This window comes from Gilliamella sp. Lep-s35 (genome assembly GCF_009795845.1).
Classification (GTDB): Bacteria; Pseudomonadota; Gammaproteobacteria; order Enterobacterales; family Orbaceae; genus Gilliamella.
Genome location: NZ_WTEX01000014.1, coordinates 1 through 57,671, shown reverse-complemented (window position 1 = coordinate 57,671; position 57,671 = coordinate 1). Strand labels below are relative to the sequence as shown.

The following is a 57,671-nucleotide window of genomic DNA, read 5'->3' as shown; positions in this document are numbered from 1 at the left end:
TGCCGTCGCAATTCAAGTTATTGTTGGTGGTGTGCGTATGTTTGTCGCTGAATTGTCTGAAGCTTTCAAAGGTATTTCAGAAAAACTGATTCCTAACGCAGTATTAGCCATTGACTGTGCGGCAATTTATGCCTTTTCACCCAATGCAATGGTATTTGGTTTTATTTGGGGGGCATTAGGTCAATTTTTAGCGATTGCTTTACTGCTTATCTTTAAATCACCAATCATGATTATTCCGGGATTTATACCCATGTTCTTTTCGAATGCGACTATTGGAGTATTTGCTAACCATTTTGGCGGTTGGAAAGCAGTAATGAAAATCTGTTTTGCTATGGGCATGATAGAGGTATTAGGCTCTGCTTGGGTGATCGATATCTTTGCTAAAAACGGCACGCCAATTGATTCATGGATGGGAATGGCTGATTGGGCAATTTTATTCCCACCAATTTTACAAGGTTTATCTATTTCGTACTTATTCATTTATGTGCTTATTGCGTTAGCCTTGGTTTATATGTTTTTTGCAGCTAAACAGCTACGTCAAGAAGAGGCTGATTCTAACAACCAACCTGATGAAGTAAACGACAAACAGCAAGATATTAACGAATCTGTACTTGAAAAAATGGATGAAGTCGCTGTGAGTGAAGGTCGTCCAATTCGAATTTTAGCCGTATGCGGTAGTGGCCAAGGCTCATCAATGATGATGAAAATGAAAATCGCCAATTATTTAAATAAAAAGGGGATCCCAAATGAAATGGATTCCTGTGCTGTAACGGACTATAAATCACGCCTACCGAATGTTGATATCATCGTCGCTTCTAAACATCTTATTCATGAAATCGAGGTTAATGAAGGCCAACATGCATTAGGTGTACAAAATATGCTAAACCCACACACCTTTGGCGATGAGCTTATAAAACTGATTGAGCAAGTGCTTTTAAAATAGATTTTAAATACTAAGGAGTACACCATGGCTTTAAAAGAATCATTAATTGAAAATAACTCTATTTTACTCAAAGCTGAGGCATCAAATTGGCAAGAAGCAGTTAAATTGGGTACGGATATGTTAGTTGCTTCTAAGGCAATAGAACCTTCTTATTACGATGCCATTATCCGCTGCGTCAATACAATGGGTCCTTATATTATTATAGCGCCAAACTTTGCCATGCCACACGCAAGGCCAGAAGACGGTGTAAATCGTACTGCTTTTGCTTTGGTGACTTTAAAAAATCCGGTCTATTTTGATGGTGAAGCTGAGCCTGTTGATGTCTTAGTGACATTAGCAGGTAGCACCTCTGATCAGCACATGGAAGGGTTAATGGAAGTGACCCAGATCTTAGATGATGAAAATAGTGAGACAGGCGTTGATCTTGATAAATTAAGACGTTGTAACACCAAAGAAGATGTATATGCCGTTATCGATCAGGCATTAAATGGAGGTTAAATTATGTATCAAGCTTTAAAAGAACGTGTTTTAAACGCTAATTTATTACTGCCCAAATATAATTTGGTCACCTTCACTTGGGGTAATGTATCTGAAATTGATCGCGATAAAGGTCTTATCGCTATTAAACCTTCTGGTGTTGAATATAGCAATATGAAGGTGGATGATATTGTGGTTGTTTCGCTAACGGGCGATATTTTAGATGGAAAATTAAATCCTTCCAGTGATACCGCAACACATATTGAGTTGTATAAAGCATTTCCAGAAATTGGCGGCATTGTCCACACCCATTCTCGATACGCTACCATTTGGGCTCAAGCTGAATTAGATATTCCAGCACTGGGCACCACTCATGCTGATTATTTTTATGGTGATGTGCCTTGTACTCGTGAACTAATTGATAGTGAAATCACAACTGATTACGAAAAAAATACAGGATTAGTAATAATAGAAGAATTTAAACGCCGAGGCTTAGATCCTGTTGCTATGCCTGGCGCTATCATATCAGGTCATGCTCCATTTTGTTGGGGTAAAAATGCCTTAGATGCGGTACATAATGCTGTAGTACTTGAAGAAGTAGCAATGATGGCGCTTTCAACTCGGCAACTTAATCAAACAATCAAAATACAACAAACATTATCTGACAAGCACTATTTTCGCAAACATGGTGCGAATGCTTACTACGGTCAAAAATAACAAATATTAAGGAGAACAACATGACAGCGCCTAAATTACAAATAGCATTAGATCAAACTGAATTAGCGCCTGCACTAGATGTGGCAAAAAATGTAGCAGGGTTTGTTGATATTATTGAAGTTGGCACCATTCTTGCGTTTGGGGCTGGTATGCAAAGTGTAAAACGGTTAAGAGAACTCTACCCAAATCATATTTTAGTGTGTGATTTAAAAACCACTGATGGAGGGGCGATATTGGCAAAAATGGCGTTTTCAGCTGGAGCCAATTGGTTAACTGTATCCGCAGCAGCTCATATTGCAACTGTAGAAGCATGTAAAAAAGTGGCTGATGAATTTAATGGTGAAATTCAAATCGAATTGTATGGTCACTGGACTTTAGATGATGCCAAAGCATGGCGAAAACTTGGTATTAAGCAAGCGATATACCATCGTTCTCGTGATGCAGAACTAGCAGGTATTGGTTGGGGTGAAGATGATATAACTAAAATGCGTCAATTGTCTGATTTAGGGCTTGAACTATCAATTACTGGTGGAATTGTGCCAGAAGATATTCATCTATTTGCAGGCATAAAAACCAAAGCCTTTATTGCCGGTCGTGCGCTGGCTAACGAAAACGGTCAAAAAACGGCACAAGCATTAAGAGAGCAGATCGCAAAATATTGGTAACAACCACATGTAGCTGAACAAATCAGCTACATGATTTCTTTTCATATAAAAAATAGGTTATCACCATGCCACAAAGTAAAAATATATCAAAAAAACTGTATCAACCCCAAAATACGCCTCGTATTGGTATTTATGAAAAAGCCCTACCTAACCAGCTATTATGGCAAGATAAATTACAAGTAACTAAAGATTTAGGATTTGATTTCATTGAAATTTCTATCGATGAATCGGATGAACGTCGCGCCAGATTAGATTGGTCTGACGATGAGATCTATTCACTCAGACATCAATGCGAAAAAATCGGAATTCCATTACATTCCATGTGCTTAAGCGCACATCGTAAATATCCATTTGGTTCAGCCAATAATGATATCCGTAGTGAAGCCCAAACCATTATGGACAAAGCCATTACGCTAGCTTACAAGTTAGGAATAAGAGTGATCCAACTCGCTGGTTATGATGTTTATTATGAACCTGCTGACTTACAAACGCATCAGCGTTTTATTCAAGGTATGCAGTGGGCAGTTAAGCAAGCAGAACGAGCAGGAGTAATGTTAGCGGTTGAAATTATGGATACGCCGTATCTTAACAGTTTAAGCAAATTCGAAATCCTCAAAAAAAATATCGATTCTCCTTACTTTATGGCTTACCCTGATGTTGGAAATATTACTGGTTGGAATTATGATACTTGCACTGAACTTATGTTAAGTCGTGACCATATTGTCCAAATTCATCTAAAAGACACATTCAAAGTTAAGACTGGTTATCCTGGACAATTTAGAGATTTGGTCATTGGTGACGGCGAAGTTGATTTTGCCGCTATTTTTGCAACACTTCGCACTATGAATTATGTTGCACCATTGGTAATTGAAATGTGGGCAAAAGATGAAAAATGGCAAGATAACATAATTACCGCCCAAAATCGCCTAAAAGCAATTGCCGAAAAAGCCAATTATCCTTTAAAATTGTAATAGCCTTAATTGGATCTGACGGTTAAGTTATTTTATAACGCAAAAGGAGAGTCAGAAACGAATCAAACTGCCAAAATCATTAAACCTAAATTAGGACTGCTAGAATTAGCTAAGCAACTAAGTATAACGGCATATGTGAGCGATTGCATCTTAATTATAATATTTCTAAATGAAATAATTATATAGATTATGCAATTATTTTAAACTATATGGTTTTACATATTGTAATGTTATGTTAAAATTTTTGAAAAAATGGCATAGTTACAAGGCAGTTGTAAATAATGGAAAATAATAAATTACCTAATTCTGCAGTTGATTCAACAAAAGCTATTTCATACCAATTGCTTGTTGCTTTAGATATAGCATATTCTCTAGATCAAGATCAAAAGCTCTGGATAGAAAAATACGGTGATGTAACAATATCTCATGATTCACAAATAGAGGTAAAACATCTAGCAAAACCTTTATCTGATAATAACATTGCTTTTTGGAATACCATAAAAAACTGGTTAGATAAACGTTTTGAACATCATTATTATAAATCGCTAGTATTAAGTACAACTCAAAGTATAGGCTTAAAGAGTATTTTTAATCAATGGGAATCATCAAATGTCGAAAAAAGATATTCTGATTTATACGAGCTTTGGATTTCGGCTGAAAAAAGATTTAAACAAAAACAAGTTGAAAAACCGCATCATAAACCGAGTGAAGTATTAGCTATTCAACGAGAAATATTTAATGAAAAAAATGCTGAATTAAAAGAGATTATCCCTAAAATAGTTATTGTTTCTGATGCTCCTAATTATGAAAAAAAATGGTCAGAAATGGTAAGGAAATATGCAAGAGGAATACCATCTGAAAATCAACAATTATTTATTCAAGCATTAATCGGTTTTCTAATATCCGCCCAAGTACAAGATGGTTGGGAAATAACGAACAGCCAATTCACCGAAGAAGTTCGAAAAATAAACTCTTTATATCAAAATGGGCAACATATATTTCCTAAAATAAAAAAATCAGCAGATTTAGATCATACAAAATACGTAGATAAATTATTTATAAAAAAAATTAATGAAATATCTCACCACGAAGTTCTTACAGAGGCAATTAATGACTATGTATATGCTAATGCAATAATTTGGAAGGAGTTGAAAGGGCTTCAGAAAAGTTATGAGTATTATTTAGAATATCAGAACCAATTAAAAAGAAAACATAATTCAAAGTATAGAGAAAAATGCGCTGAATTAAAATTAAATGCTGATCATGATATAGTTATCTCTTCCCAATGCTTTTATGATCACTTAATGGGTGACGATCCTCAGTTGTTATGTCCATATACAAACACACCGATTGATTTCAGGAATGGCGTATATCATATTCTAGCTGATGACGATAATGATAATATTCACTGGAAGCTAAGAAGATGAAAAAAGATAGAATATATTACTATATCACCTTAACAAGAAGCCCAATTATCTTAGCTCCTGTAGTTGGGGCATTTTATAAAGCATTACCAAATAGCCCTAAAAATATTTTACTTAGTTATTTAGTCCTACCTTTGGTTTTATATCCACCATCTCAAAAATTTTTATCAAAAGCTCGCTCTACTAGTAATTTAAGAACATTTTGCAATTACCAAGATAATATTCTTGGTTTATACCAGAGAGTAAATGAATTAAAAACAACGACAAATCAGATTGTGAATGATTTAATCAGTAAGCAATATTTAAAACTTTGTGATGATTTATCGATTGAATATTGTAAAGATGATTCGATGCCATCAAAACTTGAAGTAGAAATAAAATCAGCTCAAAATCTAGCTTCAATAATCTTCAAATCCCATGATATACCCAGTATATATAGACAACTTGGAATAGTTAAACTATGAAATGTTATATAAAACTTATTGCAGTATTGGATAATAATGAAAATAGTCATTTTGTTAAATTAACTCCTGGATTAAATATTATTACAGGTAGCTCATCAACCGGTAAAAGTGCCCTTATAGAAATTTTTGATTATTGCTTCGGTAGTAGTGATTATACGGTGCCTACTGGTATTATTACTGATAATGCAGCAATGTATTATGTTGTATTGCAATTTTGTGACTATATACTAGTTTTAGCTAGAAGACCTGAATCAAAATATTGTTTTATAAAGGAATTAACTAATGTAGAAGAGATAGAATCATTAACTAACATCAAATCTAACTTTTTTGATGAAAATTTTTTCTATCCCTTGAAAGATTTTAAAATCAGATTAAATAGACACTTTGATATTGATTTTACTAGTGTGGATGAAGATCTAGCAAAAGTTGAATACTTACATAAAAAAAGTGCTACCCCATCAAGTCGTAGTTTTATGTCATTTTGTTTACAACATCAAAACTTAATCGCAAACAAGCATGCTATTTTTTATCGTTTTGATCAAAAGGAAAAAAGAGAACAAGCGATAGAACATTTCAAAATTTTTATGGGTATTGTTGATCAAGACTATTTTTATAAAAAGCAAAAGATAAACCAACTTGATGAATTAATAAAAACAAAAGAAAAATTATTAAGAAGAGAAGTAAATAATGAATTTGGTATAAAAGCTAAATTAAAGCAAATTCTAAATGATTACCATACACTAACAGGGACTGACTTATTAAAAACTGAAATTGATGAAATCTATAATAAACCAGAAAAAGCATTACAATTATTAAAACAAAACGCTGTAAAAATAGATCTAACAAATTCTGATTATGAAATTAGAAAAAAAGAACTAGATGGAGCATATAGTCAATGCTTTGCTCAAAAAAGAGAATTGATAAATAAAAAAAATACAATTGATTCTTCCATTAATTATGTAATTGATTTTACTAAAAATTTATCATCAATAAATCTTATTCAAGATGTTGGTATACAAATATGTCAATGCCCATTTTGTCAATCTGAAATAAACCCAATGCTTTCTGAAGCACATAAATTAACTGATGCTATCAATTGGCTAAACAAAGAGTTACAAGCAACACCTTATCTAGCTAAGTCCCTAAGTGAAGAAAAGAATCTAATAGAAAAGGAAATAAAAAATAAAAATATTGAATTTAAAGAAATAGAAACTAATTTAAAAAAATTAGCTGAACAAACTGAAAATTTGCAAAATAAGACACCAATTTCACAATTAGCAGAAGAACTTAAATTACGATTTAAAATTATGCTAGAAGATATGGAGTCAAAAAATAAAATGGATATGCAAAAGGAGATTGAAAATCTTAAAACTGAACGAGATAAATTAGAAAAAGCAATTGATCAAAAATATAAACTTAAAAGAACTTTAAACAATTTACAGAATAAAATTAATAATATGATGAATCAAATAGGTGAAAACTTTGATTTTGAAAAATCATATTGCCCCATCAACTTACATTTTAAACTAGAATCTTTTGATTTATATCACGAAGATAAGAAAAGAGGTGAAACATATCTGCGTTCTATGGGGAGTGGTGCTAATTGGCTTTATTCCCATTTATCTTTGTTTTTATCCTTACATTCTCTATTTGCTACCAATAAAAAATGCAAAATTCCCCCTATTTTATTTTTAGATCAACCAACACAAGTGTATTTTCCTAATTTTCAAGATGATGATGCAGAAACGTTTAATCCTGAAAATTTAGTATCAAAAATGAAAAGAGATAAAATAAAGGATGATTTATCTTCCGTAAAAAATATATTCAAAGAACTCATTACATTTTGCGAAAATCATAAAGACGACAATGGCGATATTTTAACTCAAATTATTGTCACTGATCATGTAGATAATTTAGGTGTTTTAAACAATAATAATGGTGCCAAAAATGAATTAAGCGAGGAAGAGCATAAATTACAAAACAAAATTTATAATTATAACAATTATGTTAGAGCTCGTTGGCGGAAACAAAATGATGGTTTCATAAATTAAAAAAATAAATTTTGTAGTAGCTTGAACTTAAACTGACAGATACATATTACTCATCGGCTTTCATTTTAACAGAATGTGAGTCCGATGAATAAAATAAATTCTCCAATTGCTTTTCCTTAACCAACCCTTTTGCTTCGTTCCACGTTTGTCAGGGTGTCTTTTCGTAAAAATATTTTCCTGAGTGTGCTCTTTCTCGATTGTAAATCTTACATTTTGCGGTGTGAGATATAATGATTTTAAATTAAAACAGGAATAAAGCATGATTACTGTAAGTTAACACCGCAAATGGAAAATGGTTGAAGTCGCTTAAAGATAAAACTGCAGCAACTAAAATTAAAGTTCGAATTCGTCGTATGCAAGAAGGTAATTTTGGTGATGTTAATCCTGTAGGCAGCGGTGTATCAGAAATGCGCATTCACTGTGGAAAAGGGTATAGGGTTTATTTTGTTAACCGCAATAATGAAATTGTTATTTTATTGTGTGGCGGTGACAAGGATACACAGCAAGCAGATATTAAAATTGCTAAAGAATTAGCAAATAAATGGGATTAATTATGACTACAAAACTAAAGACTTTTGATGTGGTTGATTTTTTAAATACTGATGAAGAAATGCAAGAATATTTAAATGCCGCAATAGAAGAAGGAGACCCTAAATTTTTATTTATTGCACTTGGTGATATAGCTAGAGCTAAAAACATCAGTCAGTTTTCACGTAATACAGGTATAAGCCGTGAGGGTATTTATAAAGCGTTATCAGGTGAGGGGAATCCTACTTTTAATACAATCTTTAAAATTGTTCAAGCATTAGGTTTGCAAATGCAGTTTTCATCACAAAAGCATGCTGATTGTTGTTTATTAGATGTGGAAAATCTAACACATTAGTAAAATACCATCAATCTTCAACTTACAATACTCAACAGCGCCATGTAGCATCACAAAATCGGCGATATCGTATAGCGTTTTTGCTGTTTGATAGAACGCGAAATTGTGATCTTCGTCGCTGTTGATAATATAGCATTCGCCCGTGATTTCATTTTCGAAGTCTTCGGGCGTCATTCGTATGTAAATTGGTCGTGTGTAGTTTATTGTTATCATGTTATGAAAGCTTAGTTAGTTTTATTCACCATAAACTAATATTTTTTGAAGTATGAATTTGAAGTGGAAAGTTGGGAAGTAGGCCACAATAAATTTGATAAAATGGCGTGGGTTTTACCCCTATTTTACCCCAGTTTTACCCCGTCAATAAAATTGAGGTGAAGATTAATTCTTACGAAGCCTTTTCGAATAAGGCTTTAGAATGGTACGCCCGGGTGGACTCGAACCACTGACCCCCACCATGTCAAGGTGATGCTCTAACCAACTGAGCTACGGGCGTATATTTGAAACACGCAAATATTAACGGGCAAATTGCTTTGTATCAAGTAAAAAAATAAAAAATTGTTTCTTTTTTAATCTGTTGAACCGGGTTGGTTGTATTATGAACATAATTTTTCGATTTTAAAAAAATCCCTAATAGGATTATTCAATACATATTTTTCTAAGAATTTTTTAATTTGAGAATAAGTTGTAAGTTTATGTAAGTTCATAGTGGTGTGTTTAACTTAATTTAGCTATACTCGACACATTTCGTTAAATGTTCGTATTTAGGCTTATATGTCGATAAAAGATCAGATAGAAGATGTTTTGCAAAATGTTTTTGGTTACAAGGCATTTAGAAACCAGCAAAGGGAAATTATTGAATCTATTATCGATGGGCGTGACACTTTGGTTATTATTCCAACAGGGGGCGGTAAATCTTTATGTTATCAAATTCCTGCGGTTTTATTACCTGGTACTGCCATTGTTATTTCGCCTTTAATTTCTTTGATGAAAGATCAGGTCGATCAATTATTAGCTAATGGCATTTGTGCTGCATATCTGAATGCTACTCAATCAGCGACAGAACAACAAGAAGTTGTCGAAAAATATTTAAATAAATCAATAAAATTACTATATGTTTCGCCTGAACGATTAGGCGTGCATAGTTTTTCTAATTTAATTAATGAGCAGCCACCTTCATTAATTGCTATTGATGAGGCGCATTGTATTTCTCAATGGGGGCATGATTTTAGGCCAGATTATCGACAATTAGGCCAACTTTCTACTCGTTTACCTAATGTGCCGATCGTTGCATTGACTGCTACTGCCGATAAGTTAACGCAAACTGACATTATAACCCAACTTAATTTGCTTGATCCGTTAGTTGTGGTAAGAAGTTTTGATCGGCCTAATATTCGTTATACGGTTACTGAAAAATTTAACCAGATTGAGCAGGTTGTTTCGTTTATTGAAACACAAAAAGGCAACTCAGGCATTATTTATTGTTCAAGCCGTTCTCGGGTTGAAGATATCACCACTAAGCTTGCGGCGCGTGGTTTTTCGGTTATGGCTTATCATGCAGGGTTGTCTAATGAAGAGCGCCAACAAGCACAAGATGCTTTTTTAAAAGATGATGTACAAATTATTGTTGCCACCGTTGCATTTGGTATGGGAATTAATAAACCTAATGTGCGCTTTGTTGTGCATGCGGATTGTCCGCGAACGATTGAAGCTTATTATCAAGAAACAGGTAGAGCCGGGCGTGATGGTATGCCTGCCGAGGCAATACTACTGTTTAATAGTAAAGATCTTGAGTGGTATCAGAAAAAAACTATCGAAAAAAAGGATGGTAAGCATAAAAATGTCGAATTACAAAAGATCAATGCGATGGAGGCTTTTGGACAAAGCTTGACTTGTCGGCGTATTGTTTTGCTTAATTATTTTGGTGAAGAACGAACCGAACCTTGTAATAACTGCGATATTTGTTTGTATCCCCCTGAAGTTTATGATGGTTTAATTGATGCGCAGAAAGTTTTATCTTGTGTTTATCGTGTTAAACAGTGTTATGGAGCGCAATATATAATTGATGTTTTAAGGGGATCGGGTCGTATTCACATTAAAGAAATGGGGCATAATAAGTTATCGGTTTATGGTATCGGTAAACAACACTCATCAAATTATTGGCTTAGTGTTATTAGGCAGCTGGTCTATTTGGGTTATTTAAGCCAAAATATATCAACCTATACAACACTTCAACTAACACAAAAAGCGCGCTTAATACTTAGAGGCGAAATTCCATTATCATTGGCTAAACCACGTTTAGAACTTGTGAAAAAAAGCCGCATAAATCGATATGCAAGATCCATAAATTTAACAACGATTTTATCTTATGAAGAACGAATTTTATTTAATAATCTTAGGCGATTACGTAAAGATATTGCTGATGTTGAAGATGTGCCGCCATATGTTATTTTTAGTGATGCGACATTGTTAGAAATGGTTCAAACTAAACCAGAAAGTAAAAAGCAGTTAATTAACGTTACAGGTGTAGGTAAAATTAAGTTAGAAAAATATGGTAATTTGTTTTTAGATGAGATAAATGAATTTATGGTAAAAATTTTGTAACATTTTTGTACAAATTACATATAATAACCATTCTTAAAAAGTTTTGATTATTTTGAAAATTATAATCAACCAATAAAAATGGAGATTTTTATGTCAACAATGAACAATATGCCACAAATGCTTGCGTTAGTGTTGTTGCTGATAATTCTTTATATTGGCGATATCGTTTCAACGCGTACTAAAGCTTGGATCCCTTCTGTTTTTGTTTGTGCAATACTTTTTTTAATTGGTTATTGGACCTTCTTTCCTGCTGATATTGTAGCTAGAGCAGGTATTCCCCCCGTTGTTGCCATCATGTTTATGTATTTATTGATTGTTAATATGGGGACGTTATTATCGGTAAAAGAGTTATTACGTCAATGGAAAACCATTTTAATTTCGCTTTCAGGTATTGCAGGTATTGTTATTTTTGCCTCTTTGGTTGGTTATCTGTTTTTCGATTTTAACACTACTATTATTGCTATTCCGCCTTTGGTTGGTGGTATTGTTTCGGCAATTATTATGGCTAAAGGGGCAACCGACGCGGGATTAGCTGATCTGGCGGTTTTTGCTATTATTATTTATATAATGCAAGGTTTTATTGGTTATCCTCTTACTTCAATTATGCTTAAACGTGAAGGTAAAAGAGTTCTAAAACAATATCATGAGGGTACTTGGAAGTCAGGTGTTGAAGCAAAATCCAATTTAGATAAACATGATGATGCCTTAACTGATGAAAACCCGATGCCTCGTTTATTTGCAAAAATTCCTACTCAATATAATTCTTCTTATTTCATTTTTTTGCGCATTGCTATTGTCGGCTTTTTAGCTTACAGCGTGTCTGAACTTTTAAAACCGGTTATAACAATAAATGCGTTTGTACTCTGTTTGCTATTTGGTGTTATAGCTTCTTCATTCGGCTTTTTAGAGCGCCATCCATTAAAAAAAGCGGGTGGATTTGGTTTAGCCGTAATGGGACTGATGTTATTTGTTTTTGATACATTAAATCGTGCTACACCAGAAATGCTACTTCGCCTTGTTACGCCTTTAGTTGTGTTTATTTTGGCGGCGGTTATTGGTATGTTTATTTTTTCAATAGTTGTCGGTAAGTTACTGAAAGTAAGTACTGAAATGGCATTTTCGATTGCTCTTACTGCATTATATGGATTTCCAGCAGATTATATTATTACTAACGAAGTGATTAATCATTTAACCAAAGATCCAAAAGAAAAAGAGGTACTCACAAGCCACATGTTAGCACCAATGTTAATTGGTGGTTTTATTTCTGTGACAATTGTTTCAGTTATTTTAGCTGGCATAATGGTTAGTATGATTGTTGGTCATTAATATGACGAAATAAATTAAAATTTAAAGGTAGAAAAATGATAAATCAGAATATAAAAACGCTAATTAAACAAAATATCAGTGAAATGGTAGCCTTTCGTCGTGATTTGCATAAACATCCAGAATTACCATGGGAGGAATTTAGAACTACCGATAAAATAGCAGAAGAGTTAGATAAAATCGGTATTCCTTATCGCCGAACTGAGCCAACTGGAATTATTGCTGATATCGAAGGTGGCAAACCCGGTAAAAGAATTTTGCTTAGAGCGGATATTGATGCTTTACCCGTACAAGAGTTAAGCCAAAATATCGATTATAAATCAACTATCGATGGCAAAATGCATGCGTGTGGTCATGATACTCATGCTGCAATGTTATTAACTGCAGCAAAAGCACTTTGGGCTATTCGTGATCAATTAAAAGGTAATGTAAGACTTGTTTTTCAACCTGCTGAAGAAGTAGCTCAAGGAGCTAAAGGTATGATAAAACAAGGCGTATTAGACGGTGTTGATAGTGCTTTTGGTATGCATATTTGGGCGCTAATGCCTGTCGGCAAAGTATCTTGTGTCGTCGGTTCGAGTTTTGCGTCAGCTGATTTGTTAACAGTTAGGTTTAAAGGCAAGGGTGGGCATGGTTCTATGCCTCATGACACTGTCGATGCGGTAATGGTTGCTTCGGCATTTGTTATGAATGTGCAGTCTATTGTTTCTCGTGAAATAGCACCACTTGATCCTGCGGTTGTGACAATTGGACGAATGGATGTAGGAACGCGTTTTAATGTTATTGCTGAAAACGCTGTTTTGGAAGGTACTGTTCGTTGTTTTAATATCGCAGTGCGAGACAAAATTGAAGCTGCGATCCGTCGTTATGCAAATCAAGTTGCGGCAATGTATCGCGCAACGGCTGAAGTTGAATACATTTATGGTACTTTACCTGTCATTAATGATAAAGAAAGTGCTTTGCTTGCTCAAGATGTGATTGTTGAATCTTTTGGTAAAGATGCACTTTATTTTGAAGCTCCAACAACAGGTGGTGAAGATTTTAGTTATTATACTGAAAACATTCCCGGTGCATTTGCATTAGTTGGTTCTGGCAATCCTGATAAAGATACTCAATGGCCACATCATCATGGTTGTTTTAACGTTGATGAAGACGGTATGACTGTTGGCGCAGAATTTTATGCACAATACGCTTGGGCATATTTAAACAAAAACTAATCTTAAAAAAAATCCAACCATTAATTTGACTTGATTAGTGGTTGGTTTTTGTTTTTTTAGCTATAATTAGTCAATTATAAAAAATGTAAATCATTATGATGATTGGTTTTATTGGTGCTGGTAAAGTAGGGTGCACTTTAGCTAAGTATTTTTCTTTGTGTGGTATGCAGGTCGCTGGGTTTTATAGTCGATCTTACGAGCAAGCCCAAGTCGCAAGTGAATTTACTCAAAGTCAGGCATATTCAACGTTAAACGAGCTGGTGAAAGATTGTGATTGTCTGTTTTTGACAGTACCAGATCATCAAATAGCCGTTGTTTGGCAATCACTTTGCCAGTTACCTATTAGTAATAAATGGATTGGTCATTGTAGCGGATTATTAACATCAAACGTATTTATATCTCATCAAGAGGTTCATCCTTTTGCATTTTCTTTGCATCCTTTATATGCAATATATGATCGGTTTGATTGTTATCATGCCATGTCAAAAGTGTTTTTTACGCTTGAGGCAAATAAACAAGCTATTTCCCAATTACAACGATTTTTAAAACCATTGAAAAACCCTATAGCGATACTGTCGGCTGATAAAAAGCCTCTTTATCATGCGGCTTGTGTAATGCTTAGCAATCAGGTTATCGCATTAGCTCAAATAGGAAGTGACTTGTTTACAAAATGTGCGCTTGATACTGAATTTAGTCAGCACGCTTGGCATAGATTATTTTTAGATAATGCAAAAAACCTTTGCAAAGAGGGGACAATTGCCGCTTTAACTGGTCCGATTGAGCGTGCTGATGTTGAAACAATAAAAGAGCATTTAGCTGTCATACCAACGGATATTAAACCGTTGTATAAGCAATTATCCTCAATTTTAGTTAATCTTAGTCGTAAAAAACATCCAAATAAGGACTATCGACAATTAGAATTGGAGCTGTTACCTTGAAAAACACTATCCTTACACTACAAAAACGTAAACAAAATAAACAAAAAATTACTATGTTAACAGCATATGATTACACAACTGCCAAATTGATGGACGAAAGTGGTGTAGATTGTTTGTTAGTTGGTGATTCTTTAGGCATGGTGATGCTAGGCTATGATAGTACTGTATCGGTAACTATGGAAGATATGATTCACCATTCTAAAGCCGTTGCAAGAGCAGCTAAAACGGCTTTTGTAGTCACAGATTTACCTTTTATGTCTTATCACACTTCGGTATACGATGCTGTTTTTAATGCTGGACGTTTAGTTAAAGAAGGACAAGCGCAAGCCATTAAACTTGAAGGGGGACAAGCGTTTTGTGAGCATATTAAAATGATCACACAAGCATCTATTCCTGTTATTGCGCACATTGGATTAATGCCTCAATCAGTGCTTGCTTTAGGTGGTTATAAAGTTCAAGGTAAAGAATATCAGCATGCTAAAAATATTATTCTTGATGCATTAGCTGTTGAGCAAGCGGGGGCGGTTGCAATATTGCTTGAATGTGTTCCAGCCGATTTAGCTAAATATATTTCTGAATTAGTTAGTATTCCAACTATTGGTATTGGTGCAGGGGCTGGTTGTGATGGGCAGGTGCTTGTTTATCAAGATATGTTGTCTATGTATGATGGTGTTTCATCAAAATTTGTTAAATCTTTTGCACCAATTGGTGATCAAATGAAAAAAGCATTTTCTGAGTATTGTGAAGAAGTGAAGGAACAGCAATTTCCTGCTTCAGAGCATGAGTTTGCAATTGATAACGAAATAATGGTAAAACTTAAATCTGAGTTTTCAATAGGGCATAAAAGGTAACTAAAATGAAGGTTGTAACAACTATTGAACAAGTGCGTCAGCAAGTTAAAGCTTGGCGTCAAGCTGGTTGCAGTGTTGGACTTGTGCCAACTATGGGCTATTTGCATGAAGGCCACCAAAGTTTAATGGTAGCTGCTAAAAAAGATAATCAAAAAGTTATTGTTACTATTTTTGTTAATCCGATACAGTTCGGCCCTTCAGAGGATCTTGCTAGCTATCCTCGAGATCTTGAGCGAGATAAAATCGCCTGCGAGCAGATGGGGGTCGATCTTATTTTTTGCCCATCAGCGAATGAAATGTATGATGCTAACTTCAATAGCTATGTTGATGTTAATGATTTAACCGATGCGCTTTGTGGCAAAAGAAGACCCGGTCATTTCAAAGGTGTGTGCACGGTAGTAACTAAATTATTTAATATCACACAACCTGATCGTGCTTATTTTGGTCAAAAAGATGCTCAACAACTTGCGGTGATTAAACGTATGGTTGATGATTTAAACTTTAATGTTGATATTATAGGTTGCCCAATTGTGCGTGAAGCGGACGGTTTAGCCAAAAGCTCTCGTAATAGCTATTTATCAGACGTTGAACGTGCAGCTGCAGTTTGTTTATATCAGGCTATTGAATGTGCTAAAGACCAAATTAAGCAAGGCGAAAAGTCAGTGGCTACAATAACCCAAGCTATGCATAACGTAATAGCAAAACAATCGCTAGCTAAAATTGACTATATTGAGTTTGTTGATTTAACTACCTTAAAAGCAGTAGACTCTCTTGAGCAAGACAGCTTATGTGCATTAGCCGTGTATATAGGTAAAACTCGATTGATTGATAATTTTATTTATCAACATAGTAGTAGATAAAAGCTATTTTTTCCTACTGAGACTATTAAAATAATGATTGTTTTAACCATATAATTTGGCTTTTTTAATTCACCGTTTTAACTTTAAAACGGTGAATTTTGAACTCATCACTATCAATATTTACATAAGATCGTCAAAGATAAATTAAATCCACTTAGATTATCGTTCTGCTAATTTATTGTTTTTCTATTTTACTGTAGAATAAACGCTATTTTCTATTATGCCCTAGATCAGGATTGATGCTTTAATTATGAAAAACACAACTTATAATCCACACGAAATTGAACAACCCATTTATCAACATTGGGAAGAAAGCGGATACTTTAAGCCTAATGGTGACAAATCACAGCCAAGTTATTGTATTGCTATTCCACCACCAAATGTAACTGGGAGTTTACATATGGGGCATGCATTTCAACAAACTATTATGGATGCCTTAATTCGTTATCACCGTATGCAAGGGCATAATACCCTTTGGCAATCAGGAACCGATCATGCTGGTATTGCCACGCAAATGGTGGTAGAGCGTAAAATTGCCGCTGAAGAAAACAAAACTCGTCATGATTATGGTCGTGATGCGTTTATCGAAAAAATCTGGCAATGGAAAGCTGAGTCAGGTGGCAGCATTACAAAGCAAATGCGTCGTTTAGGGGATTCAGTTGATTGGGATCGTGAACGATTTACCATGGATGAAGGTCTATCAAATGCGGTGAAAGAAGTATTTGTTCGACTATATCAAGAAAACCTTATCTATCGCGGCAAACGTTTAGTTAATTGGGACCCTAAATTACGCACAGCGATTTCAGATCTTGAGGTCGAAAACCGAGAAGTTAAAGGCTCAATGTGGCATTTGCGTTATCCATTAGCAGATGGAGCTAAAACAGCCGATGGTAAAGATTATTTAGTGGTGGCAACCACTCGTCCTGAAACCTTATTTGGGGATACAGGGGTTGCGGTGAATCCTGAAGATCCTCGCTATAAAGATTTGATTGGTCAATACGTGATATTACCGTTTGTTAATCGCCGTATTCCTATTGTTGGTGATGAACATGCTGATATGACAAAAGGTACTGGGTGCGTAAAAATTACGCCAGCTCATGATTTTAATGACTATGAGGTAGGGCGACGTCATCAATTACCGATGATCAATATCTTAACCTTTGATGGTGATATTCGTCAGCAAGCTGAAGTGTTTGATACTAATGGTGAACCAAGTGATGCTTACGAACCTACTATTCCTGCTCAATTCCAAAATCTAGAGCGTTTTGCTGCCCGTAAAGCGGTTGTGGCAGAATGTGAATCACTAGGTATTTTAGAAAAAATTGAACCTCATGATTTAACTGTTCCTTATGGTGATCGTGGTGGCGTTGTTATTGAACCTATGCTAACTGATCAATGGTATGTGCGTGCAAAAGTGCTTGCCGAGCCTGCGATCGATGCTGTAAAAAATGGTGATATCCAATTTGTACCAAAACAGTATGAAAACATGTATTTTTCTTGGATGAATGATATCCAAGATTGGTGTATTTCGCGTCAATTATGGTGGGGACACCGTATTCCTGCTTGGTATGATAAACAAGGTAATGTATATGTGGGGCGTGATGAAGCTGAAGTACGGCGTGAAAATAATTTGTCAAATGATATTGAGTTAGAGCAAGATGAAGATGTGCTTGATACTTGGTTCTCGTCTGCGCTTTGGACATTTTCAACGTTAGGTTGGCCAGAAAATACTGACGACTTAACCACGTTTCATCCAACGAATGTGCTAGTGACCGGTTTTGACATCATTTTCTTCTGGGTTGCCAGAATGATCATGATGACTATGCATTTTATAAAAGATGAACATGGAAAACCGCAAGTGCCATTTAAAACGGTGTATGTCACAGGTCTAATTCGTGATGAAGAAGGGCAGAAAATGTCAAAATCTAAAGGAAATGTAATTGATCCTTTAGATATGATTGATGGCATCTCACTGCCTGCATTATTAGAAAAACGCACGGGCAATATGATGCAACCTCAATTAGCTGAAAAAATCGCTAAACGAACTCAAAAGCAATTTCCTAATGGCATTGAGGCTCATGGTACTGATGCATTACGCTTTACGTTAGCTGCCTTAGCATCGACAGGGCGAGATATCAATTGGGATCTAAAACGATTAGAAGGTTATCGAAACTTCTGTAACAAACTTTGGAATGCTAGCCGTTATGTGTTAATGAATACAGAGGGACACGATTGCGGATTTAATGGCGGAGATTTAGATTATTCTCTTGCTGATAAATGGGTTTTAGCAGAATTTAACCAAACTGTTAAATCTTATCGTGAAGCATTTGATACCTACCGATTTGATTTAGCTGCAAATATTTTATATGAATTTACTTGGAACCAATTTTGTGACTGGTATTTAGAACTAACCAAATCGATTTTAGCCAATGGCGAACAATCACAGCAACGTGCAGCTCGTCATACATTAGTGACAGTATTAGAGGCGCTATTACGCTTAGCTCATCCAATTATTCCATTTATTACCGAAGAAATTTGGCAAAATGTAAAAGGATTAATGCACATAACTGCTGACACTATTATGTTACAGCCAATGCCTGCTTTTGATAAACAACATGTAAATGACGAAGCAGTAGCAGATATTAATTGGATAAAAGAGGTGGTAATTGCAGTGCGAAATATTCGTGCAGAAATGAATATTGCACCAAGTAAGCCATTACAATTACTAATTAGAAAGGCCTCGCCAACGGTACATCGAATTATTAGTGATAATATCAACTTTATTGAATCACTAGCAAGATTATCCGAAATTGTTTTACTTGATGAAGGTGAAGCAGGGCCATTATCTGTCACTAAACTAGTGGATGGTGCTGAATTGCTTATCCCAATGGCTGGATTAATTAATAAAGAAAACGAACTTGCGCGTTTAGAAAAAGAAATTGAGCGAATTAATGGCGAAATTTCCCGTATTGAAAACAAACTATCTAACGTAAGCTTTGTTGATAAAGCACCAGCCGCTGTGGTCGCTAAAGAAAAGGAAAAACAACAAGGTTATATTGACGATAAAGCAAAACTGCAAGAGCAGTATACCGCAATAAAAAGCCTTTAAGTTTATTAAATTAAAAACCTCTCAAATGAGAGGTTTTCAGATTGATGACAAACCTCGATATAATTCGGGGTTTATTTTTTATTTAAACCATAAACAGGATTTTTAATTTGGATTTTATTAAATAAATTAAAAAATGGCCTAAAAAACGTAACAAAAATAGCTTTATCGCTATTTTCTTAATATTTTGTGCCGTTGTGGCCAATAAACACTGCATTTGAACCTGTGCTCTACGGTATGTTTTCGCCGAGCATAGACTTTTTTACCCCACTGACTTAAACGAATCTCATTGGCTTTCTCTTTATCTGCTTCCCAGATATGGCGTGTGATGAATTTCTGTGTATTTTTACTCTGTGTACACCGTGACAATAACGGACAGAATTTGTAAATACCCCATTTTTAGCACAAAACCCACATAGAAAATTACGCTGCTTGTTTTCGTGTTTTAAATTCAATCAGCGTCATATTATTTAGTGCCTCATGTGGTCTTTCTGTATTATAAATGGTTAGCCATTCTTCAGTCATTCTCCTTGCTTGCTCTAGGTTGTTAAAAAGATATAAATCTAACTGTAACTACTCCTTAAAATATTACACAGTGCCTACCTTTATCTTTTTTGTTTTGGTAAATTACATTCTAATTCTTCTACTAAACTAACATTAATTCTCATTACCCCCAAACTTTTCTGATTATTAATAAACTAACCCAATATTCATCTAACTAATATCAGCCTTTATTTCCCACTATTGCAATTAGTCGGTATAATGCCAGCAATTTTATTGTTAAGTGAGTTATGCATGAAAACGCTATTTGCCAGCACGTCTCGTGGGTTTGAAGAGTTATTAAAAAAAGAGTTAGAACAAATTGGTGCAATTAATTGTAAAATTGCGCAAGGTGGTGTTTATTTTGATGCCGATGAAAAAACGCTATATCAATCATTATTATGGTCGCGTTTGGCATCTCGCATTTTACTACCTATTGCCGAGTTCGACATCTATAGCGATTTGGATCTGTACTCTTGTGTGTTTAATATTAAATGGCCAGATATTTTTGCTGTTGATAACTCTTTCGTGATTAATTTTGTTGGCGTAAACGAATTTATCCTTAATAGTCAATATGGTGCGCTAAAGATCAAAGATGCGATTGTCGATCACTTTTTACGTCATACTAATGAACGTCCTAATGTAGCAAAACAAGACTCCGATATTCGGCTTCATGCTTATTTAAATAAAAACCGTGTCACACTATCTTTAGATCTAAGTGGTAATAGTTTACATGAGCGTGGTTATCGAGAGCAAACAGGGAAAGCCCCACTAAAAGAGAGCTTAGCTGCTGCTATTATTATGCGTTCTGGTTGGAAAATAAATGAGCCATTGCTCGATCCGATGTGTGGTTCAGGTACATTACTAATTGAAGCGGCAATGATGGCATCACAAATCCCACCCGGTTTACATCGTAAACAGTGGGGATTTTTTGCTTGGAAAGGCTTTAACCCGACATTGTGGAACGAATTGCTTTTCACCGCAAAACATAACGTATCTAAAACAAACACTGCATTTATCGGTTATGATAATAATGCGACGGTACTTGAACGAGCTAAACAAAATGCTCTTCAAGCAGGTGTGGGGGATTTAATTACATTTTCGATGCAAGATGTGACACAACTGACCAATCCATTGTCAACTGAAACGGTAGGCATGATCATCAGTAATCCACCTTATGGAGAACGCTTAGAAAGCGAACCTGCGCTTATAGCTTTGCATACGGCACTTGGTCGACAAGTCAAACAAAATTTTGGTGGATGGCGATTATCATTATTTAGTGGCGCGCCACAGTTGTTAGATTGCTTACAAATGAGAGCAGAAAGGCAATTCAAAGCAAAAAATGGTCTTCTCGACTGTATACAAAAAAATTATGTCATTGCTAAGCGTAATACTGAAGAAGCAATCACAAATTCCACTATTCCTGCTGCGGATTTTGCTAACCGATTACGCAAAAATAAACAAAAGTTAGAAAAGTGGGCTGCTCAAGAACAACTGGAATGCTATCGGCTTTATGATGCAGATTTGCCTGAATACAATGTCGCTATCGATCGTTATAAAGATAAAATAGTGATGCAAGAATACGCAGCACCGAAAAACATCGATCCACAAAAAACTCGCCAACGGCTTTTTGATATTATTAACGCCACCATGTCAGTGCTTGAGCTTACCGCCGATCAGTTAGTACTAAAAACCCGTGAAAAACAAAAAGGCAAACAGCAATACCAAAAACTAGGACAAAAACAGGACTATTTCCTAGTGCACGAATTTCCCATTAATCAACGACAAACCACATTTTGGGTTAATGTGACCGATTATTTAGATACAGGATTGTTTTTAGATCATCGCTTAGCACGAAAAATGATTGGTGAAATGAGTGCAGGTAAAGACTTTTTAAACCTATTTGCCTATACAGGTAGTGCAACGGTTTATGCTGGACTTGGCGGAGCAAAATCAACCACCACAGTCGATATGTCTCGCACCTATTTGGAATGGGCTGATCGTAATTTAAAACAAAATAGTTTAACAGGTAAAAAACATCGATTAATTCAGGCGGATTGTTTGCTCTATTTATCTCAGGCTGATGAGCAATTCGATTTAATTTTTATCGATCCGCCGACATTTTCAAACTCAAAACGGATGAACGATACCTTTGATGTTCAGCGTGATCACTTAAAATTGATGACCGATTTAAAACGCTTGTTACGCCCTAATGGAACGATTATCTTTTCGAATAATAAGCGTGGTTTTAAAATGGATAGTATTGGTATGCAAAACCTAGGGCTAACCTATCAAGAAATTACCAATAAAACGCTATCGCTTGATTTTAAACGCAATAAAAAAATTCACTGCTGTTTTATTGTAAAACATCAATAAACATAAAACTGCCATAAAGCGGTTACAGATTGATGACAAGGAACTCGCTTTTTGGCGAGTTCTGTAGAAAAACACCGAGCTGTTTACACTTCATGGTTAAACTCATTCACTAAAAACACATAAAGTATTTTGTCTATTTTTGCTTGATACGCCGGTTATCACGCAGTTTATCTAAACAAAAATTTTAGCTAAAAAATAAAAACAGCGCCATTTTCGTTAAAAACTTTCAGGAACGCACTACGTTTATGTAAAAAACCTAAAAAAATCATGTTTAATACCAACAAATAAATATTCTCTCGTTTGCTGTTTGGTTTGCTTTTTAAGTAAAGGAAAACCTTTGGTATCAACTTGTCGCATTTCACGTAGGTAGGTTTTGTTATCGCCTTTAGCCAAATTAGTAACGGTGATTTTTCTTGATGATATCAGCGATTATCGCTTGTCTGTGATAGGGCGTTAATTTTGTTTTTTTATGTATATACATTACAGTATTATCCCATTTATCCCATTTATCTCATTATTCTGTTATTATTTATCATGTTCTATTTCAATAGAAAGACCTAAAAGGAAATATGGAATAACTCAAGAATTCTTTAATACAGTTGTGTATGTATATAATAAAAAAGTTGTTTATTATGAATTTCCTCCGGATAACAGGGACGGAGAGATTTTTGGTTTTGTAGAGCCATATGTGTAAATACCCCATTTTTAGCACAAAACCCACATAGAAAATTACGCTGCCTGTTTTTGTGTTTTAAATTCAATCGGCGTCATATTATTTAGTGCCTCATGCGGTCTTTCGGTATTATAAATGGTTAGCCATTCTTCAGTCATTCTCCTTGCTTGCTCTAGGTTGTTAAAAAGATATAAATCTAACACCTCGGTTCGATAAGTCCGGTTAAATCGTTCAATATAGCCGTTTTGATATGGGCTACCAGGCTCAATATAATCAATAGTAATACCATGTGATTTTGCCCAATTAGTAAACGTTTTTCCAGTAAATTCAGGCCCATTATCGACCCGTATTTTTAACGGATAACCATGGTATTGAGCGAGTTTATCCAGATAACGAATGATTCTACCTCAGGTAAACTGACCGCAATATCAATACCTAACGCCTCACGATTAAAATCATCTATCACATTGAATGTCCTAAAGCGGCGTTGATTTTGACTGCTGTCACTCATAAAATCCATTGACCAACATTCACCTTGCTTATTGGTGACTAATAACCTTTCCGGGCTTCGTGGAGGAATGCGCTGTTTACGCTTTATCCTGAGATTAAGCTTTAATTGGCAATACACCCGATACACCCGTTTATGATTCCATTGATAGGTTTGATATCTGAGCTTTCCATTCCGCCGTATTTTTCCCGCCATTTATAGAAAGTTGAATTACCCATGCCATATTTACGGCAAAGCTCTTTAACGGGAATACCCGCTTCTGCTTCTTTTAATATCGATACAATTTGGTGTTCAGTTATTTTTTTCATAATTAAATCCCCTTTACTTTTATCATAGAGAATTTTCTACTTTTTTGTTGTGCTATTTTGGGGGACAGTTACAGTGTCGCTCGAGTTGTTTTTTTAGCATAGAAGAATTCCTTTTAATAATGGACCCTTCTCTATTAGATCAAAGAACTCGCCAAAAAGCGAGTTCTTTGTCATCAATCTGAGGGGACTACGGTGCCTTTTTTATTTTTAACCAGAGTTTCGCATACCTGCCGCAATCCCTGAAATAGTAATCATAAGTCCTTGTTCTACGATGATATTTTCATCATTGCTATGTTTTCGTGAGCGGCTTAATAGTTCTACTTGTAACAAATTTAATGGCTCAATATAAATATTACGTAAAGCGACTGATTTTGCTATCCAAGGTAAATCAGCCATTAAACTGATATCATCAGTAATTGTTAGCACGGTATTGATATCTTTGGTTAATAAGTTTCTTAACTCTTCGCCTAATGGCCATAAAGCTTGATCAACTAAACGCTGTTCGTAATATTCGTGTATATTTGGTGCCGCTTTGGCGTAAACCATTTCAAGCATACCTAAACGAGCATTAAAAAAAGGCCAATTATGATACATTTCTTTAAGAAGATCTTTTTTACCTTTTTCAATAACTGCTCTAAGAGCGTTACCCGCACCAAGCCAAGATGGCACCATTAAACGGTTTTGTGTCCAAGCAAAAATCCATGGAATAGCACGTAAACTTTCTATCCCTCCACCTGTTCGACGTTTTTGTGGTCTTGAACCTAGTGGTAACCTACCTAATTCAGCCTCAGGAGTTACTGCTCTAAAATAATCAACAAATTCAGTTCGTTCACGTACATAACTACGATAACAGTTGCATGAAATTTCAGACATTTCGTCCATGATATCGCGCCATTCTTGTTTTGGTGCTGGCGGTGGCAATAAATTAGCTTGTAAAATTGCTGATGTATAAAGCATTAAACTGCTGAGAGCAACTTCAGGTAGACCAAGTTTAAAACGAATCATTTCGCCTTGCTCGGTAACTCTAAGTCCACCTTTTAATGAACCTGGTGGTTGTGAAAGTAGCGCAGCATGTGCAGGTGCTCCTCCGCGACCAATTGATCCTCCTCGTCCATGGAATAGCACCAAATTAGTATTATATTTTTCAAATAAGTTAACTAATTCTTCTTGTGAGCGATACTGTGCCCAAGATGCCGCAAGTGTACCGGCATCTTTAGCCGAATCAGAATAGCCTATCATCACCATCTGTTTGCCGCGAATTTTATCGCGATACCAAGGAATATCCAGTAACTTTTGCATAACCAATTTAGCATTGTTTAAGTCTTCTAATGTTTCAAATAATGGTGCAACTGGAATATTTTTTTGGCAATCAACGATTTTCAATAATAAGTAAACGGCTAAAACATCAGAAGGCGCTTTAGCCATTGATATTACATAAGAAGCAATTGATTCTTCTCCTGCTTTTTTGATAACGCGACAAGTATCTAAAACTTCTTGAACCATTTCAGTTGGTTGCCAGTTATATGGGAGTAATGGCCGATTAGACTGTAATTCAGTTAATAAAAAGGTTTGTTTTTCTTCTTCTGACCATTGGGCATAGCTACCTAAATTAAGTTCTTTGGTTAATGCGTCTAAGACTTCTGTGTGGACTGAACTGTCTTGACGGATATCTAATCTAACCAATTGTAAGCCGAAACTTTTTATACGTCGTAATGTGTCAAGTAATGGTCCATGGGCTATGATTGACATGCCATTATCAATTAATGATTCATAACAGATATAAAGTGGTGTCCATAGTTGTTGATTTTTAATTAAAATATCACTAGGAGGTAATACTCGTTCATTATTTAGCAATGCTTCAATATAATTGTGAGTTTTAATTAAGCGTGCTCGTAATTGTTTCATTACTGCGCGATAAGGTTCAGAAACGGTCTTATTACTTTCATCTAATAGTTCAATAACCGATTCGTTGCATTCTGTCATCGAAAGTTCACGAACAAGTATTTGAATATCAGCTAAAAATAATTCAATAGCTTTTAATCTAGCTTGTAGCATTACTTTTTCTGTGACTTTTGCTGTTACATTAGGGTTTCCATCACGATCTCCGCCCATCCATGAGGTGAATTTGACTGGCACATGATCAACCGATAATTGTTCATCAAAAGCATCAACTAACTGGTCATTGAGTTCTCGCAAAAATAGGGGCACGCCTTCCCATAAGCTATCTTCAATAACTGAAAATCCCCATTTTGCTTCATCAATTGGCGTTGGGCGTTTTTTTCGGATTTCATCGGTATACCATGCCTGACAAACTAGCTGTTTTAAGCGACGCATGATCCGTTCTATTTCATAGTCGGCTAAATCATTATGATCGAGTTGGGATAAACAACTGTTAATAGCCGTATAAGTATTGATCATTGTTCGGCGATTGATTTCTGTTGGATGAGCTGTCAATACCAATTCAATGGATAGTTCGTTAATTGCGTTTGTAATCGTTTCTTTGGAAAAGTTAAGGTTTTTTAGTGTACTGAATAATTCAGTCATTTTTTTAGGACTACTAGATGCTTCACCATGGGGCGAAATACCATAATACTCAGCAGCCGTATTAACTAAATTCAAAAACTGATTAAATGCGCGTGCAACATGCAATAAATCATCATCATTGAGATTTTCAATTAAATTTAGTAGTTCATGATGTGCTTGTGTATTTCCTTTTTGAGCCAACTTCGATAATTTTCTTATTTTTTCAACTAAATCAAAGGTCTCATTACCAGTGGCTCGTTTGATTGCATTGCCTAATAAAGTACCTAGCATATTGACATTACTTCGCATTGAGGAGTATTGGTTATTCATGATTTTCTCATCTTAGATTTTATTATTCCTAAGTACTTAAGCTGTATGCTTCAGATTACAACTTAATAGGATAGGTATAATTATTGGTTAGTTTGCTCAAGTTGTATACTTTATAACAATTTCTCTTTGAATTTAAATAATAAAATTTTATGGTTTTTATTTTTTTTAGTTGTTTTAATTATGTTGACCATGAAAAATCAATAAATAAAAATATTCATTTAATTTTGAAATGATGCTAGAGAATATTATTTTTATTAATCTCCTTCTCATTTACATTTTTAACGACATTCCTAGATTACACCTTAATATTTATTTAATAAAATTAAATATTTGTACAAATAAGACTTTTTGACCTGAGATTAAGACGTTGGTAAATTATTCCTAACCCCAAAATTTCCTTGAGATATCTAAATACGGATAGCAAATATTTGATATAAAATACCTTGTTGTGTATTGCAACGCGATTATTTATTGTAAGTTAGACTAGCATTTAGCATTAATTTCTGTAGCTTTTTCTGATGGCTATCTGTTAGCATTGTTTTAGGAGTAACGCATTGTTAGTTTTTTAATAAAATTATATTATAACAACATCTTTATTCTTTTTTATTTACTTTTTATTGATATAACAATAGCTCTACATTAAAATTCTTTTTTACTTTATTTATTGTCTATTTTATTATTCATTGTCCAAGCATTACAAATAATTAACATTTGACGCACTTTTTGCATAGCATTACTGTTTTAAAAAACTATATTATGGCTCACTATAAATTAGCGACATAAAACCGTTTAATCCTTATAATACCCGATTGAATAATAATCCTACCAAATAATAATTAGTCGCATAAAATATAATACAACCTAGAGATATTTATGAATCAACAAGATAACAATAATACCCTTGAAGCTACTCAAACCAATGTAAAGTGCCCTTTTATAATTACTATCATGCATAAATTAGTTCCTTTTTCGATGATTTGGGTAAGTTTAGTTTTAATCTATGGTGTAGTTTGTATGTACACTAATGCTGTTGGACAAGATGAATTTTATCGTTTTATCTTTTTTTTACGTAACCCTTTTGTTGTTACACTAAATTGTATTGCGTTATTCATTAGTGTTTTCCATACTATAGTTTGGTTTAATTTACTCCCGAAAACGATTTCTAGCGCAATGTTTAATAAAAAATCTAATGCATTATTAGTTATTGCTGGATTGTGGGTGGTTACATTTGCAGTATCGAGTTTGTTATTTTTATTTGTATTGACATGAGTGGTATTGAATTAATGAAAAATCAACAAATTCTAACAAAAAACACAGATGGAAAAGTAATAAAAAGTTTGTTTTTTCTTGGTGGAACATGGGCTGCTATTTTTTTTCCCATTGTGCTAATCATTATGGTATTTATGATTCCATTTGGTGATGTAATTACGCGGTCTTATATTATTAAAATAGCTAACACAGAAATTGGTAAAATTTTTTTATTTTTGACGATTTCATTACCTGTCTGGTTTGGATTACAACAAATTTTAACTATTTTGCACGAACATAAAATCCATCCAAAACGTGAAAAAGTACTGATATTTGGATTAGCATTAGCATGGACATTGCATGCGATTTATCTATTGTTTATTCGAATGTGATGGTGTTTTTTAGTAAATGGACAAAATACAAAAAACGCTATTAAACAAATAACGTTTTTTGTATTGCTAAAATCTAATAATAAGTCACTTCTCGAGTCACAGTTGTTTGTTTACCGCCTTGGTTATTTTTAACTTTACTTGCTGTTAACCAATCGTTTTTTTCATTAAAAGTTAAAAATTTAGTGACATAATGAACGACTTCTTTTCCTGCTGACAAATAAGAAGATTCAATGGCAGTTAAGCGATGATGCTCGTTATCATATTGATACAAAAAATTACTTTCATTTTTCATATTGTTACTAAATTGATACAGCACTTTAGCTAACTGTTGTTCTTGATATCCAAACATATAGGTTGATGTCCCTTTTTGTTCTGTACCTATGTATTGCCCATTTTCATCAATTTCTTTTAGTTGCCATTGTACATTTTTGTTAATAAGGCAATTATTAGTGTCATACATATAATTATCGGTTTCAACAAAAATAAAATCGGCTGCTTTTTTGGTTTGCTGAGATACTACAATTTTGCCTTGTTCATCGGTATTAAATTGAATAATGCTATTGGTTTTATCTTCTGCATCTTCAATGATATTTTCCCAGCCTGATTTATTTTTGTGTAGGTGTTCGGAATAAATCCGAATGTTTTTTTCTGAATAAAGATCGTAATGGCTTTGCGTGATAAGTCCATTGGGATCATACGTTAGTATATGCTTAGCTGTCGTGCTATTTAAATCACTACCTAATTTGGTCGTTGAGCTTCTAACCTCTTGCTTGATACCTTTTATTGGTGAGTCAATATAATCAAGAATCTGAAAGATATAATTATTCGCTTCAATAGTATTTTGAGTCGGGTTACCGCTACAATTTAGCGCCATCGTATTTATCGACATAAGCGACAAACAAGGTGTTAATAAAAAAGTGAGTATTGGTTTTTGCATAATGAACCTGTTAAATTATTTAATAGATTGATTTATTCAAAATCACTTATAATATAAATCATTGTTTTATAAATTTATTTTTTACGCATCAACAGCGCATCATCCCAATTGACCTTTTTTTCTAGGTCTGAATTTTTATTTTGTTGGTTTTTTTGTTGAGTATTATCTTTATCAGTAAATCTTTCTGCAATTTCTATTTTGTCAGTTTTTTCAATTTTATCTAGGTGTATAAACGTTTTATTTTTTTTACGAGGTCGTTTATCTAAAAATGAAAGTAACGTTTTAGTATATTCGTTTTCAGGAAAATAGAAAATCTTTTCACGCGTGCCTTGTTCAATAATTTGCCCTTCTTTCATTACCACCACTTGATGACACATAGAATAAACCAAAGCTAAATCATGGCTAATAAATAAATAGCTAAGTTGATGCTTTTCTTGTAACGATTTAAGTAAATGAATAATCTGTTTTTGAATAGTGTGATCTAACGATGAGGTTGGCTCATCTAAAATCAATAATTCGGGTTGTAAAATTAATGCGCGAGCAATTGCTATACGTTGACGCTGACCGCCCGAAAATTCAGTTGGATAGCGATAACGCATTTCGGGATCAAGACCAACTTCTTGCATAATATCAATTACGGCTTGTTCTCGCTCTTCTTTACTTAGCTTTTTGTGAGTCACTAACCCTTCACTAATAATCTGCTCAACATTAAAACGTGGATTAAGTGATGAAAATGGATCTTGAAAGACCACTTGAATTCGGCTACGAAATGGTAACAGCTTTTTAGCCTTTAAATGTTGTATCGGATGACTATCAAATAAAATATCACCTTGCGATTTAATTAGCCGTAAAATTGCTAATGCTGTAGTGCTTTTACCCGATCCTGACTCACCTACAATACCAACCGTTTCACCTTGGTGTACAGCAAAGCCAATGTTGTTGATGATCTGCTTTTTTTGGCAGAAAAATAAACGTTTTTTAGCAATAACTTCAACATTAAGGTGATTAACATTAAGCAATATTCCCGGTGTATCTGGCAACGGTACTGGGTCGCCTGTAGGTTCGGAATTTAATAATGTTTGAGTATATTCATGCTGCGGACGTAAAAAGATACGCTGTTTATTATTGTATTCGACAATTTGGCCTTGTTGCATCACAGCGACTTTATCAGCTAGCTTTTTCACAATGCCAAGATTATGTGAAATAAATAGCATGCTCATATTCAGTTCTTTCTTTAGCTCTTTTAATAACTGAATAATTTGCGCCTGTACAGATACATCCAAAGCGGTAGTAGGTTCATCAGCAATCAATAATTTAGGGTGCGTTAAAATCGCCATGGCAATCATTACACGCTGCCTTTCGCCACCAGATAGTTGATGAGGATACGCTGATAATTTACTTTTTGGTTCCTTAATACCTACACGATCAAGATATTGTAAAATTTCTTCACGAGCTTGGTTACGCCTCATTCCTCGATGTAACGCCAGTACTTCATAAAGTTGCTTCTCAACTGTATGTAGAGGATTTAATGATACCATCGGCTCTTGAAAGATCATGCTAATTTCATTACCACGAACTTTACGAAGTTCTTTATCTGGCGCATATAATAATGATTTTCCTTCAAACAAAATATCGCCAGTAGGATAAATCACCTGATCTTTATTTAACAGACGTAAGATAGACAGCGCAGTCACACTCTTTCCTGAGCCTGACTCGCCGACAAGAGCTAATGTCTCTTGCTCATAAAGATCAAAGTTAACATGACTTACAACTTGTGATGTAGTTTGCACTCCACGTTTAAAAGCGATACTTAAATCCTGCACTGATAATAAAGGAGAACTCATCGATATACTCCTTTGTTTGGATCGAACGCATCTCTTACTGCTTCACCAATAAATATGAGCAATGAAAGTAACGTTGCAATAATTAAAAATGAACTAATACCCAGCCAAGGCGCTTGCAAATTATTTTTACCTTGTAATAATAATCGTCCTAATGATGGCGAATCAATCGGTAAACCAAAACCTAAAAAATCTAGCGCTGTTAGTGTTGTTATCGAACCACAAAGAATAAAAGGTAGAAAGGTTAATGTTGCCACCATGGCATTAGGCAAGATATGACGAAACATAATTTTAGTGTCACTAACTCCCATTGCTTTAGCTGCACGAATATAATCAAAATTGCGAGTACGCAAAAATTCAGTACGTACTACACCTACTAAAGCCATCCAACCAAATAATACGGTAATACCTAATAACCACCAGAAATTAAGCGGTAAAATACTGGCTAATAGAATAATAACAAATAGCTCTGGTAACCCACTCCATATTTCTATGAAACGTTGACCGATTAGATCAACTTTCCCTCCATAATAGCCTTGTATTGCCCCAAAAATGACACCAATAATTGAAGTGAAAATCGTCAAGAAAATCGCAAAAAACATAGATATGCGAAAACCATATAAAATATTGGCTAATACATCGAAACCTGCATCGGTGGTGCCTAACCAATGTGATGCCGAAGGCGGCGTTGGAAAAGTGCTTGATGTATCATAAATTAATGTATCGTAACTATAGCGAAACGGTGGCCATAAAATCCAGCCATTAGCTTCTATTTTATTTTGCACAGCAGGATCAAGAAAGTTGGTTTGCGTGGCTAATTGGCCACCAAATTCCGTTTCTGGATAAAAATGAAAAATTGGCGAATAGTAATTACCCTGATATTTAATAAAGATAGGTCTATCGTTAACAATAAAATCAGCAAATAAGCTAATCACAAAACAGATCATAAATAACCAAAGTGAATAATAACCACGGCGATTATGTTTAAATCTTTGCCAACGTTGTTGGTTAATAGAATAATGAGTGGTCATTAGTTACGAGCCTCAAAGTCAATGCGTGGATCTATCATCATGTAAGTCAAATCAGACAACAGTTTAGTAACAAGTCCAACCAACGTAAAAATATAAAGCGACCCAAAAATCACAGGGTAATCACGCTGAATAATTGCCTCATACCCCAATAGACCAAGCCCATTAAGCGAAAAGATAATTTCAATCAATAATGAACCAGTAAATAAAATACCAACAAAAGTGGCAGGAAAGCCCGATACAATCAGTAATGTTGCATTGCGAAAAACATGTTTATATAAAATTTTTCTTTCACTTAATCCTTTAGCCCGTGCGGTTATTACATACTGTTTGCGTATTTCATCTAAAAATGCGTTTTTAGTCAGCATAGTAAGCGAAGCAAAACCGCCAATAACCATTGCAATAGTAGGCAAACAGATGTGCCATGCGTAATCTTTTACTTTTCCCCAAAAATCAAGTTGATCAAAATGGTTCGATATTAGCCCACGTAGAGGAAAAATATCCCAATAACTATCACCAGCAAATAATACGATCAATAAAACTGCCAATAAAAAAGCAGGTATCGCATAGCCAATAATAATTAAGGTACTTGACCAAAAATCAAATGCAGAACCATCTTTCACTGCTTTGCGAATGCCTAACGGGATTGAAATGAGATAAACAAGCAAAGTACTCCATAATCCCAATGAAATTGAAACAGGTAAACTTTTGGCAATTAAACCTAGTACCGATTCACTTTTAAAAAAACTGTTACCAAAATCAAACCGTATATATTTTTTTAGTGTTTCGATATAACGTTCAAATATTGGTTTATCAAAGCCGTATTGTTTTTCTATCATTGCGACAACTTGGGGATCAAGCCCACGAGAGCCTCGATAATTTGATTCGTTTTTATACTGCTGTACGGATATTGACGAGTCACCACTCCCCGGCAATAACCCTTGCCCTGCTTGCGGTCCGTTTTCAATCATAGCAAGCGCCTGATCAACGGGTCCACCTGGCGCAACTTGTACAATAAAAAAGTTGATAGTCAAAATCACAAACAATGTTGGAATAATCAGCAACAGTCGACGAATAAAATAATTTAACATATTAATGTTCCCGATTTTTAGACAGGCTAGCTGCTTTGTTTGCATCATACCACCAACTATCAACCCCTATACCATAAGTCGGTTGTATAGCTGGTTGCCCAAATTTGTTCCAATAAGCATAATAAGTTTTACTGTTATACCACATTGGAATCATTGGATATTCTTGCGTTAAAATACGATCAAGCGCACGTCCTAATGGAACAAGTTCTTCTTGATTATCCACATTCTTAATAATTTCAGCGATAATGCCATCGATAGCTTTATTATGTAACCCCGAAGCATTCCACGATGAGTTAAGGTATTCACTTCCCCAAAACATCAATAAATTAGAATTAGGATAATTTACGGCATAATAATAACGTGCAACCATATCATAATCACGCTCACGAACACGCCGTAAATGTTGTGCGGAATCTAACAAGGTAATTTTCATGGTGATCCCTAAACGTGCTAAATTTTGTTGAAAAGGAATAGCATATTTAATATCGCTACCAAGTGAGCTGATCAGCTCAAATTCAAATGGTTGCTGCGTTTTAGTATTAATTAACTTGCCATCTTTAATTTCCCATCCAGCTTGTTTTAGTAATTCAGCCGCTTTTAATAAATTGTCACGATTAAAACCTTGCCCATCACTTTTGGAAATAGAATAAGCATTATCAAAAACAGCTTCGGGAATAATATGTTTATAAGGATTAAGCCATTTTAATTCTTGCTCTGTCGGCTTACCTTTTGCCGCATAAATGGTGTTTTCAAAAAAACTATAAGGTCTTTTGTAACTGTCATAATAAAAGGCATGATTTAGCCATTCAAAATCAAATGCCAAGGAGACCGCTTTACGTACTTTAATATCTTTAAATAGTTCTTTTTGTAAATTAAATGCGAGCCACTTAGTATCGGTTGCGGTTTTAACAGGTTTTTCTTGTTTAATAATATGGCTATTATCAAAATATCGACCTTGATATTGAGTAAACCAATTTTTGGGTTGATCTTCAGCTCGCAAATCATATTCACCAGCTTTAAAGGCTTCTAGTGAAACATTGTCATCCATATAATAATCAATGCGTTTTTCGTCAAAATTATCTAAACCTTTATTAATCGGCAAATCACGTGCCCAATACTTCGGATTACGTCGATAAACAACATATTGCCCCATTTTATAATCGCTAATATAGTAAGGGCCACTACCAACAGGTGGCGTGCTTAATGGTTCTGAAAAATCATGATGTTGCCAAAAATGTTTAGGAATAACACGCATACTACCCACAAATGAAAGAAGTTTTTCCCGATCCGACTCAGGAATATCAACACGCACATGGTGATCATCTATTGCCTTAACTGTAATGCCTTTATTATAAACACGATACTGAGGTACGCCTTCGGTCATAAATTTGTGAAAGGTAAATTCAACATCGTGGGCAGTAATGGGATTGTCATCTTGAAAACGAGCATTAGGATTAATTGCAACTTCAGCCCAACGGTATTGGTTAGAGTAGGTTATTGAAGTAGCAATAAGGGGATAAAAGCTTGTGATATCATCAGCTGTATTAGTAAAAAGACTATCATACAGTGATCCTGAATTACGTTCAGGTGCGCCACGGCTAGCAAAGCGATTTAAATTATCAAAAGATCCAACTTCAGCCAATTTAATAACACCGCCTTTTGGTGCGTTAGGATTGACATAATCAAGATGCTGAAAATGATCTGGATATTTAGGTTTTCCCGAAAGTGAATAGATTGTTTTATGATAAATTACTTCATGTGATTGGCGTGGACCAACAAGATCAATGGGGTTATTGTCAGGTAATTCTGTTTGAGGATTAACAATAACTTCCACCTCGGTTTGAAACTCAGTCTGAGGATGCACTGATTGTTCTTCATCAGCAAAAACAGGCGCAGAACAAAAGACCATATAGCTTAAGCAACTCAAGATAAATAATATTTTTATAGGTTGTTTTATTCGACTAATCATCCTAATTCTATTCCTGCTCTATTTAACAATAGCATATTTATGTAACGTCTTATTGATTATTAACAAATCAGTCATTAAAGGCAATCACAATTCCCCAATTAAGTTGTCTATTTTGCCAAACTTCCACTAAATGAGCAAAACCTAATTAATAAGATGAACATAAAATGATAATACTCATTAAAAATACACATTTAATAAAAAATGAAATAATTCTAAGTATTATTAACCAAACTCAAAATATTACGTATTGTCTTTCTTGCTTGATGTCTATTATTATAGCAGGTTGAACAGTGATCCTAGCCAAAAAGTGGACAAAAGTGGCCTCTATGATATAAACAAAACTCATAGGAGACAAATATCATAGCCCCCAAAATTTAGCATCGAACTCAAACAAAAATCAATGATTATACGTTATCTTGGGCTAGCTGACACGTCCAAGCAGGTACACCGATCTATACGCTCACTTGAACGCAGATCATATGCTTGAGTTTGCAAACAACGTCACATTTACGGCACAAAGCTCATTCAACGACACAATGGAAAATGGAATAAAATCTTAAAAACTAATACAAATCATAGTATTAAATGGTGGGTCGTGAGCGATTATTCGGCACATCGTGTGCCTCACCCCTGCGGGGCCAACACTGCGTGTTGTTCAAATTTGTTCCGGACAAATTTGTCGAACACTGGCGTTCTCATCGCTTTTCTTGTTTTTGATTAGATCGATTTGATTTACTTAAGATTTATGTAGTTAAATGGTGGGTCGTGAGCGATTCGAACGCTCGACCAACGGATTAAAAGTCCGCTGCTCTACCGACTGAGCTAACGACCCATTTGACAAAATCACTTCATACTTAATGCTACAAGTGACTTCGGGGTGGTATAATACTTATAATTATTACGCTACGCAACCTTTTTATTGCTATTTTTTTATGATAGTTGGTTATTTATACACTCTATTTTAGTGATGCAAGCTTTTTCTTAGCACGATCAACTACACTCTTATCTTTTGGATACTTATTTACCACTTGCTGAAAAACAGTTTTAGCTTTTTTGGAGTCTCCTTTATCAATTAAGATTAATCCTATTTTATAAAGACTATCTGCAGCTTTTGAAGAAGATGGAAAATTTTTTACTACAGTTGCATAATAAAATGAAGCATCATCTTTTTTACTTTGTTTATATAAAATTTGACCGATCCAATAATTAACGTTGGCTTGATAGCTAGATTTTGGGTAGGCTTTTAAATATTTTTGAAATGCGGTAATGGTTTCATTATTTTGTTTGCCATCATTAACAAACTGTATGATAAAATTATAATCAGCTTTATCATCACCTGAAGTTGACCATCCTGATAAATCTGATGGTGAAGATGTGGATAAAGTCGATTCAGAAGATGGCTCAAAGCTGCTTTCTTGTGAGTCTGAATTAGAATTTGGTGAAAAGCCAGAACTACTACCAATTTGCTGAAAAATCATTTTTTGACGTTCAATCACTTGATTAAGTTGATATTTTGTTTCTTCTAACTGACCGCGAAGCGTATCGACATCTGCTTGTAAGTCGCTAATTTTCTGCTGATTTTCAATCAATAATTGACCTTGTGCTTGAATTGTTCTATCTACATCAGAACTACCAGCAGAACAGCCATAACCAGTGAATAAAAGAAATAAGAACAATGTGAGGATTTTTTTATGCATTTTATTAAACTCGTTGTGAACTCTGAAAATAAATAACGGCTGAACAATCAGCCGTTATAAGATACAATTAATACCCAACATAGGTTACTACAGCGCGACGATTTTTAGCATAAGTTGCTTCATCATGACCTAATACAGCTGGTTTTTCTTTACCGTAAGAAACGATGTCCATTTGGCTTGCAGAAACACCATTGCCTTGTAGGTATGATTTAACTGCTGCTGCACGACGCTCACCTAATGCAATATTATACTCTGGAGTACCACGTTCATCGGCATGACCTTCAATAACAACTTTTATATTAGTTGAGCGAATAAATACAGCGTGTGCATTTAACAAAGTTTCATATTCAGATTTAACATTGTATTTATCAAAATCAAAATATACTGTATTGATTTGCTGTAATTTCTGAAGTTGTTCTAAAGCTTCTTTTGATAAAGCACCATTTAAATTTCCATCCGTCTTGTGACTGTTATTAGATGAACACGCTGTTACTGCGATTAAAGGTAAAGTAACCGCAGCTACTTTAAGAAATTTAGAAAATTGCATTGTATAAACTCCTTTTGTTTGAATAAATTATTATTTATATATCTAACCGACCTAAAAAGATTAGAGGTATATATTATAACGACCTTAAATTTTACACAATTTTAATAATTGTAATATTGTTTTTTAAACTGTTCTTATAAATATGGTGACCAAGCAGGGAATTTTACTTGCCCATCTGTTGCTGGCAACCTTGCTTTGAAATTACCATCAGTAGAAACCAGATTTAAAATTGTACCTAATCCTTGCGATGAACTATAAATGATCATTGTACCATTTGGGGCAATACTTGGCGTTTCATCTAGAAAAGTATCCGTTAAACGTTGATAGGTTTTTGTATCCATATCATATCGAGTAATATGTTGTTCACCATTATTAGTTGAAATCATAGCAATAAAGGAACCATCAGGTGACACTCTTGCATTCTGATTTTGCGTATTATCCCAAGTCATTCTTTGTGATTGGCCAGTATTGATATTGATACTATATAACTGTGGGCGACCCGCTTGGTCAGAAGTATAAACGATAGTTTGATTATCAGGCATCCAAGATGGTTCTGTATTATTACTACGACTAGAAGTAAGTTGAGTAATTTTTTTATTGCTTAAGTTCATCATATATAAATTTAAACTTCCTCCTTTAGATAAAGCAAATGCTAATTTGCTACCATCGGGAGAAAATGCAGGTGCACCATTATGTTGAGGAAAAGAAGCAATTGTTTGCACGGCACCACTATCCAATGTTTTTAAAACTAACGAAGAATGGCCGCCTTCAAAAGTTACATAAGCTATTTTTTTGCCATCTGGCGACCAAGTCGGTGACATTAAAGGCTCTTTAGAACGATGAACAGTAATTTGATCATATCCATCATAATCAGATACTCTTAATTCGTGAGAAAAAGGCCCTTTAGTTGTTTTAACAACATAAGCAATTCGGGTTCTAAATGCGCCTTTAATACCTGTTAGAGATTCAAATATCTCATCACTTGCAGTATGAGCGGCATAACGAAGCCAGCGTTTTTCAATAGAAAATTGATTTTGTGACAAAACTGCACCAGGTCGATTAACCATATCGACTAATTGATAATTTATCAAATATTTTCCGGACGCATCGGGTTGAATTGAACCTACTACAACAGCAGAAATGCCAAGATTATTCCATGCTGCGGGGGTAATTTCTGAAGCTGTTGTTGGTTTTTCAGGCATTTGATTAATCCCAATAGGATTAAACTTACCACTATTACGCAAATCAGAAGCAATAATATCTTCAATGACTTGTGGTGGTTCTCCACTTCCTGCCCATTTAAATGGAACAACAGCTATGGGTTTAGCAGAACTTATCCCATCGGTAATAATAATTCTAACTTCAGAATTAGCTATCGTAGCAAAAAACAAAAAAAAGCAAGTTGTCAAAAAGCGAGAAGCAAATTTGATCATCTTAAATTCCTTAATAAAAATAATATTTATTGAATTAAATTAAATAAAAAACTAATAAAAAGAAAATAAACCTAATTAATATCATCGCCAATCAACCTTAAAATATTAAATTACAGCGACAAGATAGCCACCGATATCTGACAACAATTTTATAGTATTTTAAATAAAAAATTTCTGTGATATTAATAGTTTTACTATATAAAATAATTATTTTATTGTAGTTGAATATACTAATCCTATTTAGATAAGGTTTAAAGGGGGGGTAAGAGATATTTTTATATAAAAGAAGTGATTCATTTAAAATAAATGCGACTATTTTTGGCAAAATTCACAATAAAAAGTATTACGCTGTCCAATCTTTTGTGATTTTATTTCTGCACCACAGTTCAAACACTGCTCACCTTCTCGACCATAAACTTGTAGTTTCTGCGCAAAATATCCTGGCTTGCCATCTGATTGCAGAAAATCCTTAAGTGTTGTTCCCCCTTGTTCAATTGATTTGGTAAGCACTTGTTTAATAGAGGCAACTAGCTTTTCAAACTCCTCTAATTTTAAAGAGTTAACTTTTCGATTAGGGTTGATTTTTGCTATAAATAGCGATTCAGAAGCATAAATATTACCAACCCCAACCACAATATGATTATCCATAATCCAACTTTTAATCGGAACTCGCCGATTTCTGGCTTTTTCAAATAGATACTCTGCACAAAATTCATTACTTAAAGGTTCGGGGCCCAAATGTTGTAACTGCGGTATTTCCTCTAGTGAATTTGCCCAAAGCCAAGAACCAAAACGCCTAGGATCGGTATAACGTAGAATGACGCCATTTTCTAAAACTAAATCAATATGATCATGTTTTTCTGCTTTTTGTGGAGCCTGTAAAATACGTAAACTACCAGACATTCCTAAATGAATCACTATCCAATTGTTAGGTAACTGTAATAATAAATATTTTGCACGACGTTTTATATCTAAAACAACTTGCCCGTTCACATTACTTATAGCACTATCAACAGGCCAACGTAATTTAGGCTGTCGAACAATAATTTTGTCGATAATCTGCCCCTTTAAATGTGGCAAAATACCTCGGCGACTTGTTTCAACTTCCGGTAATTCAGGCATATTATTTCACCTAGTTATTTAATAGGTCAGTAACCCAAGTCGGTGTTTGCTTATCAGGCGTTGACTTATTATTGTCAGAACATAGACTTTTAGAATTAACTGTCCATACAGGTAAAGAGCGAACACCACTTCCATCACATTGCCACTGCCCATCATTATCGACAGATACCATAAAAATATTTTGAGGTAACGGTAATACTAATTTTTTTGGTGGATTATTTTGTAAATATTCACTATAAATTTTTAAAGCTCCTGTTGCTCCTGTCAATTTCATAGGAGTGTGATCATCTAAACCAATCCAAATAACAGCAACATTTTTACCATCAATTCCTGTAAACCAACTATCACGAGAATCATTGCTTGTGCCTGTTTTGGCAGCTAAATTGAATGAACCGTATTTAGCTTTTAATGAACGTGATGTCCCTGAATTAACCACTTGTTGCATAGCATAAGTAGTTAAATAAGCAGATTGTTGAGATACAGACTGAAGCTGTTGTGGATAGCTTTGATAAACCAACTTTCCTTTATCTGTTAATACATATCTTAAAATAGAAAGTGGGGAACGTTGACCATTATTAGTTATCGTTTGGAACATTTGTGCAGTTTCTAACGGTGTTAATTCTAAAGCACCGAGTAATCTTGATGGTAAGTTAGGTATACGTTCAGCAGGTATTCCTAACGATTGTAAAGTATTCTTTGTTGCATCAAGTCCCAATTCCATACCTAAATTAACAGTAGGGACATTAAGTGAAAGCGCTAAAGCATCCACTAACATAACACGATCGCGGAATTTACGGTCATAATTTTTAGGTTCCCAATACCCCCCACCATCAAGCTTAATAGATAGCGGATTATCATTAAGCCATGTATTAAGTTGGTAATGATCGGGCTGTCCAAGAGCGGTTAAATACGTTGAAGGCTTAGCTAATGAACCAATTGCTCGTTGCATTAACCAAGCGCGATTATAACCAGGATAACGAGGCTCAGCACTACCAATAATTGCGCGAATTTCCCCAGTTTCTCGACTAACAATAACCATTGCAGCTTGTAGTTCTTTATTAGTTGATTTTCGAAGATTTTCAATTTGATTTGTTACTGCCTGCTCTGCAGCAGATTGAGCCACAGGATCAAAGGTAGTAAAAATCTTCATACCAGATAGGTGTTCAGCTTTATCACCTAATTGTTTTTTAAGTTCATTACGCACAACTTGCATAAACGCAGGTTGTGGCGAGATTACACCACCTTTAGGCAAAACTGATAGCGGGCGCTGACTTAATAAGTTATACAGCTCACCATCAATAATACTTTGTTGCTCAGAAAGTTTTAAAACCACATTACGGCGTTCAATAACCTGTTGCGGTTGTGTCCAAGGATTATATAATGAAGCCCCTTTTACCATTCCAACTAATACTGCTTGCTGATCTAGTGTCAATTCATTAACTGGGCGTCCAAAATAGTAAAGACTTGCTAATGGAAAACCATGAATCTCTTCACTACCCGCTTGTCCAAAATAAACTTCGTTTAAATAAAGCTCTAAAATACGTTCTTTACTATAACGCCCATCCAAAATTACAGCCATATAGGCTTCACGTATTTTACGACTTAAACTGCGTTCATTAGTTAAAAAAAGATTTTTAACTGTTTGTTGAGTTAAGGTACTACCACCTTCGGTGCGACCTGTTGTTAAATTAACAAAAATAGCACGACCAATAGAATATAAACTTATGCCATGATGATCATAAAAACGTTTATCTTCTGTGGCAACTAACGTTTGTAATAATGAATCAGGGAACTCCTTTAATGGAACAAACAACCGTTGTTCGCCATTTGGAGAATGCATCATAGTAATTAATTTAGGATCAATTTTAAGTAATCCAAAATCACGTCCAGTATCTAAGTTAGTGATACGATCAATACGATTTTCATAAAAAGTAATTCTGACTCTAAATGCTTGTTCTTCACCATCAGGAAAAGTAAAAGGCCGACGATAAATTTCAACCGCATCATTTTTTACAATAAATTCACCTGGCCGAGTAGCTTTAGTGTCTTGCTGGCGATATTGTGCACCAATCAATATTGTAACCACATCGTTTAGGCTATATTCACTATCAGGCTCAAGGTCAATAATTTGTCCGTAAATTGCCGCAGGCAACTCCCAAACATTTCCGTCAATTCGTTCTTTGATTTGTTGATCAAGATAAATTCCATAAATAATTGCCACAGAGGCTAAGACAAGAAATAACTTAAATAGTAATGTCAAAAATCTTCGCCAGAGTGTAGTTTTTTTATTTTTTTTAGTCTTCTTTGAAGATCGCTTTTTGGCTGTTTTTGTTGATGTGTTCAAACTGCACCTAACACTTATTATTCAATAAAATTAACTTATGATACCATAATTTTTTTGGGATACCTCGCCCTTATTTTTGTCAAAAAGTTTCAGGTAAGTACTCGCCTAAATATAAAATAAATACATAAATTTAAAACTCTAGCTGTGAGCTAATACTTTTAACTTTTGACAAAAATACTTTTTTAGACTTGCCTGTTAACTCTTCTGAAATAGGTAAGCTTGCAGTTAAAGGATTCACTGGTTTATTATTAATATGTAATTCAAAGTGTAAATGTGGCCCAGTTGATCGCCCAGTATTTCCTGATAATCCGATTTTATCGCCTTGTTTAACTTGTTGGCCTGGTTTAACTAAAATTTTATCCAAGTGCATATAAGTTGTCATATATTGACGCCCATGACGGATAGCAATATAGTTACCCGCTGAACCACTATACTTTGCAATTACTACTTCACCATTACCAACAGATAATACGGGAGTACCGCGCGATACAGCAAAATCAACACCATTATGTGGGGCTATTTGTCCTGTAACGGGATGCAAACGACGAGGGTTAAATCCAGAAGAAACACGTGCTTTTTTTTCTAAAGGATAACGAAAAAAGCCTTGAGATAAACTATTACCGTTGATGTCATAATATTTACCATCATCACCTAAAATAGCATAATAATCTTTGGTTCCATTTTTAAAACGAACACCTAACAACTGACTATTAGATAAGCTTTTACCATGCATTTCTCGTGTTAAAACAACTGAAAACTTATCGCCAATTTGTAATCGACGAAAATCTAAACGCCATTGCAAAGCGCGAGTTATAATAGCAATTTCATTACTTGTCAGCCCACTTTTGCGAGCATCAGCGACAAAACTAGATTTAATATCACCTTTTATAACAACATTTTGTGGTACAACTTCAGCTATTTCCGAACTTTCTATAAAGTTACCGTTTGATTTTTCATAAATTCGAATATTATTGCTTGATATTGTCCAACTGAAAGTTTTCAAATTATGATTATCATCAGTTGTCCAACTAACTTGTTGACCTATTCTTAAATTTGCAAGTTGCTTAAATTTTGTCGTTAGCTGATAAATATCATTTCGATTAACATTATAGCGAAGCAAGATATCATGCAAAGTATCACCACGCACTATTGTATATTGTACAGAGTTATCTTTACCATCAATAATATTATCTAATTCATCTGTAGCGATCTCATCTTCGGGAACATCTGATGATTCAGTAACAACAGGTGGCTTTCCATTTACTATCTCAACTTTTTCATCTCCATCAACAACCGAAGAATGATTCCTATCATTTACAGTAGTTTCAGCTTGAGGTGTTAAAGGAACATAAACTGTTCGATCCAAATTGAGAGGACGCCACAAAACAGAAAATAAGATAACGATGAAAAAAACCCCAAATATTGAAAAATAGGGAATTTTAAAATTATTTTTTTCAAAATCAGAGGATTTTATTTGTCTTGCCAAAATTAACCTTAACTATCTATTACTAAAACTAGTTTTTACCTAAACAATCCAACAGTTGCTGTGTTAATTTTGATAAAAATTGTGAATAGGCATCTTTGGAAAGAGCAATATCCGTTCCTAATGGATTCAATTCTCCAACTCGTACATCTGTTCCATTCACTAATTTTTCTATAACAGCAGGGCTAAACTGTGGTTCTCGGAATACACACACAGCTTGATGTTTTTTAAGTTCCTGCTGAATAGCATAAACTTTCTGAACACCAGGCTGAACTGCTGGATTTATAGTAAAACTGCCTAGTTTTTTTAATCCAAACTGTGCCTCAAAATACCCATAAGCATCATGGAACACAAAATAGCCCCTATTTTGTACGGTAATTAGTTTTTTTGCAATGTTTTGTTCTGTTTCTTCAAGCTTAATGATGAATTCGGTTAAATTTTCATCGATTAATCCTCTTTTATCTGGATACAAAATAATAAGTCTATCATGGATTGAGCGTGCAATAATCTTAGCAATTTTAGGTGAAAGCCAAATATGTTCATCATATTCGCCATGGTGATCTTCATCTAACGCATCATGGTCTTGAAGATCTTCATGCTCATGAACATTATGACTAGTTTGAAGCCGTGCTTTAATTTCTGGTATTGCCATTAATTCAATTTGTTTTTCTTTATCAATACGTTTCAAAATTGCTGGCATAAAATTTTCCATATCTTCACCAACCCAAATTACAAGTTCCGCTGATTTAAGTTTAACCAAATCAGATGGTTTTAAAGAATAGGTATGTGGAGATGCACTATCAGGAAGTAAAACATCAGTATCTGCTACCCCTGAAGCGATTGCCTCAGTGATAAATCCTATTGGTTTTACAGACGAAATAACTTTTGCGTTAGCATAATTAATCAAGCTTTGAACAAATATTAATAAACCAAATATCATTAAAAAAGGGGTTAGTCGTTTACTATTTAGTAGAATATATTTTTTCACAACGTTATCCTATATTTATAAAGTATGATAAAATGGAGTTAATAATTGTTATAATATAACATAACAGATTTGTAGGCAAGGGTGCTTAACATGATGACGTCATTAATTTCACTTAATAATGTTTCAGTAGAAATTAACCAACAAAAAATATTATATGATGTTTCATTATCACTTCATCTTAATCAAATTATTACAATACTAGGACCAAATGGCGCAGGTAAATCAACTCTCGTAAAAGTGATTTTAGGTTTAGTCCCATACACATCAGGCATAATAACTCGTACACCTAATTTAACAGTTGGTTATGTACCACAATCAATCAATTTAAATTCAGCTCTACCTATTACTGTAGAACGTTTTATGCACCTAAATAGGCAATTAAACAACAAAGATATTCTCAACACATTATCAATGGTGAAAGCTGAGTATTTGATCAATAAATCGATGCATCAATTATCAGGAGGTGAATTACAACGAGTTTTACTAGCTCAAGCTCTAGCAAAACGGCCTCAATTATTAATTCTTGATGAACCAACTCAAGGGGTGGATGTCAATGGACAAGTGTTATTATATGATTTAATTGTTGATGCCAAAAAACAGTTTAATTGCGGTGTTTTAATGGTTTCTCATGATCTTCATCTTGTAATGGCAAAAACGGATGAGGTAATTTGTCTAAATCATCACGTTTGTTGTTCCGGTACACCGGCTAATGTTTCTAATGCCCCTGAGTTTATTTCACTTTTTGGCAAACATAACGCATCACAAATCGCTATTTATAAGCATCATCACAATCATCTGCATGATTGCTGCAAACAGCCTATTGAAAAAAATAAACAAACTATTTTGCCTAATTATGGGGAAAAAATTAATGATTGAGTTACTATTGCCGCCTTTGTTAGCAGGATTATGTTTAACTAGTATAACTGGGCCTTTGGGTACTTTTGTTGTTTGGCGAAGAATGTCTTATTTCGGTGATACTTTATCACATGCGGCTTTACTTGGTATTGCGTTTGGTTTTTTACTAAATATCAATTTATTTTATGCTGTCATTTTTGTAACTTTTTTACTTGCTTTAGGATTGCTTTGGTTAGAAGCACAAAAACAGCTTCCTATTGATACTTTACTCGGTATTTTAGCTCATAGTGCATTATCACTTGGCTTAGTAGTAATTAGTTTAATGAAAAATATTCGTATTGATTTAATGGGATATCTATTTGGTGATCTTTTATCTGTAACATATTTAGATCTTTATCAAATTACTATTTTTGTAATACTTATTGGTGCTTTATTGTTTTGGAAATGGAATAACATTTTATTTATTACTGTGAGCGAAGAATTAGCGTTTAGCCATGGTATTAATGTGCAGTTCACAAAATTGCTTTTAGTTTTATTGTTAGCGTTAACAATAGGTTTATCAATGAAATTTGTTGGAGCTCTAATTATTACCTCTTTACTTATTATTCCTGCTGCCACAGCGAAATATTATTCAAAAACCCCTGAAGCAATGGCGTTAATTGCCATCATAATAGGCATGTTATCGGTCATTTTAGGTTTAATGTTTTCATTTTTTTATGACACACCAACTGGTCCATCAATAGTATTAAGCAATACTTGTCTATTTTTCATATCATTACTTATTTCAAAAGTTATTTTACATAAACAAGCCTAAAATCATTGCAAAATTAAATCATTTATTGGGTGATGTGTCACACTTTATTAAATGGTTTAATACTTCGCTTGGTATTTCCTAATATCATAATCATAAAATACAACATGTTAATGATTATAAATTATGTCACTTGCAATTATTTATACACGAGCATCTATTGGGATACAAGCCCCTTTAATAAACGTTGAAGTTCATATTAGCAATGGTATGCCAGGATTTGTTTTAGTTGGTTTACCTGAAGCAACAGTTAAAGAAGCAAAAGACCGAGTTAGGAGTGCTATTATTAATAGTGGTTTTACCTTTCCAACTAAAAAGATAACAGTAAATTTATCTCCAGCAGATCTACCTAAAGAAGGAAGTCGCTTTGATTTACCAATAGCTATTGCCATTCTTGCCGCAACAGAACAAATTCCAACAGAAAATTTATCACATTATGAGTTTTTAGGTGAACTAGCACTATCTGGAAATATTAGAGCGGTAAAGGGGGCCATTCCTGCTGCTATTTCTTCTAAAAAGAATAAACGTACTTTAATAATTTCAGCTGAAAACCAATCTGAAATTTCGTTGATTCACAAAAATAATACATTGATTACTAGCAACTTACTAGAATTATGCCAATATTTATATAATGAAATTGATTTACCAAGTGTCCAATATCGTGAATATCAAGATGTTGATAATAACTTGCCCTCTCTACAGGATATAATCGGGCAGGAACACGCCAAAAGAGCATTAGAAATTGCAGCAGCAGGAGGGCACAATTTATTATTAATTGGACCACCAGGAACAGGTAAAACAATGTTAGCAACTCGTTTAACGTCTTTACTACCGCAATTATCTGATGATGAAGCACTTGAAAGTGCAGCAATAACAAGTTTAGTTAGCCCAAATGGTTCAATTAAAAACTGGCGTAAAAGACCTTTTAGAGCGCCACATCATAGCGCATCAACTGCAGCACTCGTCGGCGGAGGAACAATCCCCAAACCTGGAGAGATTTCACTAGCACATAATGGAATATTATTTTTAGATGAATTACCAGAGTTTAATCGAAAAGTATTAGATGCTTTGAGAGAGCCTATTGAGTCAGGTGAAATTATCATTTCAAGAGCCAATGCAAAAATAAAGTTTCCCGCAAAGTTCCAGCTAATAGCTGCTATGAATCCAAGTCCAACAGGACATTATCAAGGAACTCATAATAGAACAACACCACAACAAACTATTCGTTATTTAAATCGATTGTCAGGTCCGTTTCTTGATAGATTTGATATTTCTATTGAAGTTCCGTTATTACCCAAAGGAGCACTAAGCCAAAAAACGACTTCATCAGAATCAACTGAAACAGTAAAACTGCGTGTTTTACAAGCAAGAAATATACAAATTAAAAGAAATAATAAATTAAATAGTCAATTAAGTGCAAAGGAGATTCAATACTGTTGTCAATTATCAAGCGAAAATAGCGAATATCTAGAGCAAGCATTAATTAAATTAGGACTTTCCGCTAGGGCATGGCATAGAATATTAAAAGTATCGCGCACAATTGCTGATTTAGATAAATCAAAAGATATAAAACGGCAACATATTTCAGAAGCATTAAGTTATCGTTCTATGGACAGATTACTAATTCAATTACATAAAAACATTGGATAAAAAAGTGTAACTATCCCCTAAAATAGTACAACAAAAAACGTAGCGTATTTGTTGTACAAACTATTAGGCCATTATATTTAATCCAGCCAAACTTACTCCACGGTAACCGACTTTGCCAAATTACGAGGCTGATCGACATCGGTGCCTTTGATCAAAGCAACATGATACGCAAGTAACTGGGTTGGTACGGTATAGTAAATCGGTGCGGTTAGCTCTTCAATATGGGGAAGATTTATAATATGCATGGTATCATCACTAACAAATCCTGCATCTTCTTGAGCAAAAACATACAGTTGACCACCACGCGCTCGAACTTCTTCTATATTAGATTTTAATTTTTCTAGCATTTCGTTGGTTGGTGCCATAACAATCACTGGCATATCCGCATCAATTAATGCAAGTGGACCATGTTTGAGTTCACCAGCAGCATAGGCTTCAGCGTGAATATAAGATATTTCTTTGAGCTTTAGCGAAGCTTCCATAGCGATTGGATACTCATCACCTCGACCTAAGAATAGCGCATGATGTTTATCAACAAAATGACTAGCTAGTTTTTTAATTTGAAGTTCTGTCGTGAGTACTTGTTCAATGCGGTTTGGTAGGACTTGGAGCGCATGCACAATAGCCTGCTCAGTACTTTCAGCCATATTATTTATGCGTCCTAATTTAGCAACTAGTAGCAATAAAACCGTTAATTGTGTGGTAAAGGCTTTAGTTGACGCAACACCGATTTCAACCCCTGCTTTAGTTAATAGAACTAAATCTGCTTCGCGCACGAGTGTTGAGGCTGCCACATTACAGATAGCAAGGGTGCTTAGGTAATTATTTTCTTTGGCTAATCGCAATGCAGCGAGTGTGTCAGCCGTTTCACCAGATTGTGAAAGGGTGATAAATAAGCTATTTTTGCGACGAGCTGGATTTCGATAACGGAATTCTGATGCAATCTCGACATCACAAGGAATTCCTGCTAAAGCTTCAAACCAATAACGTGCAACCATACCTGCATTATAAGCAGTACCACAGGCAACAATTTGAACATGCTCAACCTGTTTAAGGATGGCTTTGGCTTCATCACCAAGTTCGGACAAATCAACTTTACCATGTACCATGCGGCCTTCAAGCGTATTTTTTATTGCATTAGGTTGTTCGTAGATCTCTTTTTGCATGTAATGACTATAGCCTGCTTTACTACCCGCGTCATACTTTGCGTCAGATTCTATACATGGTCTTGTTACTTCTTGATGATTTTTGTCTAAGATTGTTACTTTTCGGTGAGTGATAAGTGCGATATCACCTTCTTCCAAATAGATAAATTGGCGAGTGACGGGTAATAGTGCTAATTGATCGGATGCGATAAAGTTCTCACCTACACCACAACCTATAACTAAAGGACTGCCTGAACGTGCCGCAACCAATATATCTGGATTGCGAGTATCCATAATGACTGTACCGTAAGCCCCTCGTAGTTGTGGAATAGCTTTTTGTACAGCGTCAAATAAGGAACAATCTTCGGTTGATATAATGTTATGAATTAAATGAGCAATAACTTCAGTGTCGGTTTCGGAACGGAATTGGTAACCTTTGGCGATCAGCTTTTCACGCAGTGCTTCAAAATTTTCGATAATTCCATTATGCACAACGGCAATAAAACCCGATACATGTGGATGAGCATTGTGTTCAGCTGGTTCACCATGAGTTGCCCAGCGAGTATGAGCAATTCCTGTAGATCCTTCTAGTGGATGCTGTTCAATGGCATCTTTAAGTGCTTGTACTTTGCCAACACGGCGAACGCGTTGTAATTCACCTTGTGATGAAATAATTGCCAGTCCTGCCGAGTCATAACCACGATATTCTAATCGTTTTAAACCTTCTAATAATATTTCAGCAACATCACGTTTGGCGATAGCACCCACAATACCACACATAGTTTATTCCTCGTTAGTTAACTTTGTTGGTCGTTTCCAACCGGCAAGCTGTTTTTGTTTTACTCGGCTTACTACTAGCTCATTATCATTCACATTATTGGTAACCGTTGTTCCTGCTGCAATAGTTGCCCCTTTACCCACTTTTACAGGTGCTATTAATTGCGTATCAGAACCGACAAACACATCATCTTCAATAATGGTTTTAAATTTATTGGCACCGTCATAATTACAGGTGATGGTGCCAGCACCAATGTTGACATTATTGCCAATTTCGCTATCACCAAGGTAGCTTAAGTGTCCTGCTTTGCTTGCTTTACCTAGATGGGCTTTTTTTAGTTCAACAAAGTTGCCAACATGAGCTTGTTCATCAAGCTGTGAACCAGGTCGTAGGCGGGCGAATGGCCCGATAGTACATTGTTTAGCGATGGTTGAATCTTCAATAATGCTATATGGACTGATACTTGAATCATCATCAATTGTACAATTTTTCAAAATACAACCAGCACCAATAAATACGTTATTACCTAATTTGACATTGCCTTCAATAATTACATTACAATCAATCGTAACATCTTTACCGTGCGATAGAGATCCTCGTAAGTCAAAACGAGTTGGGTCAAGCAATGTTACGCCTGCTAATAATAAATTTTGTGTTTGTTGATGTTGATATTGCCGTTCTAATGTTGCCAATTGCAGGCGATTATTGACGCCTTCAACTTCAAATTGTTGTATAGGTTGTGATGTTTTAATGTTATAACCATCTTGATAAGCAAAGGCAATGATATCCGTTAAGTAATACTCTTTTTGTGCATTATCATTGCTTAAACGAGACAACCAATGTTTGAGTAATTTACCAGTAACAAGCATAATACCTGTGTTAATTTCTTTGATTTTTTGTTGCTCAAGAGAGGCATCTTTCTGTTCAACAATGGCGATAACTTTGCCATTTTTTCGTTCAATTCGTCCATACCCTGTTGAGTCATCTAACGTTACTGTTAATAATGCAATACCGTGCTCTGTTTTGCTAGCGATTAAATTTTTTAATGTTTCAACCGAAATTAATGGCGTATCCCCATAAAGAATCAAAATATCTTCGTCATCTTGAATATAAGTGCTAGCCTGTTGAACTGCATGCCCAGTGCCAAGTTGTTCTGCTTGATAGATAAGTTCGACATGTTGATCTTTAAGTGCAATTTCGAGCTGCGATTTACCATGACCATAAACAATATTAGTGCGATTTATATTAAGTTGTTGCACGGTATCAATAACATGTTGTAACATCGGCTTACCACCGATTTTGTGTAATACTTTTGGCAGCTCGGAATACATCCGTGTGCCTTTTCCTGCTGCTAAAATAATTGCACTAAGTTTTGTTGGTGAAATCGCCATAATCAGTTCCAGTCCAGTTAAATAAGTTAACTACTATAATCAAAGTCTTCTATGAAATCACCCCCAGTTCGTTAATTTTTATAATAAAAAAAGTAAAATTGATTTATGATAAGCCATTATCAAATAAGGTTTTATATTATGAATACAACAAAAAAGGTTTTATTACTTTACACAACTCATGAAAAACAAACACTTAAGATCATGCAACGTATTAAAACACAGTTAGACGATAAATGTTACTGCGATGTTATTGAACTTTTAGCTGATAGCAAAATCGAGCTTTCAAACTATGATGCCGTATTGTTGGGAAGTTCCATTCGCTATGGATTTTATAGTAAATTAATGAAAAAATTTATTGATGAACATTATCAACAATTAAATAATATGAAGTCAGGATTTTTTGGTGTAAATGTCGTAGCAAGAAAGCCACATAAAAATACACCAGAAACCAACTTATATACCAAAAAATTTCTAGCTAAAATAGCATGGAAACCCACTTTTACCGCTGTTTTTGCAGGTGCTCTTTATTATCCTCAATATAACTGGTTTGATCGCAATATGATCCGCTTTATTATGTGGTTAGGAAAAGGTGATACCGATGTAACAAAACCAGTTATTGAATATACAGATTGGGCAAAGGTAGATGAATTTGCCAAACAGTTTTATACTTAAACGTATAGTTACCTGAAACTTTTTTACAAATAAATTGATATTTTTCTAAAGTTATCAAGTACTCAAGCCCTTTTTAAGAATCTTTGTGATATAGATCAACATTTCGGCTAAAAAGGTGTACAATATCGCGCCTAAAGAATCTGTCTCCTAATTGGGATTTTAATTGTGATTGAAAATTTAAGAAATATAGCCATTATTGCTCACGTTGACCATGGTAAAACAACTTTGGTTGACAAGTTATTAAAACAGTCAGGCACGCTAGATAATCTACGCGGTGATGACAATGAACGCATAATGGACTCTAATGCGCTTGAAAAAGAGCGTGGTATTACCATTTTAGCTAAAAATACTGCAATTGATTGGAACAATTACCGAATTAACATCGTTGATACTCCAGGGCATGCTGATTTTGGTGGTGAAGTTGAACGTGTTATGTCTATGGTTGATTCTGTATTATTGCTCGTTGATGCAATGGATGGGCCAATGCCACAAACTCGTTTTGTAACACAAAAAGCTTTTGCTTATGGTTTAAAACCGATTGTGGTTATCAATAAAGTAGACCGACCAGGAGCTCGCCCTGATTGGGTGGTTGACCAAGTATTTGATCTATTTGTTAATTTAGGGGCAACTGATGAACAGTTAGATTTCCCTATCGTTTATGCTTCTGCATTAATGGGTATAGCTGGTGAAGATCACGAAAATATGGCTGAAGATATGACGCCACTATTTGAAGCGATTGTTAAACATGTTGAGCCACCAAAAGTTGATTTAGATGGTCCATTCCAAATGCAAATTTCTCAACTTGATTATAATAATTATGTTGGCGTTATTGGTATTGGTCGTATTAAACGTGGTCGTGTTAAACCAAATCAACAAGTGACTATAGTTGATAGTGAAGGTAACAAACGTACAGGTAAAGTAGGGCAAGTGCTAGGCCATTTAGGGCTGCAACGTTATGAAGCTGAAGTTGCCGAAGCGGGTGATATTATTGCATTAACTGGTCTTGGTGAACTTGGTATCTCTGACACGATTTGTGATAACAGTTGCGTTGAAGCTCTGCCGGCATTAACTGTTGATGAACCAACAGTAACTATGTTCTTTAATGTTAATAGCTCACCATTTGCTGGTAAAGAAGGTAAATATGTAACATCTCGACAAATTCTTGAGCGTTTAAATAAAGAGCTTGTACATAATGTTGCGTTGCGCGTTGAAGAAACTCCAGATCCAGATGCTTTTAGAGTATCGGGTCGTGGTGAATTGCATTTATCAGTACTAATTGAAAATATGCGCCGTGAAGGTTATGAGTTAGGTGTTTCTCGTCCTAAAGTTATTTTTAGAGAAATTGACGGTAAAAAACAAGAGCCATTTGAACAAGTTACCCTTGATATTGAAGAACAACATCAAGGTTCAGTAATGGAAGCTCTTGGTTTACGCAAAGGTGATCTAACCAACATGTTACCAGATGGTAAAGGTCGTGTGCGTTTAGATTATGTCATTCCAAGTCGTGGACTTATCGGTTTCAGAACTGAATTTATGACGATGACTTCAGGTACTGGTTTACTTTATTCTACATTTAGTCATTATGATGATGTTCGCCCTGGCGAAATTGGTCAGCGTAATAATGGCGTAATGATTTCTAACGGCACAGGTAAAGCATTGGCTTATGCGTTATATGGTTTACAAGACCGTGGTAAGTTATTCCTAGGTCATGGTGCTGAAGTATATGAAGGGCAAATCATTGGTATTCATACTCGTTCAAACGATTTAACTGTTAACTGTTTAACAGGTAAAAAATTGACCAATATGCGAGCATCAGGTACCGACGAAGCAACAACACTTTCACCACCAATTAAAATGTCATTAGAACAAGCGTTAGAGTTTATTGATGATGACGAATTAGTGGAAGTAACACCGTTATCTATCCGTTTACGTAAACGTCATTTAACTGAAAATGACCGTAAACGTGCATTTAGAAGTGGTAATAAAGACTAATTATTATTTGCTCTATCTTAATATGGAAACCTCGCTATTTAGCGAGGTTTTTTTTGGCTTTTACTCTAGCAATGGCATCGGCGATAGACTGTTTTCGGTCGTTCGATGTGCTAGCTTTGTTTGCTATCGGTGTGACACGAGGAAACAAAATTGTTGGTGGCACTAATTGGTTGTGATTTAATCGCTGTTGCTTTTTCTCAGTTAACGCTAACTCTTCAAATTCACTTAATACATTGCCTAAAGTGCTTAATGTAATACAGTCTGTTGGACAGGTATTAATACAATTACTACACGAAGTACATAACTGTGGCAAAATAGTGTGCAGCACTTGCTTACTGCCCACTATAGCATCGGTTGGGCAAACACGAATGCATTTGCCACAACCAATACAGTTTTCTTCATCAATAAACGCTTTATATTCTTGCTTAGTTTGCATAATTACTTCTTGCATTAACTTAAACCTACAATATTACCATCTTTGTCAATATCGATTTGTCTATAAGCAGGATTAGTACCTAGCCCTGGCATGGTCATCACATTACCAGCATAAACACGAATAAAACCAGCACCGGCAGATATAGCTAAATGACTGATATCGACATCAAAATCGGTAGGAACATTTTTTAAGTTTGCATCAGCACTAATTGACATTGGCGTTTTAGCAATACAAAGTGGCAAATGATCCAGTTTTAATTCTTCGATCTCTTTGATGTTTTCCTGTGCAGTGGCTGATAAATTAGCTTTGTTAGCACCATATTTTTTTACCATGGTTTGAATCTTATCTGCGAGTGGCATATTATCAGGATAAGGCAATTTAATTTCACTTGGCATTTCACACGCTTTAATAACATGCTGTGCTAATTTTTCAGCACCTTTACCACCTTGAGTAAAGACTTCACTCACTTCACAAGCAAAAGCACCATGTTTAACTGCATATTGTTGTAAAAATGCTAGCTCTTCTTCACTATCATGTGGAAAGCGGTTTATTGCAACAATGACTTGTAAGCCATAGCTTTTGGCATTGTTGATATGCCATGCTAAATTGGCAGCACCAATTTCAAGTAATTCAACGTTAGATTCCGAAATTTCTTTTGGAATTGCTTGCCCAGGTTTAATATTATATTTACCACTGTTAGATTTGAGGCTTCGCACTGTTGCAACTAATACTACACACGAAGCTTTAATGCCAGCTTGGCGGTATTTAATATTAAAGAATTTTTCCATGCCCATATCTGAACCAAAGCCCGCTTCAGTCACAACATAATCAGCAAGTTGTAACGCAATACGATCAGCAATGACAGATGAATTACCATGGGCAATATTAGCAAAAGGTCCAGCATGAATAAGTACTGGTGTATTTTCAACAGTTTGCATCAGGTTTGGATTAATGGCATTTTTAAGTAATACCGTCATAGCGCCTGCAACTTCAAGTTGTTCTGCGGTAATGGCTTCGCCTTGCGTATTATAAGCAAGAATAATACGACCAATACGAGCACGCATATCATGTAAATCTGAAGCTAAGGCTAAAATCGCCATAAGTTCTGATGCTGCGGTAATTTCAAATCCATCTTGGCGTGTAACACCATTAACGCCACCATCAACACCGACAGTTATTTTGCGAAGTGCACGATCATTATGATCAATCACACGTTTCCAAACAATGCGATTAACATCAATATTTAAACGAGGTAAACCCGTTTGTGCGGTAAATTCATCGCCTAAACGTTCTTCATGATAAAGGCGTGAGTCTAATGCGGCTGATGCCAAATCATGAGCTGCAGTAATGGCATGAATATCACCCGTTAAATGCAGATTTAATGTTTCCATCGGTAATACTTCAGCTTGCCCACCACCAGCAGCACCACCTTTTACACCAAAAACTGGACCAAGGCTTGGTTGACGAATACAAGCGATTGCTGATTTACCAATATAATTTAAGCCTTCACTTAGCCCAATAGTATTAACGGTTTTCCCTTCGCCAAGTGGTGTTGGTGTGATTGCGGTAACTAAAACCAATTTACCATTAGATTTATTTTGATTGGCTTTGATAATAGATAAATCGATTTTAGCAACATGCTTGCCATAAGGTAATACAAACTCATCTGGGATATTACATTGTTTAGCGATTTCGGTAATTGGGCGTAAAGACATATTTATTCTCATTTAACAATAGATTGGGAGATTAGTATAAATAATTTACATTGCCGAATAAAGCAACAATTTTATCTTTATTAATTTTCGGCACAATCTACAATTATCTTGTTATAATAAATAGATTTCGTTCAATCAAAGGATAATAATTAAATGAATTGGTTTTCACAGTATTCACTTTTTTTAGCTGAAACAACAACAGTCGTTATTGCTATTTTAGCTGTGCTCATATTTATATTAAGCCAACGCCGAAAATCTACAACAGCGACAGGGCGCTTATCAGTTAAAGATATTAGCCAAGAATATGAGCAAGTCAAAGATGACATGTTAATGTCAAGCATGGACGAGCTAGAAGCTAAACTGTTTATGAAAGATCTAAAAAAACAGAAAAAGCTAGAAAAAAAACAGGCAAAATTAGCAGCGAAACAAAAAAAGAAACAAGCAAAAAATCAACAAAATTCTGACCAGCAAACAGTGCCAGATACGGCATCAAAGCCAGCAGAAAATGAAACCAATCAACAAGTAAAACCTAAATTATTTGTATTATCTTTCAATGGCAGTATGGATGCTCACGAAGTTGAAGAACTACGCCAAGAAATCACAGCAGTATTGGCCGTGATTAAACCAGAAGATAACGTTGTTGTTAAACTGGAAAGCCCTGGCGGTGTGGTTCACGGTTATGGACTTGCAGCATCGCAACTATTACGGTTTAGACAACGCAACATTCCTTTCACTGCAGTGGTTGATAAAGTTGCGGCGAGTGGGGGATATATGATGGCATGTACCGCTAACAAAATTGTGGCAGCACCGTTTGCCATTGTGGGTTCAATTGGTGTGGTTGCACAGATCCCTAATTTTAACCGCTTACTCAAAAAACATGATGTAGACATTGAATTACAAACGGCAGGTGCGTATAAACGTACATTGACGATGTTTGGTGAAAATACCGAAGAAGGACGTCAAAAATTCAAACAAGAATTAGAAGAAACACATCTTTTATTTAAAGATTTTGTTAAAGAGTATCGACCAAATGTCGATATCGAACAAGTTGCAACAGGCGAACACTGGTTTGCAACACAAGCCAAAGACAAAGGCTTAGTTGACGAAATTAGTACGAGCGATGACTTTATTTTATCTCACTTAGAAACACATAAAATTATTTCTGTTACTTACCAACGAAAGCAAAAACTATCGGAAAGAATTTCAAAGAACGTAACAAAAAGCGTTGAAAGATTATTCTTTAGACAAGAAAAAGGGCTGTAAATAGCCCTTTTCAGATTGATGACAAAGAACTCGCTTTTTGGCGAGTTCTTTGATCTAATAGAGAAGAGTCCATTATTAAAAGGAATTCTTCTAT

Annotated in this window: 44 protein-coding genes, 2 tRNA genes and 4 pseudogenes (1 of these 50 running past the window's edge); 27 read left to right on the top strand and 23 right to left on the bottom strand. The window is 34.9% G+C overall.

The window, feature by feature from the left end; all coding sequences use genetic code 11:
- From GQ590_RS07745 to GQ590_RS07700, 10 genes are all read left to right on the top strand, one after another.
- Window positions 1-943, top strand: partial view of a PTS ascorbate-specific subunit IIBC gene (locus GQ590_RS07745; protein WP_160407726.1) — the 3' portion only. It extends 827 nt beyond the left edge of the window; 943 of the gene's 1,770 nt are visible here — the last part of the coding sequence; its start codon lies beyond the left edge, outside the window; its stop codon occupies window positions 941-943.
- A 24-nt stretch (window positions 944-967) separates the two neighbouring features.
- A complete protein-coding gene (locus GQ590_RS07740) occupies window positions 968-1,441 on the top strand; it encodes a PTS sugar transporter subunit IIA (protein WP_065568888.1) in 474 nt (157 codons plus the stop codon).
- A 3-nt stretch (window positions 1,442-1,444) separates the two neighbouring features.
- Window positions 1,445-2,137, top strand: coding sequence for an L-ribulose-5-phosphate 4-epimerase (locus GQ590_RS07735; RefSeq protein WP_160407728.1), 693 nt, complete (start codon window positions 1,445-1,447; stop codon window positions 2,135-2,137).
- A 20-nt stretch (window positions 2,138-2,157) separates the two neighbouring features.
- On the top strand, window positions 2,158-2,802 hold the full coding sequence (locus GQ590_RS07730) for a 3-keto-L-gulonate-6-phosphate decarboxylase UlaD (RefSeq protein ID WP_160407730.1): 645 nt from the start codon (window positions 2,158-2,160) through the stop codon (window positions 2,800-2,802).
- A 65-nt stretch (window positions 2,803-2,867) separates the two neighbouring features.
- Window positions 2,868-3,773 (top strand): L-ribulose-5-phosphate 3-epimerase, encoded by a 906-nt coding sequence (locus GQ590_RS07725; protein WP_160407732.1) that lies wholly within the window; start codon window positions 2,868-2,870, stop codon window positions 3,771-3,773.
- A 281-nt stretch (window positions 3,774-4,054) separates the two neighbouring features.
- Window positions 4,055-5,200: a hypothetical protein gene (locus GQ590_RS07720; protein ID WP_160407734.1), complete on the top strand. Its 1,146-nt coding sequence runs from the start codon at window positions 4,055-4,057 to the stop codon at window positions 5,198-5,200.
- Window positions 5,197-5,661 (top strand): three component ABC system middle component, encoded by a 465-nt coding sequence (locus GQ590_RS07715; RefSeq protein ID WP_160407736.1) that lies wholly within the window; start codon window positions 5,197-5,199, stop codon window positions 5,659-5,661. Before GQ590_RS07720 ends, GQ590_RS07715 begins: the two co-directional genes overlap by 4 nt.
- Window positions 5,658-7,712 (top strand): DUF3732 domain-containing protein, encoded by a 2,055-nt coding sequence (locus tag GQ590_RS07710; RefSeq protein WP_160407738.1) that lies wholly within the window; start codon window positions 5,658-5,660, stop codon window positions 7,710-7,712. Before GQ590_RS07715 ends, GQ590_RS07710 begins: the two co-directional genes overlap by 4 nt.
- A gap of 296 nt (window positions 7,713-8,008) precedes the next feature.
- Window positions 8,009-8,263, top strand: coding sequence for a type II toxin-antitoxin system RelE/ParE family toxin (locus tag GQ590_RS07705; RefSeq protein WP_160407740.1), 255 nt, complete (start codon window positions 8,009-8,011; stop codon window positions 8,261-8,263).
- 2 nt (window positions 8,264-8,265) lie between these two features.
- Window positions 8,266-8,595, top strand: coding sequence for an addiction module antidote protein (locus tag GQ590_RS07700; RefSeq protein ID WP_160407741.1), 330 nt, complete (start codon window positions 8,266-8,268; stop codon window positions 8,593-8,595).
- Here the strand turns inward: GQ590_RS07700 and GQ590_RS07695 are convergent.
- Together GQ590_RS07695 and GQ590_RS07690 are read right to left on the bottom strand one after the other, a co-directional pair.
- Entirely contained in the window at window positions 8,584-8,769 is a 186-nt protein-coding gene (locus tag GQ590_RS07695) for a hypothetical protein (RefSeq protein WP_160422571.1), read from the bottom strand. The genes GQ590_RS07700 and GQ590_RS07695 overlap by 12 nt on opposite strands.
- A 242-nt stretch (window positions 8,770-9,011) precedes the next feature.
- Window positions 9,012-9,088: transfer RNA gene (locus GQ590_RS07690), tRNA-Val, on the bottom strand.
- A gap of 278 nt (window positions 9,089-9,366) precedes the next feature.
- Here GQ590_RS07690 and recQ point away from each other — a divergent pair.
- The 7 genes from recQ (at window position 9,367) to GQ590_RS07655 (ending at window position 19,494) form a co-directional block, all read left to right on the top strand.
- Window positions 9,367-11,196, top strand: coding sequence for a DNA helicase RecQ (gene recQ / locus GQ590_RS07685; RefSeq protein ID WP_160407745.1), 1,830 nt, complete (start codon window positions 9,367-9,369; stop codon window positions 11,194-11,196).
- Window positions 11,197-11,304: 108 nt separating this feature from the next.
- Entirely contained in the window at window positions 11,305-12,522 is a 1,218-nt protein-coding gene (locus GQ590_RS07680; protein ID WP_160407805.1) for a hypothetical protein, read from the top strand.
- Between the two features lie 35 nt (window positions 12,523-12,557).
- Window positions 12,558-13,736, top strand: coding sequence for a M20 family metallopeptidase (locus GQ590_RS07675; protein WP_160407747.1), 1,179 nt, complete (start codon window positions 12,558-12,560; stop codon window positions 13,734-13,736).
- A 95-nt stretch (window positions 13,737-13,831) separates the two neighbouring features.
- On the top strand, window positions 13,832-14,674 hold the full coding sequence (locus GQ590_RS07670) for a Rossmann-like and DUF2520 domain-containing protein (RefSeq protein ID WP_160407749.1): 843 nt from the start codon (window positions 13,832-13,834) through the stop codon (window positions 14,672-14,674).
- Window positions 14,671-15,525 carry a 3-methyl-2-oxobutanoate hydroxymethyltransferase gene (gene panB / locus GQ590_RS07665; RefSeq protein WP_160407751.1) on the top strand — a complete coding sequence of 285 codons (855 nt, stop codon included), beginning with the start codon at window positions 14,671-14,673 and terminating at the stop codon, window positions 15,523-15,525. The genes GQ590_RS07670 and panB overlap by 4 nt, the downstream gene beginning before the upstream one ends.
- A 5-nt stretch (window positions 15,526-15,530) precedes the next feature.
- Window positions 15,531-16,385, top strand: a complete 855-nt coding sequence (panC, locus tag GQ590_RS07660; RefSeq protein ID WP_160407753.1) for a pantoate--beta-alanine ligase — start codon at window positions 15,531-15,533, stop codon at window positions 16,383-16,385.
- A 250-nt stretch (window positions 16,386-16,635) separates the two neighbouring features.
- Window positions 16,636-19,494, top strand: coding sequence for a valine--tRNA ligase (locus tag GQ590_RS07655; RefSeq protein ID WP_160407755.1), 2,859 nt, complete (start codon window positions 16,636-16,638; stop codon window positions 19,492-19,494).
- 163 nt (window positions 19,495-19,657) lie between these two features.
- Here the strand turns inward: GQ590_RS07655 and GQ590_RS07650 are convergent.
- Both GQ590_RS07650 and GQ590_RS07645 read right to left on the bottom strand, forming a co-directional pair.
- Window positions 19,658-19,869 (bottom strand): annotated as a pseudogene (locus GQ590_RS07650) (transposase); the annotation flags it as partial.
- Window positions 19,870-19,914: 45 nt separating this feature from the next.
- Window positions 19,915-20,058 (bottom strand): annotated as a pseudogene (locus GQ590_RS07645) (integrase core domain-containing protein); the annotation flags it as partial.
- 228 nt (window positions 20,059-20,286) lie between these two features.
- Here GQ590_RS07645 and rlmKL point away from each other — a divergent pair.
- A complete protein-coding gene (gene rlmKL, locus GQ590_RS07640) occupies window positions 20,287-22,407 on the top strand; it encodes a bifunctional 23S rRNA (guanine(2069)-N(7))-methyltransferase RlmK/23S rRNA (guanine(2445)-N(2))-methyltransferase RlmL (RefSeq protein WP_160407757.1) in 2,121 nt (706 codons plus the stop codon).
- A gap of 729 nt (window positions 22,408-23,136) precedes the next feature.
- On the opposite strand, the pseudogene GQ590_RS07635 reads toward rlmKL, so the two are convergent.
- Together GQ590_RS07635 and ppc are read right to left on the bottom strand one after the other, a co-directional pair.
- Window positions 23,137-23,896: pseudogene (locus GQ590_RS07635) on the bottom strand (IS3 family transposase).
- Between the two features lie 207 nt (window positions 23,897-24,103).
- Window positions 24,104-26,749: a phosphoenolpyruvate carboxylase gene (ppc, locus tag GQ590_RS07630; protein WP_160407759.1), complete on the bottom strand. Its 2,646-nt coding sequence runs from the start codon at window positions 26,747-26,749 to the stop codon at window positions 24,104-24,106.
- An 873-nt stretch (window positions 26,750-27,622) separates the two neighbouring features.
- Between ppc and GQ590_RS07625 the strand changes: the two genes are divergently transcribed.
- Both GQ590_RS07625 and frdD read left to right on the top strand, forming a co-directional pair.
- Window positions 27,623-28,018: a hypothetical protein gene (locus tag GQ590_RS07625; protein ID WP_160407761.1), complete on the top strand. Its 396-nt coding sequence runs from the start codon at window positions 27,623-27,625 to the stop codon at window positions 28,016-28,018.
- A 14-nt stretch (window positions 28,019-28,032) separates the two neighbouring features.
- Window positions 28,033-28,389, top strand: coding sequence for a fumarate reductase subunit FrdD (gene frdD, locus GQ590_RS07620; protein ID WP_160407763.1), 357 nt, complete (start codon window positions 28,033-28,035; stop codon window positions 28,387-28,389).
- A 73-nt stretch (window positions 28,390-28,462) separates the two neighbouring features.
- Here the strand turns inward: frdD and GQ590_RS07615 are convergent, their stop codons facing one another.
- From GQ590_RS07615 to GQ590_RS07595, 5 genes are all read right to left on the bottom strand, one after another.
- Window positions 28,463-29,326, bottom strand: coding sequence for a hypothetical protein (locus GQ590_RS07615; protein WP_160407765.1), 864 nt, complete (start codon window positions 29,324-29,326; stop codon window positions 28,463-28,465).
- Between the two features lie 74 nt (window positions 29,327-29,400).
- Window positions 29,401-31,170 (bottom strand): microcin C ABC transporter ATP-binding protein YejF, encoded by a 1,770-nt coding sequence (gene yejF / locus GQ590_RS07610; protein WP_160407767.1) that lies wholly within the window; start codon window positions 31,168-31,170, stop codon window positions 29,401-29,403.
- Complete coding sequence (locus GQ590_RS07605; RefSeq protein WP_160407769.1) at window positions 31,167-32,198, bottom strand: ABC transporter permease; 1,032 nt, start codon at window positions 32,196-32,198, stop codon at window positions 31,167-31,169. Before GQ590_RS07605 ends, yejF begins: the two co-directional genes overlap by 4 nt.
- The gene (locus tag GQ590_RS07600; RefSeq protein ID WP_160407771.1) at window positions 32,198-33,286 is read right to left on the bottom strand and encodes a microcin C ABC transporter permease YejB; all 1,089 of its coding nucleotides are present in this window, start codon (window positions 33,284-33,286) and stop codon (window positions 32,198-32,200) included. The genes GQ590_RS07605 and GQ590_RS07600 overlap by 1 nt, the downstream gene beginning before the upstream one ends.
- Window position 33,287: 1 nt before the next feature.
- The gene (locus tag GQ590_RS07595) at window positions 33,288-35,255 is read right to left on the bottom strand and encodes an extracellular solute-binding protein (protein ID WP_202112925.1); all 1,968 of its coding nucleotides are present in this window, start codon (window positions 35,253-35,255) and stop codon (window positions 33,288-33,290) included.
- A 414-nt stretch (window positions 35,256-35,669) separates the two neighbouring features.
- Between GQ590_RS07595 and GQ590_RS12900 the strand changes: the two are divergent.
- Window positions 35,670-35,815, top strand: a pseudogene (locus tag GQ590_RS12900) (site-specific integrase); the annotation flags it as partial.
- 196 nt (window positions 35,816-36,011) lie between these two features.
- On the opposite strand, the gene GQ590_RS07590 reads toward GQ590_RS12900, so the two are convergent.
- The 8 genes from GQ590_RS07590 to znuA form a co-directional block, all read right to left on the bottom strand.
- Window positions 36,012-36,087, bottom strand: a tRNA-Lys gene (locus GQ590_RS07590).
- Window positions 36,088-36,211: 124 nt separating this feature from the next.
- A complete protein-coding gene (ybgF, locus tag GQ590_RS07585; RefSeq protein WP_160407773.1) occupies window positions 36,212-36,952 on the bottom strand; it encodes a tol-pal system protein YbgF in 741 nt (246 codons plus the stop codon).
- Between the two features lie 67 nt (window positions 36,953-37,019).
- On the bottom strand, window positions 37,020-37,499 hold the full coding sequence (gene pal, locus GQ590_RS07580) for a peptidoglycan-associated lipoprotein Pal (RefSeq protein ID WP_160407775.1): 480 nt from the start codon (window positions 37,497-37,499) through the stop codon (window positions 37,020-37,022).
- A 134-nt stretch (window positions 37,500-37,633) separates the two neighbouring features.
- A complete protein-coding gene (gene tolB / locus GQ590_RS07575; protein WP_160407777.1) occupies window positions 37,634-38,932 on the bottom strand; it encodes a Tol-Pal system beta propeller repeat protein TolB in 1,299 nt (432 codons plus the stop codon).
- A gap of 312 nt (window positions 38,933-39,244) precedes the next feature.
- Window positions 39,245-40,054 (bottom strand): bifunctional DNA-formamidopyrimidine glycosylase/DNA-(apurinic or apyrimidinic site) lyase, encoded by an 810-nt coding sequence (gene mutM / locus GQ590_RS07570; RefSeq protein ID WP_160407779.1) that lies wholly within the window; start codon window positions 40,052-40,054, stop codon window positions 39,245-39,247.
- A gap of 10 nt (window positions 40,055-40,064) precedes the next feature.
- Window positions 40,065-42,398, bottom strand: a complete 2,334-nt coding sequence (mrcB, locus tag GQ590_RS07565) for a bifunctional glycosyl transferase/transpeptidase (protein WP_202112924.1) — start codon at window positions 42,396-42,398, stop codon at window positions 40,065-40,067.
- Window positions 42,399-42,528: 130 nt separating this feature from the next.
- Window positions 42,529-43,884 (bottom strand): murein DD-endopeptidase MepM, encoded by a 1,356-nt coding sequence (gene mepM / locus GQ590_RS07560; protein ID WP_160407782.1) that lies wholly within the window; start codon window positions 43,882-43,884, stop codon window positions 42,529-42,531.
- 28 nt (window positions 43,885-43,912) lie between these two features.
- Complete coding sequence (gene znuA / locus GQ590_RS07555; protein ID WP_160407784.1) at window positions 43,913-44,869, bottom strand: zinc ABC transporter substrate-binding protein ZnuA; 957 nt, start codon at window positions 44,867-44,869, stop codon at window positions 43,913-43,915.
- 93 nt (window positions 44,870-44,962) lie between these two features.
- Here znuA and znuC point away from each other — a divergent pair, with 93 nt between their 5' ends.
- The 3 genes from znuC to GQ590_RS07540 all read left to right on the top strand — a co-directional run bounded on the left by znuC (window position 44,963) and on the right by GQ590_RS07540 (window position 48,185).
- Entirely contained in the window at window positions 44,963-45,745 is a 783-nt protein-coding gene (gene znuC, locus GQ590_RS07550; RefSeq protein ID WP_160407810.1) for a zinc ABC transporter ATP-binding protein ZnuC, read from the top strand.
- Window positions 45,738-46,538 carry a zinc ABC transporter permease subunit ZnuB gene (gene znuB / locus GQ590_RS07545; RefSeq protein ID WP_160407786.1) on the top strand — a complete coding sequence of 267 codons (801 nt, stop codon included), beginning with the start codon at window positions 45,738-45,740 and terminating at the stop codon, window positions 46,536-46,538. The genes znuC and znuB overlap by 8 nt, the downstream gene beginning before the upstream one ends.
- Window positions 46,539-46,661: 123 nt before the next feature.
- Window positions 46,662-48,185 carry a YifB family Mg chelatase-like AAA ATPase gene (locus GQ590_RS07540; RefSeq protein ID WP_160407787.1) on the top strand — a complete coding sequence of 508 codons (1,524 nt, stop codon included), beginning with the start codon at window positions 46,662-46,664 and terminating at the stop codon, window positions 48,183-48,185.
- Between the two features lie 92 nt (window positions 48,186-48,277).
- Here GQ590_RS07540 and glmS read toward each other — a convergent pair whose 3' ends face one another.
- Together glmS and glmU are read right to left on the bottom strand one after the other, a co-directional pair.
- Entirely contained in the window at window positions 48,278-50,110 is a 1,833-nt protein-coding gene (gene glmS, locus GQ590_RS07535) for a glutamine--fructose-6-phosphate transaminase (isomerizing) (RefSeq protein WP_160407789.1), read from the bottom strand.
- A gap of 3 nt (window positions 50,111-50,113) precedes the next feature.
- Window positions 50,114-51,493 (bottom strand): bifunctional UDP-N-acetylglucosamine diphosphorylase/glucosamine-1-phosphate N-acetyltransferase GlmU, encoded by a 1,380-nt coding sequence (gene glmU / locus GQ590_RS07530; RefSeq protein ID WP_368669150.1) that lies wholly within the window; start codon window positions 51,491-51,493, stop codon window positions 50,114-50,116.
- Between the two features lie 144 nt (window positions 51,494-51,637).
- On the opposite strand from glmU, the gene hemG reads away from it, so the two are divergent.
- A complete protein-coding gene (hemG, locus tag GQ590_RS07525) occupies window positions 51,638-52,171 on the top strand; it encodes a menaquinone-dependent protoporphyrinogen IX dehydrogenase (protein WP_160407793.1) in 534 nt (177 codons plus the stop codon).
- Window positions 52,172-52,336: 165 nt separating this feature from the next.
- Complete coding sequence (gene typA / locus GQ590_RS07520) at window positions 52,337-54,163, top strand: ribosome-dependent GTPase TypA (protein WP_160407795.1); 1,827 nt, start codon at window positions 52,337-52,339, stop codon at window positions 54,161-54,163.
- A gap of 34 nt (window positions 54,164-54,197) precedes the next feature.
- Here typA and GQ590_RS07515 read toward each other — a convergent pair whose 3' ends face one another.
- Together GQ590_RS07515 and GQ590_RS07510 are read right to left on the bottom strand one after the other, a co-directional pair.
- Window positions 54,198-54,614: an RnfABCDGE type electron transport complex subunit B gene (locus GQ590_RS07515; RefSeq protein WP_160407797.1), complete on the bottom strand. Its 417-nt coding sequence runs from the start codon at window positions 54,612-54,614 to the stop codon at window positions 54,198-54,200.
- Window positions 54,614-56,314, bottom strand: coding sequence for a formate--tetrahydrofolate ligase (locus tag GQ590_RS07510; RefSeq protein ID WP_202112923.1), 1,701 nt, complete (start codon window positions 56,312-56,314; stop codon window positions 54,614-54,616). The genes GQ590_RS07515 and GQ590_RS07510 overlap by 1 nt, the downstream gene beginning before the upstream one ends.
- Before the next feature lie 153 nt (window positions 56,315-56,467).
- Here GQ590_RS07510 and sohB point away from each other — a divergent pair, with 153 nt between their 5' ends.
- Window positions 56,468-57,577 (top strand): protease SohB, encoded by a 1,110-nt coding sequence (gene sohB, locus GQ590_RS07505; protein WP_160407801.1) that lies wholly within the window; start codon window positions 56,468-56,470, stop codon window positions 57,575-57,577.
- Window positions 57,578-57,671 lie beyond the last annotated feature (94 nt).

Excerpts from the sequence above, each read along its gene's own strand:
- GQ590_RS07740 (WP_065568888.1), top strand. The coding sequence starts at position 968 with ATGGCTTTAAAAGAATCATTAATTGAAAATAACTCTATTTTACTCAAA.
- GQ590_RS07735 (WP_160407728.1), top strand. The coding sequence starts at position 1,445 with ATGTATCAAGCTTTAAAAGAACGTGTTTTAAACGCTAATTTATTACTG.
- GQ590_RS07730 (WP_160407730.1), top strand. The coding sequence starts at position 2,158 with ATGACAGCGCCTAAATTACAAATAGCATTAGATCAAACTGAATTAGCG.
- GQ590_RS07725 (WP_160407732.1), top strand. The coding sequence starts at position 2,868 with ATGCCACAAAGTAAAAATATATCAAAAAAACTGTATCAACCCCAAAAT.
- GQ590_RS07720 (WP_160407734.1), top strand. The coding sequence starts at position 4,055 with ATGGAAAATAATAAATTACCTAATTCTGCAGTTGATTCAACAAAAGCT.
- GQ590_RS07715 (WP_160407736.1), top strand. The coding sequence starts at position 5,197 with ATGAAAAAAGATAGAATATATTACTATATCACCTTAACAAGAAGCCCA.
- GQ590_RS07710 (WP_160407738.1), top strand. The coding sequence starts at position 5,658 with ATGAAATGTTATATAAAACTTATTGCAGTATTGGATAATAATGAAAAT.
- GQ590_RS07700 (WP_160407741.1), top strand. The coding sequence starts at position 8,266 with ATGACTACAAAACTAAAGACTTTTGATGTGGTTGATTTTTTAAATACT.
- GQ590_RS07695 (WP_160422571.1), bottom strand. The coding sequence starts at position 8,769 with ATGACGCCCGAAGACTTCGAAAATGAAATCACGGGCGAATGCTATATT.
- recQ (WP_160407745.1), top strand. The coding sequence starts at position 9,367 with ATGTCGATAAAAGATCAGATAGAAGATGTTTTGCAAAATGTTTTTGGT.
- GQ590_RS07680 (WP_160407805.1), top strand. The coding sequence starts at position 11,305 with ATGCCACAAATGCTTGCGTTAGTGTTGTTGCTGATAATTCTTTATATT.
- GQ590_RS07675 (WP_160407747.1), top strand. The coding sequence starts at position 12,558 with ATGATAAATCAGAATATAAAAACGCTAATTAAACAAAATATCAGTGAA.
- GQ590_RS07670 (WP_160407749.1), top strand. The coding sequence starts at position 13,832 with ATGATGATTGGTTTTATTGGTGCTGGTAAAGTAGGGTGCACTTTAGCT.
- panC (WP_160407753.1), top strand. The coding sequence starts at position 15,531 with ATGAAGGTTGTAACAACTATTGAACAAGTGCGTCAGCAAGTTAAAGCT.
- GQ590_RS07655 (WP_160407755.1), top strand. The coding sequence starts at position 16,636 with ATGAAAAACACAACTTATAATCCACACGAAATTGAACAACCCATTTAT.
- rlmKL (WP_160407757.1), top strand. The coding sequence starts at position 20,287 with ATGAAAACGCTATTTGCCAGCACGTCTCGTGGGTTTGAAGAGTTATTA.
- ppc (WP_160407759.1), bottom strand. The coding sequence starts at position 26,749 with ATGAATAACCAATACTCCTCAATGCGAAGTAATGTCAATATGCTAGGT.
- GQ590_RS07625 (WP_160407761.1), top strand. The coding sequence starts at position 27,623 with ATGAATCAACAAGATAACAATAATACCCTTGAAGCTACTCAAACCAAT.
- frdD (WP_160407763.1), top strand. The coding sequence starts at position 28,033 with ATGAAAAATCAACAAATTCTAACAAAAAACACAGATGGAAAAGTAATA.
- GQ590_RS07615 (WP_160407765.1), bottom strand. The coding sequence starts at position 29,326 with ATGCAAAAACCAATACTCACTTTTTTATTAACACCTTGTTTGTCGCTT.
- yejF (WP_160407767.1), bottom strand. The coding sequence starts at position 31,170 with ATGAGTTCTCCTTTATTATCAGTGCAGGATTTAAGTATCGCTTTTAAA.
- GQ590_RS07605 (WP_160407769.1), bottom strand. The coding sequence starts at position 32,198 with ATGACCACTCATTATTCTATTAACCAACAACGTTGGCAAAGATTTAAA.
- GQ590_RS07600 (WP_160407771.1), bottom strand. The coding sequence starts at position 33,286 with ATGTTAAATTATTTTATTCGTCGACTGTTGCTGATTATTCCAACATTG.
- GQ590_RS07595 (WP_202112925.1), bottom strand. The coding sequence starts at position 35,255 with ATGATTAGTCGAATAAAACAACCTATAAAAATATTATTTATCTTGAGT.
- ybgF (WP_160407773.1), bottom strand. The coding sequence starts at position 36,952 with ATGCATAAAAAAATCCTCACATTGTTCTTATTTCTTTTATTCACTGGT.
- pal (WP_160407775.1), bottom strand. The coding sequence starts at position 37,499 with ATGCAATTTTCTAAATTTCTTAAAGTAGCTGCGGTTACTTTACCTTTA.
- tolB (WP_160407777.1), bottom strand. The coding sequence starts at position 38,932 with ATGATCAAATTTGCTTCTCGCTTTTTGACAACTTGCTTTTTTTTGTTT.
- mutM (WP_160407779.1), bottom strand. The coding sequence starts at position 40,054 with ATGCCTGAATTACCGGAAGTTGAAACAAGTCGCCGAGGTATTTTGCCA.
- znuC (WP_160407810.1), top strand. The coding sequence starts at position 44,963 with ATGACGTCATTAATTTCACTTAATAATGTTTCAGTAGAAATTAACCAA.
- znuB (WP_160407786.1), top strand. The coding sequence starts at position 45,738 with ATGATTGAGTTACTATTGCCGCCTTTGTTAGCAGGATTATGTTTAACT.
- GQ590_RS07540 (WP_160407787.1), top strand. The coding sequence starts at position 46,662 with ATGTCACTTGCAATTATTTATACACGAGCATCTATTGGGATACAAGCC.
- glmS (WP_160407789.1), bottom strand. The coding sequence starts at position 50,110 with ATGTGTGGTATTGTGGGTGCTATCGCCAAACGTGATGTTGCTGAAATA.
- hemG (WP_160407793.1), top strand. The coding sequence starts at position 51,638 with ATGAATACAACAAAAAAGGTTTTATTACTTTACACAACTCATGAAAAA.
- GQ590_RS07515 (WP_160407797.1), bottom strand. The coding sequence starts at position 54,614 with ATGCAAGAAGTAATTATGCAAACTAAGCAAGAATATAAAGCGTTTATT.
- GQ590_RS07510 (WP_202112923.1), bottom strand. The coding sequence starts at position 56,314 with ATGTCTTTACGCCCAATTACCGAAATCGCTAAACAATGTAATATCCCA.
- sohB (WP_160407801.1), top strand. The coding sequence starts at position 56,468 with ATGAATTGGTTTTCACAGTATTCACTTTTTTTAGCTGAAACAACAACA.